The sequence below is a fragment of the Endothiovibrio diazotrophicus genome (assembly GCF_054657215.1).
In genome coordinates this window covers 1-49,900 of record NZ_BAAHXB010000031.1, presented here as the reverse complement: position 1 = coordinate 49,900, position 49,900 = coordinate 1, and the positions used below count along the sequence as shown (strand labels likewise).

Genomic DNA, 49,900 nt, shown 5'->3' with positions numbered 1-49,900 from the left:
TTAGGCCGCGATGGTTCGGAGTGCCTGCCTGTCGGTGACTTGCGGAAGTCGGCTGGCAGGGCGCCATCGCGGCCTCGGGGCCGCTCCTACAAAGGGGCGCGCGCCTGCTATGATTCCCCGCTGATATCCCGATCCCCGAGTTCCCCATGGACCTCCATCAACTCCTCACCCACCCCCTGCTGGTCGAGGGCCGCTGGGCGTGGCTCGCCCAGGTCTTCTTCGTGGTCTTTCTGGTGGTGCTGGCCAACCTGATCCAGCGCCGGGTCATCGCCCACCTGCAGCGCCGTGCGGCGGCCAGCCGCAGCCCGTGGGACGACGCCGTGCTCGACGCCCTGGGGCGGCCGCTCGGCGTGCTGTTCTGGGTGGTCGGCCTCGCCTTCGCCGCGGAGGTGGCGCAGGAGGCCTCCCAGGTGACCCTGCTGGCGGCGGCGCAGCCGATCCGTGACGTCGGCGTGGTGGCGACCCTCGCCTGGTTCCTGGTGCGGCTGGTGCGCAACACCGAGAAGACGCTGCTGCAGCGCCGCCGGGAGACCGGCGAAGGGGTGGACCCCACCACCCTCAACGCGGTGGCCCGGCTGCTGCGGGTCTCGGTGGCGATCACCTCGGTGCTGGTGATCCTGCAGACCCTCGGCTTCAGCATCTCCGGGGTGCTCGCCTTCGGCGGCATCGGCGGCATCGCGGTGGGCTTCGCCGCCAAGGACATGCTCGCCAATTTCTTCGGCGGCCTGATGATCTACCTCGACCGTCCCTTCGCGGTGGGGGACTGGATCTACTCGCCGGACCGCGAGATCGAGGGGACGGTGGAGGAGATCGGCTGGCGACTCACCCGCATCCGCTCCTTCGACAAGCGGCCGATCTACGTGCCCAACTCGGTGTTCGCCAACATCGCGGTGGTCAACCCGTCGCGGATGAGCCACCGCAGGATCTACGAGACCATCGGCATCCGCTACTGCGACGGTGAGCGGATGGCGGCGATCACCGCCGAGGTGGAGCGGATGCTCCGCGAGCATCCGGCGATCGACGCCAGCCAGACCCTGATGGTCCACTTCAACGCCTTCGGACCCTCGTCCCTCGACTTCTTCGTCTATACCTTCACCAAGACCACGGTGTGGACCGAATTCCACGCGATCAAGCAGAAGATCCTGTTGGAGATCCACCGCATCATCCGCGCCCACGGTGCGGACATCGCCTTCCCCACCCGCACCCTCGATCTTCCCCCCGAACTGACCGGAGCGGTGGCGCCGCGGCAAACATCCGGTTCCTGAGGCGTTCCGGTGGGGGACACGACGGGCTCGGGCAGGACGGGCTGCCGATCACCGAATCTTTGTTGAGAGCCGGAGCACGAACCGTTCCCCGGTCACGACGCTCTGCGCCGTGGGGAGTCCTGGACGCTCCGCGTCCTTGTCGTGTGCAGGTGGTGGAGCGCCGCTGGCTCCGTTCGGCACGACGCAGAGCGTCGAAGAGAAGCGTTTCCACGCGGAGCGCCGAAGAGGAGCGTTTCCACGCGGAGCGTGGAAACGAGAGAAGGAAGTGGTCAGCCCTTGGGGCACATCCCCTGCTCGACGGCGATCACCGCGGCCTCGACGCGGGAGTGGACGGTGAGCTTGCGCAGGATCGCCTTGACGTGGAGCTTGACGGTGCCGTCGGAGATGCCGAGGTTGCGGGCGATCACCTTGTTGCTCTGCCCTTCGGCCACCAGACAGAGGATCTCGCGCTCGCGGGGGGTGAGGTCGGCGTGCTGGCCGGTGGGCTCCTCCGGGACCTTGTCGGCGGCCTGGATGACGCGGGCGAGGACGCCGGTGAGCTCCTTCGCCACCACCGTCTCGCCCTTGGTGACGTTGTGCAGGGCGGTGACCAGGTCGTCGGGCTCCATGTCCTTCAGCAGGTAGCCGTTGGCGCCGGTGCGCAGGCAGCTGATCAGGTCCTCCTCGTCGGTGGAGGTGGTGAGCATCACCACCGGCCGCTCGATCCCTTCGGCACGCAGTCGGCGCAACACTTCCAGACCGTTGGGTTCGGGCATGCGCAGGTCGAGGAGGATCACGTCGGGCTCCAGCTCGCGGGCGAGGCGAATCCCCTCCTCGCCGTCGCCTACCGCGGCGGCCACCTGGATGGAGTGGCGGTCGAGCAGCCCCTCCAGGCCGATCCGGAACAGGGCGTGGTCGTCGATCAACAGGATACGCATGGTGGGGCCTGGAGAGGGGGGAGATTTGCCATTTTAGCATCCAACGCAAAGGCGCAGAGGCGCAAAGGGCGCAAGGGAAGAGTCCATGATCGCAGTGTCACCTTTCTTTTGCGTCCTTTGCGCCTCCGCGCCTTTGCGTTGAACGCTTGAGCGGGGTCAGGCCGGGCGGACGGGGATCTCGGAGAGGCGCCGCCGGCTGTGGCGGAAGGTGAGTTCGATCTGGGTCCCCTCGCCCGGTTCGCTGTCGATGGTGAGCCGCCCGCCGAGCCGCTTGGCGCGCTCCTGCATGATGATCAGGCCGAGGTGTTCGCCGGGGTGGCCCTTGGTGTCGGGCTCGGGCATGCCGACGCCGTCGTCCTCGATCAACAGGCGGTAGTTGCCCTCGTCGTTGCAGCGCAACATCACCCGCACCATCACCGCGCCGCTGTGCTTGCCGATGTTGGTCAGCGACTCCTGGAGGATGCGCAGCACCTGCATCTCCTGGTTGGCCGGCAGGGTCACCTCGGAGCACTGGCGCTGGAAGAAGACGGTGATCCCGCTCTGCCGGCGGAAGCGCTCGATCACCCCCTCGATGGCGGGGATCAGGCCGCGTTTGTCGATCGGCGCGCGGAAGTGGGCGAGCAACTCGCGTAGCTCGGTGTTGGCCTCCTCCAGGCCGTTGCGGATGCGCAGCACCTCCTGGCGGGCGTCCTTCACCTTCTCGCTCTCGACGCTCTGCTCCAGGGTCTGCTCGAGCATCTTCACCTGGAAGCGCAGCGAGGCCAGCGTCTGCGCCAGCGAGTCGTGCAGCTCGTGGGCGAGCAGGGTGCGCTCCTGCATGATCGACAGGCGCTGCGACTCCTTGTCGAGGCGCGCCTTCTCGATCGCCATGCCGAGGTGGCGGCCGATCGAGGAGAGGAGGTTGTCCAGCTCGTCCTTGAGCGCCAGGTCGGCGTGGTCGACGAACAGGTTGTAGACCCCCAGGGTGCGGTCCTGGTAGCGCAGCGGCACCGCCAGCATGTGGGCGTCGCCATGGCCGTTGAGCGGCAGCGTGCCACCCTTGGCGCACTGGCCGATGTCGTGTTGGCAGAGGATCTCCCCCTGGGCCAGGGCGCTGCCGCAGAGGCACTGGTTGACCGGGATGCGGTTCTCCCGGTCGACGAAGTCGGGGTCGAGGCCGAGGCTCGCCACCAGCCGCATCTGGCCGTCGTCGTCGAGCAGCCGTACGGTGGCGGCGTGGGCGTCGACCACGTCCTTGAGGGTGTGGAGGAAGCGGGTGAGCAGGTCGTCGAGGTCGCGGGCGGCGTTGAGGTTGGCGGCCAGCTCGTAGAGGATCTCCAGCGAGCGGGTCTTCTGGGCAAGGCGGCGGGTGTGCTTGACCACCCGGCTCTGCATGTCCTGGGAGAGGGTCTGCAGCTCCTCGCTGAGGTTGTTGACGTCCAGCGCCAGCTTGGTCAGCTCGCCGCCGCGGGGGATCGGCATGCGCGCCGAGAGATCCCCCTCGCGCATGCGCCGCGCCCACTGGCGCAGGGTGTCCATCGGCTCCAGCAGGCAGCGCCGCACCCGCAGATAGGAGAGCAGCGCGACGGTGATGCCGCCGGCCACCAGCAGCAGCTGCAGGGTGAAGAGGGCGGCGGCGGACTCGGGGTTGCGGGCCATCATCAGGCCGGTCAGCGCCACGCCGACGAGGATCACGCCGAGGCCGGCGAACTGGAGCGTCAACACCCGGCCCCAACGCCCGGAAGGGATGCGGTGGCGGCGAGGTGCGGAGGATCTTTCCCGCTCGGTCGGGGCGGTGGGGAGGACGGGGTCGGTGGGGGTGACGGACATGGCGGTCTTGGCGGAGGGGATGATAGTGGTTTGACCGCTCCGATGATCGCGAGGTTTCCGGGGAGAGGTCGCTGTTGGAGATTCCCAGGTTAAAGGTGAAAGGCAAAAGGTTAAAGGGCCTTCGATCGAGGCCCTCACGGTTTTGCTGCTGTGCCGGTTGAGCGGAGAAGGTCGGTACGGCCCCTCTTGCCTTTCACCTTTGCCCCTTGACCTTTGACCTCTCCCTGACGAACTCGACGAAGCGGCCGGCCCAGCGGTTGCCGGCCACGTCGCGCAGGTGGGCGTAGCAGGCCAGGGTGTTGCGGTGGCGGATGCCGTCGTGACGGCCGTTGATGCCGTAGCCGCGCAACACCTCGTAGACGTACTCCACCTCTCCCAGGTTCTCCAGGCTGGAGTGGTGGAACTCGTGGGCGAAGATCTCCGCAGGTGCGGCGCCCGCGGCGGCCAACGGCCAGGGGGCGTTGGCGCGCTCGCGCAGGCGGACGTAGCCGCGTCCCCGGGGGCGCTCGTGCATCCGGCAGTCGGCGGGCAGTGCGCCGACCATGGCGTGGCGGCGGCCGTCCCACTCGATGGCGCGGGTGAGGTACATCAGGCCGCCGCATTCGGCGTAGACCGGAAGTCCCCCTTCGATCGCTGCGCGGATCTCCCCGCGCAGGGTGGCGTTGCCCTCCAGGGCCTCCATCTGGGTTTCCGGGAAGCCACCGCCGATGAACAGACCGTCCACCTCCGGCAGGTGGGGGTCGTGGAGTGCATCGAAGAAGCGCAGCTCGGCGCCCGCTGCCTCCAGGGCCTCCAGGTCTCCCGGGTAGTAGAAATTGAAGGCCGCGTCGAGTGGGATGCCGATACGCACACCATGCTCGGGAAGGAGGGGGGGCAAAGCGGTGACCGGAGCGGGGGAGGGGGCCTCGGCGGCCAGATCGAGCAGCGCGTCGAGGTCCACCTGGTCGGCGATCTGGCGGCCGATCTCTCCGATGAAGGTGTCCGCGGAGGCCGATTCGCGGCTCGGCACCAGCCCCAGGTGGCGTTCGTCGATGGCGAGGAGCGGGTTGCGCTGTACCGCGCCGATCACCCGGATGTCGGTGTAGGCCTCGACCACCGCTCGCAACTTCGACTCATGGCGCGCCCCGCCCACCTGATTGAAGATCACCCCGGCAATGTTGATTTCAGGATCGAACGCCTGATAGCCGAGCAGCAGCGGGGCGACCCCGCGGGTCATGCCGCGGGAGTCCACTACCAGTACCACCGGGGCATCGAGCAGCTTGGCCAGCGCCGCATTGGAGTTGCTGCCGTCCAGGGCGAGCCCGTCGTAGAGTCCCTTGTTGCCCTCGATCAACCCGACGTCCGCACCCGCCATGTGGCGGGCAAACTCGTAGACGATCTCGGGTCGCTCCTGGGTGTAGAAATCGAGGTTGTGGCAGGGGCGTCCGGCGGCGCGCCCGAGCCACATCGGGTCGATGTAGTCCGGGCCTTTCTTGAACGGCTGCACCGCCACCCCGCGGGCGGCGAGCGCCGCGCACAGGCCGATGGAGACGGTGGTCTTGCCCGAGGACTTGTGGGCGGCGGAGATGTAGAAGTGAGCCACGATAATTGTTGGAAAAGAAAAGATTTCAACCGCAGATGCACGCAGATTGACGCAGATTCAAACGAGAAAAATCTGCGTGAATCTGCGTTGATCTGCGGTTAGGTTTTTCCTTTTTTCGTGAGGTACGGAAAAATCATATCTGCGGTTCATTTGGCCTGCGTCAGGCGGGCCAGCGCTTGTCGCGGGCGGCCCACATCTCGCGGGCCGCATCCATCGCGGCCTCCTGGTCGGCGGCCTTGCCCATCAGCTTGAGGGCGATGGCCAGGGTGCCGATCACCGCCGCCTCGCCGTATTCGTGGTCGAGGTTCCCCTCCCACAGCGTCTTCAGGTCGGCGTTGTTCAGCTCCTCTTCGTTGACGTGACGCTGCTTGAACATCGCCGGCCACTCCTCGCTGCCGGCCTTGCCGTCGTGGATCACGCGCGCCTCGCAGACCATGTCGGGGTTGCGCTCCACCTCGCCGCCGTCTCCCTTGATCACCACCATGTAGGGCTGGCCGAGGATCTCGCAGGCGTCCTGGTGGATTCCCAGGTAGCCGCGATGGAAGATGCTCTGCATGGAGTAGGGGGCGGCGAAGGGGTTGATCATCCGGCCGACGGTGTGGACCGGCGAGCGCAGGCCGAGCAGCGGGCGGTATTCGATCACCTCCTGGAGCTTCGGCACCATCACCGCCAGCGGCATGTAGGCGAAGTTGCGCGCCTCCAGCTCGGTTTTCGCCTGCTCCATGCTCGCGCACACCGGCAGGCCCAGCTCGCGCAGGGTGTCCTCGGTGTAGATGCGCCCCTCGGTGTGGCCGGTGGTGCCCTGCATGAAGATGCGCACGCCATTGGCGGCCAGCGTCAGGGCGGCGAGCAGGAACCAGGGGTGGTGGCGGCGCTTGCCGGCGTAGGAGGACCAGTCGAGATCCACCGGGCGGTCCAGCTCGGGGAGGGTGATGGTCTCGCGGATGGCGCGGACGAAACCGGCGACCTCCGCCCCGGTCTCCTCCTTCACCCGCATCAGCATGAGGAAGGCGCCGAGCTGAATCGGCTCCACCTCGCCGGCGAGGATCATGCGCATGGTCTCCTGCGCCTCCTCTTCGGTGAGCGCGCGCGATCCGTTCTTGCCCTTGCCGAGGATGCGGACGTACTGGGCGAAAGGGTGTTCCTGGGTCATGGGGTCAACTCCGGCCGGATTCGATGAAGATGGGGAGATTATGGGGGTAGGGGAGGGCGATAAAAAGGCCTGAGCGGGGAGCGAGTGGCGGTCGGCGTGTCGTCGCAACGGTTGCCGCTGGTGGTGGTGGCCGAAAGGGTGTGGTGGATTTCGCTATCGCTCTTCCCACCCGGATGACGAGGTGACGACGTTAGGGCGAGTGTCATCGCTCACGGCGCAAACGGCACGCCCCATAGAGCAAATGATCGTAGCGCCTGAACGGAAAAGGGGCGCGGCAGGGGGAGAATCCCCCGCCGCGCCCCTTTTCCGTTCAGGCGCTACGATTTAGTAGCCGCCCTTGCGACGGCTCTCGGGCAGGCCGCCGATCTTGCCGGCCTGCTTGGAGGGCTGCATCGGGAACAGCGTGTAGAGGTCCTTGGAGTTGACCTTCTCGCCCCACTTGTCACTCATCGCCTTGACGATGTTGCGGTCGTTGGGCTGGTTGCCGCCGTTGTTGATGTACTCGTCGCGCAGGAAGTTGATCAGGTCCCACGCCTTCTCGGAAAGCTCGACACCCTCGGCAGCGGCGATGGCGGCGGCCACCTCCTCGTTCCACTCGTTGATGTCGTTCAGGTAACCGTTGGCGTTGCACTCGATGGTCTTGCCACCCACTTCGTAGGCCATTGCTCGTTCTCCTCAGTCGTATGGTTTTTCGAGTCTTCAATCAATGCCCCGCTATGGGGGCGGAGCCGGCGTTTTTCAACGTCCGGCCGGGTTGCATCTGCGCAGCCCGCTATTTTTTCACAGATTTGTGTGGGAGGAAAATCCCGCAGCCCAGTTTTCTGTAGGGGCCGGCGCCGCTCTCCTGGAGGCGGAACGACTCTTCCAGGCGCAGATCGGCCAGCAGTACGCTGCGTGCCGCAATCTCCCCCTCGGGGGTGGTGATCGACGCACCCTTGCCGCAGACCAGCTTGCGGGCGCGAATGTCCCGTGTCTCCAGCTCGCGAACCACCTCCCGCAGAAAGGTCTCCTCGTCGGCGGGGCCGGCGACGTAGCGGGCGTAAAGGTTCACTTCGCGGCTCAAAGGTCGTTCCGAGGCCTGCTTGAGGGTAAGGTTGCAGTCGTCGACGGCGAGCTCCTGGCCGCACAACACGCGCGCCTCGTCGATCCGAGCCGCCGGTAAACGGAGGACGAAGCGGGTTCGGCGGGAGGGGTAGAAATAGGCCTCGCCAGCCTCCTCGGGGCCGGTCCAGCCGTTGCCGGAGTCTGCCGGAAAGATGTGCTGGATACCGGCCTCCACCTCCTCGTCCAGCCAGGGGAGCCGATCGACTACCGCTCGGTAGAGGGTGTAGCCGTGGTCCACCGGCAGCCGGCGGCTCTCCATCTGGAAGACCAGATCGACGATTCGAGTCGGGACGCTGAGTTCCTGTTCCTCTTCTTCTTGCCAGTACATGGGCGGGGCTACCCTTCACCGTCCTGGCGGCCCGCCCACTCCAACATGGCGTTGGCCCAGGTGGTGGCGGTGTCGGCATCCAGTTCGAGGGTGGTGAAACGCTTGCCCTCCTTGATGCGCACCGAGAGCAGCGGCATGCCCCCATCGTAGGTCGATTCGGAGATCGTGATCTCCTTGTTGAAGGGGGCGTTGAACTTGATGGTTTCCATCATAATCTCTTTCTGAATCAATGTATTGAAGTTGCTATAGGCGGCCGGTGAAGACCGACTCCAGGACCTCCTCCCAGTTCTCCGGGGTGTCCGGATAGGATGGCTTGACGTCGATGCGGAAGAACCGTTCCCCCTGGCGGGCCCGCTCCTTCACCGCCTCCAGCAGCTCGTCGAAGCTGTCGAGATCGTGCCGTTGCAACATCAGTTCGCTCAAATTCAGCATATTCGGTTACCTTGTCTCGTCGGTTTGTGAGGTATCCAGCCGGCGGTGCCGGTCCTGCCGGGGCGAGCTGGAAGCGGTGGACGTGGCATTGGCGGTGGAGGGAGGCCCCTCAACAGCCTGTATATATATAAGGAGTAATTTCCCCGCTTGGAAGCGGCCTTTGGATCCGAGCTACCCTTGTTTTCCTTCTCCAGGTGAGCCTCGAAGAGGAAGGGGGTTGGTAAAATTACTATATGTAGTACTCACCTCAGTGGTCGACTACCGCCCGTGGGAAGGAAAGGGGTTGGGTGACATCAAGGGTGTCTTTTGCTCCGCCGCGGATCGATTGCCAAGTGCCGGTCGAGTTTGCCTTGTGATGAGAAAAAATGGAGGCGTATCCCCCCAATGGCAACCCCTCCCTTGGGGGTAGCCGGAAAACAGTAGTAAAAAAGCATGAGCTAATATTTCTATCCGTTTGTTTTTACAAACGAACGTTCGAAAGCAGGGGAGGGGGGCATGTCCCGCAGTTGGAGCGGTGGTTGGTCGGCAATATCCCCTTTGGGGTATGCGTATTCCCTTTTCTTCCACCCCATCAGACAGATATCCACCCCTTGACGACGCTTTTACACTTTTCCGCCATTCACGGCAGGAAACCGTACATCGAACGAATTTATGGTTTTTATGCAGTGCGACCACGGCTATATTCTGGTCGGCTAGTGAATAACACTGGCGGATCAAGCCCGTAAGCGGAGCGAACGAAACCAGCACTCCGCCGGGACTTGCCCAAATTCAGTCTTGACGAGGAGAAAACTGATGGCGAAGAAGATGCACGACACTCCGATGCTGGATCAGCTGGAAAGCGGCCAGTGGCCCAGCTTTGTCTCTGGTCTGAAGCGTCTGGCCCAGGACAACGACATGATGGTCGATCTGCTTGGTCAGCTGGAGACCTCTTACGAGACCCGCAAGGGTTACTGGAAGGGCGGCACCGTCGGTGTCGTCGGCTACGGCGGCGGCGTCATCCCCCGCTTCACCGAGCTCCTCGACGAGAACAAGAAGCCCCTCTACCCCGATGCCGCCGAGTTCCACACCCTGCGCATCATGCCCGCCCCCGGCTTCCACTACACCTCCGACCTGCTGCGCAAGTTCTGCGACGTGTGGGAGAAGTACGGTTCCGGCCTGCTCTGCATCCACGGCCAGTCCGGTGACCTGATGCTCCAGGGCTGCTCCACCGACAACGTTCAGCCCTGCTTCGACGAGATCAACGAGATGGGCTTCGACATGGGTGGCGCCGGTCCCGCCCTGCGCACCGCCACCTCCTGCGTCGGTCACGCCCGCTGCGAGCACTCCAACTACGACGAGTACCGCGCCCACCGCCAGCTGATCAACGCCTTCCTCGACGACATGCACCGTCCGGCCCTTCCCTACAAGTGGAAGTTCAAGTTCTCCGGCTGCGCCAACGACTGCTCCAACGCCACCCAGCGCGCCGACGAGGCGATCATCGGCACCTGGCGCGACGACATGAAGGTGAACCAGGACGAGGTCAAGAACTACGTGGCCGCCAAGGGCCGCAAGTACGTCATCGACAACGTCATCACCCGCTGCCCGACCCAGGCCCTGAGCCTCAACGACGACGACACCCTGAACGTCGACAACAAGGCCTGCGTCCGCTGCATGCACTGCATCAACGTGATGACCAAGGCCCTCGCCCCCGGCGACGACAAGGGCGTCACCGTGCTGGTCGGCGGCAAGCGCACCCTGAAGATCGGCGACCTGATGGGCACCGTCATCGTCCCCTTCATGCCGCTGAACACCGAAGAGGACTGGGAGGCCCTGGAAGAGCTCTCCGGCAACATGATCGACTTCTTCGCCGAGAACGCCCTGGAGCACGAGCGTGTCGGTGAAATGATCGACCGCATCGGTCTGGTGAACTTCATCGAGGGTCTCGGCCTCGAGGTGGATCCCAACATGATCAACCAGCCGCGCACCAACCCCTACGTGCGCACCGACGACTGGAACGAAGAAGCCGCCAAGTGGGAAGCCCGCAAGGCCGGCTGATTCCAGCCGCCCTTGTCCCACGACCCGACGCCCCTCCCCGGCAGCCGCCGGGGGGGCGGTAAAAAACCCAAGTTTTTGTTCTGAATAAGTAGTATTTGGAGGTCAGTATGTCTGCACCCCGTATGCCCGATGAGACTGGTGTACCGGACTGGAAGCCCTATATGCACCCGGTTCTGGAGAAGAACTACGGTCAATGGGCCTATCACGAGCGTCCCAAGAACGGTGTTCTTCTGCACGTCGCCAAGAGCGGTGACAAGGTCTGGACCATCAAGGCGGGTACCGCCCGCCAGATGGACGTCCACACCGTGCGCGCGCTGGCCGACATCGCCGACAACTTTGCCGACGGCTACATCCGTTTCACCGTGCGTGCCGCCGCCGAGTTCATGGTCACCGACGAGTCCAAGGTCGATGCCCTGATCCAGGCCTGTGAGGATGCCGGCTTCCCCGTGGGCGGTACCGGTCCCTCGGTTCGCGTGCTCTCCCACACCCAGGGCTGGATGCACTGCGACATCCCCGGCACCGACGCCTCCGGCGTGGTGAAGGCGCTGATGGACGAGCTGTTCGACGAGTTCAAGAACCAGGACATGCCGAACCACGTCCACCTGACCACCTCCTGCTGCCAGATCAACTGCGGTGGCCAGGGCGACATCGCCATCAACATCCAGCACACCAAGCCGCCGAAGATCAACCACGATCTGGTGGCCAACGTCTGCGAGCGTCCCTCCGTCGTCGCCCGTTGCCCGGTGGCCGCGATCCGTCCCGCGATGGTCAACGGCAAGCCCTCCCTCGAGGTCGACGAGAAAAAGTGCGTCTGCTGCGGCGCCTGCTTCCCGCCCTGCCCCCCGATGCAGATCAACGATCCGGAGTTCTCCAAGATCGCCGTCTGGGTCGGTGGCAAGCACTCCTCCACCCGTTCCAAGCCGATGTTCCACAAGCTGGTGGCCGCCGGTATCCCGAACAACCCCCCGCGCTGGCCCGAGGCCGCCGAGGTGGTGAAGAAGATCCTCGGCGCCTACAAGGAGAACGCCAAGGATTGGGAGCGCATGGGCGAGTGGGTCGAGCGTATCGGCTGGGGCCAGTTCTTCGAGCTGACCGGCCTGCCCTTCACCAAGTACCACGTGGACAACTGGCGTGGTGGTCGCGCGAACCTGAATGCTTCCGCGCACCTGCACTTCTAAGTTCCACGTATTACTGAAGAGGAAGGGACCGAATGAAATTCGGGATTATGGTCAACGAAGGGCCCTATCAGCACCAGTCCGCCGATAGCGCCTACCAGTTCACCAAGGCCGCCCTGGAGAAGGGACACGAGATCTTCCGTGTCTTCTTCTACCACGACGGGGTGAACAACTCCACGCGCCTTACCACTCCCCCGCAGGACGATCGTCACATCGTCAACCGTTGGGCGGAGCTGAAGGAGAAGTACGATCTGGATCTCGTGGTCTGCGTCGCCGCCGCCCAGCGTCGCGGCATCGCGGATGCCGACGAGTCCAAGCGTAACGGTAAGGACGCCGACAACCTTCACCCCGCGTTCCGCATCTCCGGCCTCGGTCAGCTGATCGAAGCCGGGATCGAGTCGGATCGTCTGGTGGTGTTCGGCGACTAAGGCGGGGAGTAGAGCAATGAGTGATGTGAAAAAGTTCCTGTACGTGAACCGCAAGGCTCCGTATGGCACGGTCTACGCCCTGGAGTCACTGGAGGTGGTGCTGATCGGTGCCGCCTTCGAACAGGACGTCAGCATGGTGTTCATGGACGACGGGGTCTATCAGCTGAAGAAGGGCCAGAACACCGACGGTGTGGAGATGAAGAACTTCTCGCCCACCTACCGTGCGCTGGAAATGTACGACGTCGAGAAGCTTTACGTCGACCAGGCCTCCCTGGAGGCCCGCGGCCTGAGCGCCGACGACCTGCTGGTGGATGTCGAAGTGATGAACGCCGAACAGATCGCGGACCTGATGGAAGATCAGGACGTGGTCCTGTCGTTCTGAGGAGACGGAAACCATGATGCTTCATACCGTTAACAAGTCGCCCTTCATGAGCAACAACCTGGACAGCTGTCTGCAGATGGCCAAGAAGGGTTCCGCCATCCTGCTGTTCGAGGATGGGGTGTTCGCCGCGCTGAAGGGCACCGCGCACGCCGATAAGGTGTCCGCCGCCAACGCCGAGACCCCGGTCTACGTGCTCGGTCCCGACCTCGCCGCCCGCGGCTTCAGCGAGGACGCGGTGATCGACGGCGTCAAGGTGGTGGACTACGCCGGCTTTGTGGATCTCGCCGTCGAGCACGACAAGGTCCAGGCCTGGGTCTAACCGGGTAATTGAGTTCTAAACGTTAAACACGAGGAGATTTAAGCATGGCATACGAAGTGAATGGCCAGTCTTTCGAGGCCGATGAAGAGGGTTACCTGGTCAACCTCGCCGACTGGAACAAGGACCTCGCCGTCCTGATCGCCAAGGACGAGGGCATCGAGATGACCGAGCAGCACTGGGAAGTGGTCGAGTTCCTGCGCGAGTACTACAACGAGTACCAGATCGCCCCGGCCGTCCGCGTGCTGACCAAGGCCATCGGCAAGAAGCTGGGTCCGGACAAAGGCAACAGCAAGTACCTCTACGAGCTGTTCCCCTACGGTCCCGCCAAGCAGGCCTGCAAGATCGCCGGTCTGCCCAAGCCGACCGGCTGCATCTAATCGTCCTCAGCGGACATTAGATCGGTAAGAGGGGGGCGTTCGGCGCCCCCCTCTTCCAGAATCCGATTACGCAATACCCGAATCGAGAAGTGGAGAACGAGTCCATGTCTTTGCTGTACGCACTGCTCTTTTATGTAGCGACAGCGGTGTTTATCGGTGGCCTGGCGCTGCGGATCCGCCAATACTGGCAGACCCCCGCCCCCCTCAAGATTCCCACGATGCCCGCCCCCCTCAACAACGGCGGGGTCGCCCTGCGGATGACCCGCGAGGTCGTCCTGTTCGAGAGCCTGTTCAAGTCCAACAAGTGGATCTGGCTCTTCGGTTGGCTCTTCCACGTCGGTTTGGCCCTGGTGTTGCTGCGTCACGTCCGCTACTTCCAGGCCGACGTGTGGGGGATCATCACCCTGATCCAGCCGTTCGGCAAGTACGCGGCCTTCGCCATGGTGGCGGGCCTCGGCGGCCTGCTTGCCCGCCGCATCGTGGTCGAGCGCATTCGCTACATCTCGCAGCCGTCGGACTTCCTGATGCTGTTCCTGCTGCTCGGCATCGGCATCAGCGGCGCGACCATGACCTTCGTCGCCCACGATACCGACATCATCGGGGTGAAGGCCTTCTTCCTCGGCCTGATGCGTTTCGACCTGAGCAACCCGCTGCCGGCCAGCGGTCCGCTCTACGTCCACCTCTTCCTGGTGGCGACGCTGATGATCATCTTCCCCTTCAGCAAGCTGCTGCATGCCCCGGGGATCTTCTTCAGCCCGACCCGCAACCAGGCGGACAACGCCCGCGACAAGCGCCACATCGCGCCGTGGGCCAAGGAGCTGGAGCGCTAGGGCGCCCGCTTCAGTCCGACTGTAGATCGAACCACGATCCGAACCGTATTTAGCTTGGAAGGAGCACAGCGTGGCTGACTTCGAGACTCCAGAGTATCGGGAATTCAACGATATTCCCGCCCTGAAACCGGATGCGATGGCGCACTCCAGTCCGTTCGTGGCGAAGCCCGACCACCAGACGGACCTCGGTTTCCCCGGTGAGCTGGTCGACGACTGGCATGACAAGGCGATCGCCAAGCTGGGCGAGCTGACCCAGAAGTTCCGCGGCCTGCGGGTGTTTCTCGATTCGTGCGTGAAGTGCGGCTCCTGCACCGACAAGTGCCACTACTTCATCGGCACCCACGACCCGAAGAACATGCCGGTGGCCCGCCAGGATCTGCTGCGCCGGGTCTACCGCCGCCACTTCACCCTGGCCGGCAAGCTGTTCCCCAAGCTGGTCGGCGCCGAGGACCTGACCCGCGAGATGCTCGATGAGTGGCACAGCTACTTCCATCAGTGCTCGCAGTGTCGCCGCTGCTCGGTGTTCTGCCCCTACGGCATCGACACCGCCGAGATCTCGATGGCGGCCCGCGAGATCCTCGACTCCATCGGCTACGGTCAGAAGTACTGCAACGAGATCATCGGCAAGGTCCACAAGATCGGCAACAACCTCGGTCTGCCCGGTCCCGCGCTGAAGATGACCGTCGAGGGATTGGCCGAGGACGTGATGGACGACGACGGTGTCGAAGTCGCCTTCCCGGTGGACCAGGAGGGTGCCGACATCCTGCTGATCACCCCGTCGGCCGACTTCTTCGCCGAGCCGCACATGGACGGCCTGATCGGTTACGCCAAGGTGTTCCACGAGGCCGGCGTCAGCTGGACGCTCAGCTCCTACGCCTCCGAGGGCGCCAACTTCGGCATGTTCATCGGCTCCTACGAGCAGATGCGCAAGGTGGCCCAGCGTATCCACAAGGCGGCGGTCGATCTCAAGGTCAAGCGCATCGTGGTCGGCGAGTGCGGCCACGCCTGGCGCGTCGCCTACAGCTTCTGGAACACCCTGGCCGCGGTTGGCCACGGCGCGGCGGCGGACGACGAGTACGCGCGCCAGCTGCAGGATCAGCTCGACCCCAACTACCCGGTGCCGCAGCACATCTGCGAGTTCACCAACGACCTGATCCAGCGCGGCAAGCTGGAGCTGGATCCGAGCGCCAACGACCACATGACGCTCACCTTCCACGACTCGTGCAACGTCGCCCGCGCCTCGCGCATGGGTGACTTCCCCGGTGGCCAGTTCGTCATTCCGCGCAACGTGATCAAGGCGGTGTGCAACAACTACGTGGACATGGATCCCGACACCATCCACGAGAAGACCTTCTGCTGCGGCGGCGGCGGCGGTCTGCTCACCGACGACCTGATGGAGATCCGCGTCAAGGGTGCACTGCCCCGCATGGAGGCGCTGAGCAAGGTGGTGGAGGAGAACGGGGTGACCAACCTCGCGGCCATCTGTGCCATCTGCAAGAGCCAGTTCACCAAGGTGCTGCCCTACTACAAGATGCCGATGGACATGATCGTCTCGGTCCATCAGCTGGTCAGTAACGCCATCAAGCTCGACAAGGAGCCCGGTGGCGCCAACCGCAGGTAGCGGTCGGCAAACAACGGTAATCGATCGGCGGCGGCCGACCCGCCGCCAGACCACTCAATTTGAATCCATTGGTACGGGAGAAGTAAGCGATGGCGACTTCCAGCGACGACATGAAGACTATGAATTTCCGCCGCTACGAGGAGGGTGATTTCGAGCACCGTCCGTGGCAGGAAGAGATCTGGCAGGCGGGCTGGACCCACAAGTGCCCGACCTACGTTCACCGCACCCCCCCGTGCCAGGGCAGCTGCCCCTCCGGCCACGACATCCGCGGCTGGCTGGACATCGTGCGCGGCATCGAGAAGCCCTCCGGCGAGAAGAGCTGGCAGGAGTACGCCTTCGAGCGCATGACGCTCTCCAACCCCTTCCCGGCGATCATGGGCCGCGTCTGCCCGGCCCCCTGCCAGGACGGCTGCAACCGCAACCAGGTCGAGGACTTCGTCGGCATCAACTCGGTCGAGCACTTCATCGGCAACTGGGCGCTGGAGAACGGGATGAAGTTCACCGCCGGCGCTGATACCGGCAAGAAGGTCGCCATCGTCGGTGGTGGCCCCGGCGGTCTCGCCGCCGCCTACCAGCTGCGCAAGATGGGCCACGGCGTGACCCTGTTCGACGAGCACAGCGAGCTCGGCGGCATGATGCGCTACGGCATCCCCGGCTACCGTACCCCGCGCAACGTCCTCGACGGCGAGATCCAGCGCATCGTCGACATGGGCGTCGAGGTGAAGACCGGCACCCGCGTCGGCCGCGAAGTGACCATGGAGCAGATCGAGAGCGACTACGACGCGGTGGTCTGGGCGATCGGTGCGCAGGCCGGTCGCGCGCTGCCCATCGACGGCGCCGACGCCGACAACTGCATCACCGGCGTCGCCTTCCTCGAGGCCTTCAACGACGGCCGCCTGCAGCACGTCACCGGCAAGGTGATCGTCATCGGTGGTGGCGACACCTCCATCGACGTCGCCTCCGTCGCCCGCCGCCTCGGCCACATCACCGTCGAGAACGAGAACGAGCGTCCCGAGTACGTGGTACTCGGCCAGACCGCCCACGACGTCGCCTCCACCGCCAAGCGCGAGGGCGCCGACGTGCTGCTGATGTCCCGCCAGCCGGTCGACAAGATGAACGCCGCCCAGCATGAGATCGAAGACGCCCTGCGCGAAGGTGTCGAGATCAAGGGTGCGTTGACCCCGGTCTCGGTGGTCAAGGACGCCTCCGGCCGTGCCATCGCCCTGAAGGTCGCCGACCTCGACTACTCCACCGGCAAGGCCGTGGTGGTCGAAGGCTCCGAGCGCGACATCGAATGCGACCTGGTCGTCGCCGCCATCGGCCAGACCGGTGACTTCACCGGCATCGAGGCGATGGGCAACGAGCGCGGCCTGATCGACTCCGACAAGAACTTCCAGGTCGCCGGCAAGCCGGGCCACTTCGTCTGCGGTGATGCGGTCCGCCCGCACCTGCTGACCACCGCCATCGGCCAGGCCTCCATCGCCTGCGAATCGGTCGACCACTTCCTCAAGAACCAGGCCGTCGGCAAGCGTCCCAAGGTCGACGTCCACCACTTCAACCTGCTCGGCAAGCTGAAGGAGTGGAACTTGGCGCCCGAGGAGTTCAAGCGCCTCGATCCCGAGGAGATCAAGAAGGCCGAGGGTTTCGCCAAGGAGATCGACCTGGGCCAGCGCGGCACCTCCGATGCCAAGTTCGCGGTGCACAACTACGAGGACCGCTCCTTCAACGACATCATCCCGTCGGATGAGCTGTTCCTGGGCCACTTCACCTACACCCCGCGCCACATCCGCGACAACATCGAGGTGAGCGCCGAGGAGGTGCTGGGCCATTTCGAAGAGCGTCTGGTGGCGCTCACCGAGGAGGACGTGGTGGCCGAGGCCAAGCGCTGCATGAGTTGCGGCATGTGCTTCGAGTGCGACAACTGCGTGGTCTACTGCCCGCAGGACGCGGTGCAGAAGACCCCGCGTGGCGAGTCGACCACCGGTCGCTACGTCTTCACCGACTACTCCAAGTGCATCGGCTGCCACATCTGCGCCGACGTCTGTCCCACCGGCTACATCCAGATGGGTATGGGTGACTGATGATGACTATCGCTTCCACCGTGAAGCGCTGGCTCCTGGCCGCGGTCGGTTTGTCGCTCCTGGCGGCGGCCGCCTCGGCGGGCGCCGAGGGGCGTACGCCGCTCCCGGTCGTCCCCAAGGCCAAGGGGGACCAGTGCGTCGAAGATCCCGGGTACATGCGCCGCCACCACATGGAGCTGCTCATGCACCAGCGCGACGATACGCTGCGCCGCGGGATCCGGACCACCCGGTACAGCCTCAAACACTGTCTCTCCTGCCACGTCCCGAGCGTCGAGGAGAAGAAGGTGGAGTTCGGCAGCAATGAGCACTTCTGCTCCTCCTGTCACAACTACGCAGCGGTGCGGATCGACTGTTTCGAGTGCCACGCCACTCAGCCCTCCGGCACCACCGCCGCCAGCGAATAAGGCAGCCGCCGCGTCGAGCCGACTCGTCGGACGACCGGGTAGCCGAACGGACTATCGAATCGGGTAACCCATCCGGAACAGCCACCGGAAAAGTGATTAGCCGCGAAAGCAGCGAAGGGTAACGTTTCCTATGCACGACCAGCAGTCCAGCAATCAGCACGCCGCTGAAGCCGATCAGGCGCGCCGCGACTTCCTCAAGAAGGGCGCCCTGGCCGCCGGCGTCGCCATCGCCCCCGGCGTGATGCTGATGGGCGGCGCCCAAGCGCGCCCCGCCGATCAGCCGGCCACCAGCGCCAACCGCTGGGGTCTCCTTATCGACACCCGCAAGTGCAAGAGCGATTGCGACGCCTGCGTCGCGGCCTGCGCCACCGAAAACGGCCTGCACGGCCACCACGCCCGTGCCGAGCAGACGGTGCAGTGGATCCGCAAGGTGGAGGTGAAGGACAAGTCCTCCGGCTTCGCCGCCTCGCTGCCGGTGATGTGCCAGCACTGCGCGGAGCCGCCCTGCGTCGACGTCTGCCCCACCGGCGCCTCGATGAAGCGTGCCGACGGCATCGTCCTGGTGGACAAGCACATCTGCATCGGCTGCCGCTACTGCATGATGGCCTGCCCCTACAAGGCGCGCTCGTTCAACCACGAGCACACCACCGGCCAGAAGGAGTACTCGCCGCGCGGGCAGGGCACCGTCGAGGCCTGCACCCTGTGCGTCCACCGGGTCGATGCCGGCGGCATCCCGGCGTGTGCCGAGGCGTGCCCCAGCGGCGCCATCACCTTCGGCGACCTCAACGACCCCGAGAGCGAGATCTCCCGCAAGGTGCGCGCCGAGGCGAGCACCCAGATCCGCGCCGACTTCGGCCTCAATCCGGGCGTCCGCTACCAGGGCATCTGAACCTGGACTATCCGACCTGGCGCAACGCAACGCTTTGGTGAACCAATGAAAAAGAGCATCGCTTTTCACGAGATCGACGGCCGCGGGATGGGCTATTGGGGCCTCCTCGGCGGTCTCGGCGCGCTGGTCCTGATGGGCCTCGGCGCCGCCTTCTACATGGAGCACAACGGTCACTGGGTGACCGGTATGGACAACCAGGTGGTGTGGGGCATGCCCCACGTCTTCGCCGTGTTCCTGATCGTCGCCGCCTCCGGCGCGCTCAACATCGCCTCCATCTCGTCGGTCTTCAACAAGAAGGTCTACAAGCCGCTGGCGCCGCTCTCCGGCCTGCTCGCCATCGCGCTGCTGGCCGGCGGCCTGATGGTGCTGGTGCTCGACCTGGGGCGCCCCGACCGGCTGATCGTGGCGATGACCCACTACAACTTCAAGTCGATCTTCGCCTGGAACATCATCCTCTATAACGGCTTCTTCGCCATCGTCGCGGTCTACCTGTGGATGATGATGGAGAAGAAGATGAACCGCTACAGCAGCAAGGTCGGCTTCTTCGCCTTCCTCTGGCGGCTGATCCTCACCACCGGTACCGGCTCCATCTTCGGCTTCCTGGTCGCCCGCCAGGCCTACGACGCCGCGATCCTGGCGCCGATGTTCGTCATCATGTCCTTCGCCTTCGGCGCGGCGATCTTCCTGCTGGTGCTGATGGCCGCCTACAAGTGGAGCGGCCGCGAGCTGGGCGACGTGGTGGTGAAGCGGCTGAAGAACCTGCTCGGCGTGTTCATCGGCGCGGTGCTCTACTTCAGCATGGTGTTCCACCTGACCAATCTCTACGCCACCGAGCACCACGGGGTCGAGGCCTTCATCCTGAGCGACGGCGGCGGCATCACCACCCTGTTCTGGTTCGGACATGTCATCGTCGGCTGCCTGATCCCGCTGGCCCTGCTCTACGCCCCGGCCACCGGCAACTCCCGTGGCGCCATCGGTCTCGCCTCGGTGCTGGTGGTGCTCGGCGGCCTGGCCCAGATGTACGTGATCATCATCGGCGGCCAGTCCTTCCCGCTGGCGCTCTTCCCCGGCATGGAGGTGACCAGCAGTTTCCACGATGGCGTGGTCAACCACTACAGCCCTACCGCCTGGGAGGTGATGCTCGGCATCGGCGGCGTCGCCATGTCGCTGGCCCTGGTCACGGTGGCGGTGAAGGTGTTGAAATTCCTCCCCGCGAGCCTCGACGACGCCACGGTGGATCCTCACTACAAGGGCGCCTAGCACGGAAAGGGGCCTCTTCCAGAGGCCCTTTTCCGCATGTGGGTGGGAAAGCAAGAAGGACCCGTTCGGGTCCTTTTCGTTGTGGGCCGGGTGTGGCTTGCGGGCTGGTGTTCGGTATAGGGCGGCCCGTGGCCGCCGCGGCGTATCCGTCGGCACCGGCCTTTCGACGGGGTACGCGGTTTCGGCCTCCGCCGTTACGAGGTCAATCCGTCGAGCAGGGCGCGCAGCTCCGCCACCTCCTCGCGCAACTCCGCCACCTCCCGCTCCAACGCCGCCAGCCGATCCCCCTTCGCCGAGTGGATCGCCTCCCGTTCTATCGGCTCATTGTTCGCGGTACCGCTCACCTCGCCGCTGAAGAGATGGGCATAGCGGGACTCCCGCCGCCCCGGCTCACGGGCCAGACGCACCACGAAGGGGCCGTCCTCGCGGGAGGCGAGCCCCTCCAGGGTCGCCTCCACCTCGCCGACGTCGGCGAAGCGGCACAGGCGCTGGGCGTGGGAACGCAGTTCGCCCGGGGTCTGCGCCCCGCGCAGCAGCAGCTCGCAGACCACCCCCAGCTCCCGGGCGGAGAAGTGGAGGGTGCCGAACTCGGTGTTGCAGAAACGGTGCCCGTACTTCGACACCCGGCTGCCGAAACCGCCCTTCTCCACCACCATCCGCTGCTTGACCAGCCCGTCGAGGGTCGCCTGCACCTCCGTTTCGTCCAGGTCGAGCACCGGCGCGCGGTTGCTCTTCTGATTGCAGGCGTTGGTCAGCGCGTTGAGCGACAGCGGGTACTGCTCCGGGGTGGTGATCTCCTTCTCGATCAGGCAACCGATGATGCGGGTTTCGATGAGGCTGAGTTCGCTCTTCAAAGGGAGATCTCCTTGGCGGGTGGGGTGGCCATTCTACGCCACCGGCGGCGCAATTCGCCGGGAACCAAGGTGCCTTCGCCGCAAACAGTCCCGATCCGACAGCCTCCTGGGCCAACCCGCCCCGCGATCAGCGCATTTTTCTCCCGAGGTCACCGAACCCGGCCGGTGAGGACGTAGGGTGTGCCGAGGTACGAGGCGCACCACCCTCCGGCCGGTGCGCCTCCTATCGTCGGCACTCCCTACCCAACTATCGGGCGGAGGTCAGCAGCATGGTGCCGAAGCTTGAGTGAGGCCCCGGCAAATTGCCGGGGAATAGAGGCCACATCCAGGATCATGTCGGCGGCGGGCTGCGCCTCGCTTCAATGAGGCCCCGGCAAATTGCCGGGGAATAGGTCGACCACCACGCCGGACCACTCGGAGAGACGGCGGCCGCTTCAATGAGGCCCCGGCAAATTGCCGGGGAATAGGTGACTTTAGCGTATTAGACATAAGTGGGCATGGATCGCTTCAATGAGGCCCCGGCAAATTGCCGGGGAATAGCGTCACCGCCGCGGGCGCTGCGCGCAGTCTTCCGACGCTTCAATGAGGCCCCGGCAAATTGCCGGGGAATAGGTCGGGATTGAGGGGATGATCCTAATGAAAAGGCCCGTTGGCTTCAATGAGGCCCCGGCAAATTGCCGGGGAATAGAGGTCATGATCTGGCCGTGACGGTGCCACCACTGGCGGGCTTCAATGAGGCCCCGGCAAATTGCCGGGGAATAGACATGGGCAAGTGCCGCGCGTGTCTTGAAGAGAGGGAGCTTCAATGAGGCCCCGGCAAATTGCCTGGGAATAGCTCATTCCCTCGGGGATGATGATCCCGGAATCGGTATGCTTCAATGAGGCCCCGGCAAATTGCCGGGGAATAGCCGTCTACCCGGATGATTTGTTCGAGGAGAATCTGCCGCTTCAATGAGGCCCCGGCAAATTGCCGGGGAATAGCGATCACGCAACTTCATTTCGTTCTGCTCCTCATTGCTTCAATGAGGCCCCGGCAAATTGCCGGGGAATAGTTCCGTCCTCGACCTTGGCAAGCAGTCCGTCGTCGACGCTTCAATGAGGCCCCGGCAAATTGCCGGGGAATAGGCATCCGACGCTCGGCGGTCGAGGCACCGTCAAGCTGCTTCAATGAGGCCCCGGCAAATTGCCGGGGAATAGCCACACCCTCCGCACGGAGGGAAACCTCACACAGCACGCTTCAATGAGGCCCCGGCAAATTGCCGGGGAATAGAGCCAAGGGGACGGCGGCCGTCGATTATCTTGGTCCGGCTTCAATGAGGCCCCGGCAAATTGCCGGGGAATAGACCAAGGAGGATGGCGATGCCTAAGGGAATCCGACTGCTTCAATGAGGCCCCGGCAAATTGCCGGGGAATAGACCGGGGCGTTATTACCCGAGGTGTTCAGCCCCTCGGCTTCAATGAGGCCCCGGCAAATTGCCGGGGAATAGAAACCCATGAAGAAGACCAGCACCGAGCAGGTCGGGCTTCAATGAGGCCCCGGCAAATTGCCGGGGAATAGTCGATGGAGTGGTTTACGTGCCGCGCGCGGAAGTTCCGGCTTCAATGAGGCCCCGGCAAATTGCCGGGGAATAGATTGAGGCTGCACCGTCAGATTTGCGCCGCCAGTCGGCGCTTCAATGAGGCCCCGGCAAATTGCCGGGGAATAGCACCACTGTCTGGCAAATGGGATGAGTATCAGAAACTGCTTCAATGAGGCCCCGGCAAATTGCCGGGGAATAGCCTCCCGCGGGGTGCTGCGGTGGTCGGCGTTATTCGTGCTTCAATGAGGCCCCGGCAAATTGCCGGGGAATAGATGGACGGGCGGCTTGACGGCCTCGCCTGCCGACTTGCTTCAATGAGGCCCCGGCAAATTGCCGGGGAATAGATAGGAAGTGGCCGACTACCTGGAGTCGACTTACCGCGGGCTTCAATGAGGCCCCGGCAAATTGCCGGGGAATAGGGGACATCATCAACGCCGCCGGCGCCCTCCCCGACCAGCTTCAATGAGGCCCCGGCAAATTGCCGGGGAATAGGACTTGAGTGATGAGGAGCTGAGCGCCGGTGCGCTCGGGCTTCAATGAGGCCCCGGCAAATTGCCGGGGAATAGAGTGGAGGGCACCCACGCGAAGCGGTGGCGCTCCTTCGCTTCAATGAGGCCCCGGCAAATTGCCGGGGAATAGAACAACAGCATGCGAGCCAAGCATGCGGTTGGGCGCGGCTTCAATGAGGCCCCGGCAAATTGCCGGGGAATAGGCGCGCCCCCTCGATCTTCTGCTACGACATTGACGGCTTCAATGAGGCCCCGGCAAATTGCCGGGGAATAGGGACGGGCGGAGTTTCCTCTTACGGGAGGAGGGCAAGCTTCAATGAGGCCCCGGCAAATTGCCGGGGAATAGAACGCGCACCCCGCGACCGCACCGAAGGAGATCAGCAAGCTTCAATGAGGCCCCGGCAAATTGCCGGGGAATAGCCGACCAACTTGTTCAACCGGGGGCAGCGCCAGCCGGCTTCAATGAGGCCCCGGCAAATTGCCGGGGAATAGTGACGGGTCCGCGCCCGTTGCCCATCAGGATTTCGCCGCTTCAATGAGGCCCCGGCAAATTGCCGGGGAATAGGGAGTCTATTAATAGCACCCCTCTACCTCGCCGTAGGCTTCAATGAGGCCCCGGCAAATTGCCGGGGAATAGATACGCGCCAGCCATCGACAGGCCCGCCGACCCGATGCTTCAATGAGGCCCCGGCAAATTGCCGGGGAATAGTTATATCTAACGACAAAAAACAGAAGTGAGAAGTTTGCTTCAATGAGGCCCCGGCAAATTGCCGGGGAATAGGAGCCAGCGGGCGGGGAACTACACGCAGCAGGCGGCGCTTCAATGAGGCCCCGGCAAATTGCCGGGGAATAGCCGCTGCATCCGCGCCGTCATCGAGTGGGGGGAGAAGCTTCAATGAGGCCCCGGCAAATTGCCGGGGAATAGGGGAGTGCAGAGCTTGGAGACGTTCCTTACGGTAGCGCTTCAATGAGGCCCCGGCAAATTGCCGGGGAATAGAGGGGGGAACGCAATGCTGGTGACCAAGATGATGAAGCTTCAATGAGGCCCCGGCAAATTGCCGGGGAATAGGGACCCTTTTGAAACCCTTGCGCCGCAAGGGTTTCAGGGCCGTTTTGCGAGCGGTCCCACCGCGTGGAAAAGTTATCCACAGAAAAGGCTCCTTCCGACCGTTTGGATATCCTGTTTTCTTCCATGTTTTCAAAGAGCTGGCGTTTTTCGAGCGGTCCCCGGGGTTTTCGTCACCACCGGACCGCTCGCAAATGACCGGCGGAGTGCCGGGTGCCGTGCCGCCTTGGCGACCCCCGTATCATGCCGTCGCACGGCGGGGGAGGGCAAGCGGGGGGCTCTACGGGGGATGCACCCCGATGGGGCGAGGGCGGAGGGGATCGCCTCTCGTCCGGCGCGTTTCCGCGAAAATCCGCAGTTCCCTTTTGCTTTTTCGGCGCTTATCTCGCACAATGCCGCCCCTGAATTTTTCCCGGGGCGCGAGTCGCGCCCCGTTTTTGTGCAAACTTTTCGGAGTAACAACCATGCGGCTGATTCTTCTGGGCGCCCCCGGTGCGGGCAAGGGTACCGTGGCCAAGATGCTGACCAAGATCGACGGCTCCGTGCAGATCTCCACCGGCGACATCCTGCGCGCCGCGGTGAAGAACGGCACCGACCTGGGCAAGAAGGCCAAGGAGTTCATGGACGCCGGCGATCTGGTGCCCGATGAGCTGATCATGGGCATCATGAAGGACCGTCTGCGCGAGGATGACTGCAAGGCCGGCTACCTGCTCGACGGCTTCCCCCGCACCATCCCCCAGGCCGAGCAGTTGAAGGTGCTGCTGGAGGAGATCGGTCACAAGCTCGACGCGGTGGTCAACCTCAACGTGCCCCGCGACGTGATCCTCGATCGCCTCACCACCCGCCGCACCTGCACCGACTGCGGTGCCATCTACAACGTCAAGTCCAACCCGCCGAAGGAAGAGGGCAAGTGCGACAAGTGCGGTGGCCCGGTGGTGCAGCGTGACGACGAGACCGAGGAGGCGATCTCCAACCGTCTCGACGTCTACAACGAGAAGACCGCCCCGCTGGCCGATTTCTACAAGGGCGAGGGGATGCTGCTCGACATCGAGGCGACCTCCTCCGACACGGTGGTCGACGCCATCAAGGGCCACGTCGGCATCTGACGGAAAGCGCGCGGCGCGCTTTCCGAGTGTGGATGAAGAGGGGCGCGACCGGCTTGCCGGTCGCGCCTTTTTTATTGGCGTGCGAGCCGGTCTGGGCGTCGAGGAGGGGTCAAGCAACCGGGGAGGGGCGGGGTCTCGGCGACTGGAATCCCCGCCGATCGCTTGCCTGCCCGGAGTCGATTTATCGCTGGCAGTTTCGCTCGACGCGGCGCCCGCGGGGCGCCCTATAGCAGGGCAGCCCGCGGGCGCCGTTGCGTATCGGGGAGGAGGGCCGTTTCATATGGCTCGCCCCAATCCCTCTTCCCTTCGTGTGAAAAGCGGCGCCTGGAAAACCACGGACAGACTACTGGTTGACCGCGGAGAAGCCCGCCTTCGGTTGCCAGGTGCTGCGCTTGCACTCCTTGCCGCGCAGGCTGTTCTGGATCGCGTAGCGCTCCCGGTTCCAGGCGGCGAGCCCGTCGCGGAAGTAGTAGACGTGGGGCATGTCCCAGGCGATCAACTGCTTGGTGGCGTGGTAGGCGCTCCAGCAGTAGGCGTTCTCGCAGTAGACGACGATCTGGTCCGCGGGCCCGGCGTGGCGGGCCAGCTTGCGCCGGGTCAGGCCGTGTTCGTAGTCGATCCACTCGGCGTTGGGGATGGCGCTGACCGCAAAGTTGGCCTCCGACTGGGCGTCGAGGAAGATCGCGCCATCGCAGAAGAGCTGGGCCGCCGCCGCCACGTCGACGGTTTCCGCGCCCCACACCGAGCGTGGGGCCTTGTCGCCGCTGGCCACCCCGGCGGTGGGGGGCGGGGTGTTCTCCACCGGGGTCTTCACCCAGTTCCAGCCGAGCACCACCAGCAGCACCTCGAGCATCACCAGGGCGATTCCGATCGACCATTTCGCGGCATTTGTCATGGGATGGGGCCTCTCCGGCGGGAGCGGCGGCAACCTCTTTTCGATCCGGTATTCACGGAAATTATACCGCTACACAAGGGGGATCGCCCCCCTTCGGTCCGTCGGAAGACGCCGGCCGTCGACTCACCCGTTGAGCAGTCTGCCTTCGGCCCGCTCCAGTTGGGATGGCGTGCCGTAGAGAACCAGCGCGTCGCCCTCCTGGAGGAGGGTGTGGGGCTGCGGCTGGGGGCCGCGGATGCCGCCGCGGCGTACCGCGGTGACCACCACCTCCAACTCGTCGAGGGCCAGCTCCTCCAGGGTGCGGCCGGCGGCGTGGGCCCCCGCGGGCAGGGTGACGGTGTGCAGGCGGTCGCTGGAGCTGTCGGGGGTCTCCAGGAACACCGGCAGGTGGCCGGCGAAGAACCCCTTCAACTCGCCGTAGTGGTCGGCGTGGACCTCGCGCATCCGCCGCAGCACCTTGGTGGCGGGGACGCCGAGGCGGATCATCAGCTGGCTGGCGAGCATCAGGCTGGTCTCCAGGGTCTCCGGGAAGACTTCGGTGGCGCCGCGCGCCTTTAGATGCTCCATGTCGGCGATGGTGCGCGCGCGCACCAGCACCGGCAGCTCCGGGCGGGTGGCGCGCAGGTTCTCCAGGATCCGCTCGGTGACCGCGATGGTGCGGTAGCTGATCACCACCGCGCGGGCCCGTTCCAGCCCGGCGGCGGCGAGCATGTCACGGCGGGTTGCATCCCCGTAGTGGACGTTGAAACCGGCGTCGTGGGCCTCGCGCACCCGCTCCGGTTCCAGGTCGAGGGCGACGTAGTCGATCCCCTCGTGCTCCAGCAGCCGCGCCACGTTCTGGCCGAAGTGGGCGTAGCCGCAGAGGATCACGTGTCCCTCCAGTCCCTCGCTCTCGCTCTCCACGCCGTGGGCCATCTCCCCGAAACCGGCGGCGTAGCTCTGTGGGAAGAGGCGGGTGGCGATGGCGTAGTTGGCGCGGATCGCCAGCGGCGCGAGCACCATGCTCAGCACCGAGGCGATCAGCAGCGGCTGGCTCCCCTCGCCGTCGAGCGCGCCGTGGGTCACCGCCAGGGAGAGCAGCACGAAGCTGAATTCGCCGACGTGGGCCAAGGTCAGCCCGGTGCGTAATGCCACCCCCGGTTCGGCGCCGTTGATCAGCCGCTCCAGGCCCATGATCAACGCCCCCTTGCCGAGTACGATGAGGATCAGCAGCAGCGCCACCCAGGGCCACACCCGAGGGAGTTCGAAGGGGTTGAGGAGCATGCCGACGGTGACGAAGAAGAGCCCCAGCAGCACGTCGCGGAAGGGACGGATGTCTCCCTCCACCTGATGGCGGAACTCGGTTTCGCCGATCATCATGCCGGCGAGGAAGGCGCCGAGGGCGAGCGACAGTCCCGCCTCGTGGGTGGCCCACGCCGCCCCCAGGGAGACCGCCAGCACGGTGAGCATGAACAGCTCCTCCGAGCGGGCCGCGGCCACCGTGCGCAGCAGCGGGCGGAGCAGGTAGTAGCCGGCGGCGATCACCGCGACGAAGATCAGCGTCCCCTTGCCCATGGCGGCGGCGGCGGAGGCCAGGCTCTCGCCGCCGAGGCCGCTCGCCGCCCCGCCGGCCAGCGCCGGGATCAGCAGCAGGAAGGGGATCACCGCCATGTCCTGGAAGAGCAGGATGGCGATGGCGCTGCGGCCGTGGCGGGAGTGGAGCTCCAACTGCTCGGCCAGCTGCTTGCTGACGATGGCGGTGGAGGACATGGCGACGATGCCGCCGACGGCGAAGGCGCCGCCGAAGGAGAGTCCGGCGAGCCAGGCGGCGATGCCCGCCACCGCGGCGGTGAATGCCACCTGGGCGGTGCCGAGCCCGAGCACCGCCCGGCGCATGGTGAGCAACTGGGGCAGGGAGAACTCCAGGCCGATGGAGAACATCAGGAAGACCACCCCGAACTCGGCGAGGAAGCGGACGTTCTCGCTGTCGGTGATCAGCCCGGCGCCGTGGGGACCCGCCACCACGCCGAGGAACAGGTAGCCGAGGATCGGCGGCAGGTGCAGCCGCCGGAACAGCGCCACCACCGCCACCGCCGCCGCGAGCAGCGTCAAGACCTCCTGGAAGATGCTGTAGTTCATCGGGGTACCACCGTCTGTCCGTCCGTCGCCGATCGCCGCCCGCCCGGCTGCTCGGGCTTCCGCCGTCACTACCGGTCCCGGGTAGAATCGCGGGTAGAATATTAGAAATTCCTCCATCGGATCCTGGTCGTGTCCGCAGCGATCCGACGGATGGAGTTGTAGATGAAGATGCCTGACCCCGGAGGGGCACGTGAGCGAAGACAAAAAGCATGATATCGATTACTGGGTGCGCCGTCTCGGCGAAAAGGAGATGCCGGTCTTCTCCCACACCGCCCAGCAGATCGCCGGCCTGGCCGGGCGCAACGACGCCTCCATCGCCGAGCTGGTGAGCACCATCTTGCAGGATGCGCCGATGACCGCCCGCGTGCTGAAGGCGGCCAACAGCGCCTACTACCGCCCCGGCCGCGGCAACATCAACACCATCAGCCGTGCGGTGGTGGTGCTGGGGCTGGAGGTGGTGCGTTCGCTGAGCCTGTCGGTGACCCTGGTGGAGTCCTTCGTCGGCGGGGTGCAGCGCGAATGGGCGCTGCGCGAGATGGCCCGCGCCTTCCACTCCGCGGTGCAGGCCAAGGCCTTCGCCAAGAGCCGTGGCGACGAGTCGCCCGAGGAGGTCTACACCACGGCGCTGCTCTACCGCATCGGCCATCTCGCCTTCTGGTTCTTCGCCGACAACGTCGCCGACCGCCTCGACAACGCCATGCGCCGCCCCGGCTACTCGCCGGCCCGCGCCGAGGAGGAGCAGCTCGGTTTCCGCCTCGACGCCCTCTCCGCGAGGCTCGCCGGCGAGTGGAAGTTGGGCTCGCTGCTGAAGGGGGCGTTGGAGGGGGACCCGGCGGCGGCCGACCGGGTGCGCCACGTGTCGCTCGGTCACGAACTGGCGCGCACCGCCGAGCGCGGCTGGGACTCGCCCGCCTTCGACGCCCTGATGCAGCGCATCACCGAACACCTGCGGCTGCCCGAGGAGCGGGTGGCGGACCTGGTCTTCGACAACGCCCGCACCGCCGCCGATACCGCCCAGTTGGCGGGCTTCTCCTCTGCACAGCGGCTGATCCCGCCGCCACCGAGCGCCGACGAGCACCTGGCGCGGCGGCGCGGTGCGGCCGAGGAGGGGGAGTCGGAAGAGGCCTACCTGAAGCCGGATCTGGCCCTCCAACTGCGCATCCTGCGCGAGCTCTCCTCGATGATGGAGGGGCGTCCCGATCTCAACCTGCTGCTCTCCATGGTGCTGGAGGGGATCTACCGCGGCATCGGCATGGATCGCACGCTGTTCGCCCTGCTCAGCCCCGACCGCTATTTCCTGCGCGGCAAGTACTCGCTCGGCTGGCTGCAGAAGGAGCGGGTGAGCAACTTCGAGTTCCAGGCCAAGCCGCCGCGCCCCCATCTTTTCAGCTACGCTCTGGAGCGGGGCCACCCGCTGTGGGTGCCGGTCAACCCGCCGGCGGAGTTCGCCCAGTTGATCACCCCGGAGATCCACCGGGTGACCGGCGGCAAGGCCTTCTTCGTCATGCCGATCGTGGTCGACGGCCAGCCGATCGGCCTCTTCTACGCCGACCGCCACCCCTCCGGCCGCGAGCTGGACGAGGAGTCCTTCGCCAGCTTCCAGCACTTCGGCCGCGAGGCCAACCTGGCGCTGTCGTTCATCAGCCTGCGGGGGAAGTGACGGGCGGTTAATTATTTGTCCCGGGGGTGACGGATCGTCCCCATGGGATTCAAGGATCTGGTGATATCGTGCCCTCCTGGTCGGGGGTACGATCCTGCGTCATTCGGGTTGGATCGAAAGGGGGGGACTGCTGTATGGCCCAGACCGCTGGGCGTGAGGCGCGCAACACGCTCGATCAATGGGCGGAGCGCTTCACCGATCGGGACATGCCGATCTTTGCCGATACCGCGCGGCGCATCACCGGATTGACGGTGCAGGACGACGCCTCGCTGACCGAACTGGTGCAGACCATCCTGCGCGACTCGCTGATGACCGCGCGGGTGCTCAAGGTGGCCAACAGCGTCTACTACCAGCCCGGCCGCGGGGCGATCACCACGGTCAGCCGGGCGGTGGTGGTGATGGGCTTCGAGACGGTGCGCGCGCTCGCCCTCTCGGTCAGCCTGGTGGAGTCCCTCGGCGAGGGGATGCAGCGCGAGCGGGTCTCCCGCGAGGTGGCCCGCGCCTTCCACGCCGCCCTCCACGCCAAGACCTTCGCCGTGCGCCTCGGTGACGAACACCCCGAGGAGGTCTATGCCGCGGCGCTGCTCCACCGGGTCGGCCACATCGCCTTCGCCTGTTTCGGCGGCGAGGCGAGCGAGCGGCTGGAGGAGCAACTGCGGCGCAACGGAGGTGATCACGCCGCCGCCGAGCGGACGGTGCTCGGTTTCCCCCTCGACGAACTCTCCGGTCGGCTGGGCAAGAGCTGGCGCCTCGGCGACCTGTTCGAGCAGGTGACCGCCGGCGGTGACACGCCGCGGGCGCACAGCATCGCCCTCGGCCACGCGGTGGCCGAGGCGGCGGAGGCGGGGTGGGAGGCGCGGCGGATGGAGCCGCTGTTGGGCAAGCTCTCCGAGCTGCTCAAGATGCCCGCCGGCGAGGTCGCCTCGCTGGTCTACGCCAACGCGCGCAACGCCGCCGCCAACGCCGGCTTCATGGGGCTCGGAAAGGTGGGTTCGCTGATCCCGGAGCCGCCGAAACCGGAAGCCCTGGGGCAGCCGGAAGAGGCGGATGGGCGGCTGGAGACCCTGGAACGCAGCGTCGCCGAGCAGGGCCTGGCGGAGCCGGCGGACGACACCCTGGTGCTCGACCATGCCCGCCAGTTGAAGATGCTGTGGGAACTGGCCACCCTCCTGGAGGGGGAGCCCAACCTCAACATGCTGCTGCCGATGGTGCTGGAGGGGATCCACCGCGGGGTCGGCATGGACCGCACCCTGCTGGCGCTGGTGGACAGCAAGCGCGGGGTGGTGGCGCCCAAGTACGTGCTCGGGGATTTCGACGAGGAGCGGGTACGCGGGATGGAGTTCTCGGTGCGCCCCGGCAAGGCGAGCCTGTTCAGCTACGCCCTGGAGAGCCGCAACCCGGTGTGGGCCACCGGTCGGCCGGAGTGGGAACTGGCCGCCATGTACACCCTCGACATCAAGATCCTCTCCAAGGGGTCGCCGTTCTACCTGATGCCGATCTGCGTCGACGACCGCTCCATCGGCCTCGCCTACGCCGACTGCCACAGCAGCGGCCGGGCGCTCACCGAGGAGGGTTTTCTCGCCTTCCAGCACTTCGTCCGCCAGGTCAACATCGCCTTCTCGATGATCAGCCTGCGCAGCGCCGGTCGCTCGCGTCGCGTGCGCTGACCGCTGCCGTAGGTCGGCGCTACCGCGCCGACGGAAACGAAAGCAGCGGGCTTACGGTCAAGACGCTCATTCCGAGCGGAACGTTCCGCTCGGGGGGTACGGCGGAAGTGACGAAAGCGCGGTGCCTCCGTTCGCGTCGGCGCGGTAGCGCCGACCTACGGGGTCCGCGAATTCGGTGGTCGAGATGGGGGCGCCCGCAGCGCTCGCCAGCGGCGGGGCGAATCCCTACAATACGCGCCATGTCTGGAAATACCTTTGGCAAACTCTTCACCGTCACCACCTTCGGCGAGTCCCACGGCCCCGCCCTGGGGGCGATCGTCGACGGTTGTCCACCGGGGCTGGCGCTCTCCGCGGCCGACCTCCAGGTGGATCTCGACCGCCGCCGCCCCGGCCAGTCGCGCCACACCACCCAGCGGCGCGAGGCCGACGCGGTGGAGATCCTCTCCGGGGTCTTCGAGGGGCGCACCACCGGCACCCCGATCGGCCTGCTGATCCGCAACACCGACCAGCGCTCCAAGGACTACTCGGAGATCATGGACCGCTTCCGGCCGGGGCATGCCGACTACACCTATCAGCAGAAGTACGGCGTGCGCGACTACCGCGGCGGTGGCCGCTCCTCGGCCCGCGAGACCGCCATGCGGGTGGCCGCCGGCGGCATCGCCAAGAAGTGGCTGGCCGATCGCCTCGGCATCCGGGTGCGCGGCTACCTCGCCCAGCTCGGACCGGTCGCCGCCGAGGCGGTGGATTGGGCGGAGGTGGAGCGCAACGACTTCTTCTGCCCCGATGCCTCCAAGGTGGCCGCGATGGAGGCCTACATGGACGAGCTGCGCAGACACGGCGACTCCGTCGGCGCGCGGGTCACGGTGGTCGCCGACGGCGTCCCCCCCGGCCTCGGCGAGCCGATCTTCGACCGGCTGGACGCCGACATCGCCCACGCGCTGATGAGCATCAACGCGGTGAAGGGGGTGGAGATCGGCGCCGGTTTCGGCTGCGTCACCCAGAAGGGGAGCGAGCACCGCGACGAGCTGACCCCGGAAGGGTTCGTCGGCAACGACGCCGGCGGGGTGCTCGGCGGCATCTCCTCGGGCCAGCCGATCGTCGCCTCCATCGCGCTCAAGCCCACCTCCAGCCTGCGCATCCCCGGGCGCAGCATCAACCTCGCGGGCGAGCCCGTGGAGGTGGTCACCAAGGGGCGCCATGACCCCTGCGTCGGCATCCGCGCCATCCCCATCGCCGAGGCGATGCTGGCGATCCCCCTGATGGACCACCTCCTGCGCAACCGGGCGCAGAACAGCGACGTGGTGAACGCTACGCCGGTGATTCCCGCGCAGGCCTAGAGGGCGGAATCTCACGCAGAGCGCGCAGAGGAGCAGAGATCGCAGAGTGTTTTCTTCTCCGCGTTCTCTGCTCCTCTGCGTGATCTCTTCATTCCGATTCACGAGACGCCGATCTTCGTTCATGACCTCCGATCGCTTCCCCTTCTGGCGCCTCTCCTCCTTCTACTTCTTCTACTTCGCCAGCCTCGGCGCGCTGATCCCCTACTGGGGGCTCTACCTCAAGCACCAGGGCTTCAGCGCGGCGGAGATCGGCCAGCTCATCGGTATCCTCGGGGTGACCAAGATCGTCGCCCCCAACCTGTGGGGCTGGATCGCCGACCACAGCGGCCGCTCGATGCCGATCGTGCGCCTCGCCGGGCTGGCCGCCGCGTTCACCTTCGTCGGAGTCTTCTGGGGAGACGGCAGCTACTGGTGGCTGGTCGGTGTGATGGTCCTCTTCAGTTTTTTCTGGAATGCCGCGCTGCCGCAGTTCGAGGCGGTCACCATGAACCACCTGGGGGAGGCGGTGCACCGCTACAGCACGGTGCGCTCGTGGGGTTCCGTGGGCTTCATCGTCACCGTGGTGGTGCTCGGCCCGCTGGTGGAGGACTGGTACGACCCGTCGCTGCTGCCGTGGGTGATCCTCGCCCTGTTCGCCGGCATCTGGCTCTCCGCCCTGGCGGTGCCGGAGCGGTCCAGTCCCCACCGCCACGTCGAGCACCCGCCGATCCGCCGCCTGCTGCGCCACCCGCGGGTGATCTCGCTGCTGGCGATGGCCTTCCTGGTGCAGGCGAGCCACGGTCCGTATTACACCTTCTACTCCATCTACCTCACCGACCACGGCTACAGCGGCGCGCTGACCGGCGGGCTGTGGGCCCTCGGGGTGGTCGCCGAGATCGTCGTCTTCCTGCTGATGCCGCGGCTGCTGCCGCGCTTCGGCGCCCGCCGCCTGCTGCTGGCGACGCTGGCGCTGACCGCCCTGCGCTGGGTGATGATCGCGCTGTTCGTCGACCGCCCGTCGCTGATCGTCGCCGCCCAACTGCTCCACGCCTTCAGCTTCGGCGCCTTCCACGCCGTGACCATCCACCTGATCCACCAGCTCTTCGTCGGCCGCAACCAGGGGCGTGGCCAGGCGCTCTACAGCTCGATCAGTTTCGGCGCCGGCGGTGCGCTGGGCAGCTTCGCCGCCGGTGGGTTGTGGGAGAGTGCGGGCCCCGAGGCGACCTACCTGGCGGCGGCGGCTTGCGCGGTGATGGGGTGGGTGATCACCTGGATCGGGGTGAGGGAGCGGGGGTGAGCGGCATGGGGTCAGGTCAAAGGTAAAAGGTCATAAGGTTAAAGGGCCTTCGTTCAGCGTCGTTGGCTCATCGATGCCGTATCGGTCGGAAAACATGGGATAGGAGTGGCACGGCCCTCTTCCCTTTAGCCTTTCGCCTTTAACCTTTAATCTTCTTCCCATATGATTTGACCCCACAACAACACCGAATTCGGAAAGGGGAGGTTATGAGTCACGAAGCCGTAGTGCTCGTCGTCGACGACCAGGAGATGTTCGATTACATGGCGCCGGTGATCCGCGAAGAGCTGGAGACCCGCGAGCTGATCCATTGCGACAATCTGGCCGACGCCATGGGCTGGATCCGCTCCGACCGGATGATCGACTTCCTCTTCTGCGACTGGGAGCTGGCCGGACCCGACTTCATCCGCGCGGTGCGCCACGACCCCGAGACCCACCACAGCCCGCTGATCGTCCTGCTCGACTCCGACCGCGACGAGCTGATCGGTGCGGCGATGCGCCTCGGCGCCTCCGACGTCATCACCAAGCCGTTCATGGAGCGCGGCCTGGCCAACCGCATCCAGCGGGTGGTCCACAACCGCGAGCGCCACCTGCGCAAGCGCATCCACGTCGCCACCGGCAGCAACGACGGCCTCACCGCCACCCTCCCCGGCGGCGAGCCGATCGTCCTCGATCCCATCGACCTCTCGATCATGGGGGCCCGTGCCCGTGGTGACCTGAGCACCTGCGGGGCGCTCTGCGTCTACACCGAAGTGATGTTGCGGGTGTGCGCCGACGAGTTCTGCCTGGAGCTGCCGGGCCACGTCATCCGCAACGAGCACGACCCCAGCGGCCGCGGCGACGGCGAGAGCGGTCCGGGCAAGACCATCATCATCGCCTTCCGCTTCGACGAGATGGACGAGCCGACCCTGGCGCAGCTGCGCGAGCTGCTGGAGACGTTGCGCTCGCGCTATCCGGAATAGGTCGCAGGCGAAAGGAAAAGGGCCGGGGGCGCGCGAGGCGCCTCCGGTTTTTTTTGTTTGGCGGATAGGTGATATGGCCGTCCCAACGACACTCACGCCCTGGTTACGACGCTCCGCGTCGTAACCGGCGAACCTCGGACGCTCTGCGTCCTGTGGTTGGCGCGGTGGTTGGTGTTGGCGGCGCCGACGCGGAGCGTCCAAGTGGAGAGCTCTATGCGGGCGTGGAGGCCGGGTTGCCACGCGGAGCGTGGTAACCAGAGGTGGTTTCGATCGGCATGGCCGGTCGTGGCCAGTCAATACTGGATCTTCACCGCTCCCGGGCTCATTGACGGTCCGGAGCCGACCTTGCAGGCCGCCGGATCAAGGGCCTCGTACCACCGGCGGAAACGCAGCAGCTCCACCGGCCGCATGACGCAGGCGGGACGGCCGAAGGGGTGGCCCAGATGGAGCAACTGGTGGCCGATCTCATGGGCCAGGTAGGCGCCCGAGAGGCGCGCCGCCTCCTCCGGGGTGTAGTGCTCCCCGCCGCGCAGTTTCACCACCGTCGGCAGCTCGGAGGTGAACGGGAAGGTGCTCCAGTAGCTGACGGTCTGGTTGCGCGAGGCACGGCTGTAGCCGGTGGAGCCCACCCCCACCCCGCCGCGCAGGGCGGAGTGGATGTCCTGGTCCACGTACTCGGCGCTGGCCATCGGCTGGTTGGTGATCACCACCTCCCACGGCAGCTCGCCGTAGCCGAGGGCGTCCCACAGCGCCCACTCGTTGTAGGGGGTGTCGTCGAGCAGCGGCTTGCCGTCGGCCAGCCGGATCTCCCGCCACTCCTGCAGGCGGGCGAGCAGGGTATCGATCAGCGCCTCGGCCAACCCCTGCGCGCTCTCCTCCCTCAGCGGCACCGCCAGGTGGGGGCGGGCGTAGGCGATGCGCTGGGCCAGCGGCGTCTGCTGGCGCCGGAACGTCTCCAGCATCGACTTCACCAGCCGCTGGCGGTCGCCGCCGCCGTGCTTGAAGTCGTAGATCAGCTCGCGCCGCGCGGCCAGCTGATCCTCGGGAAGGCGGGCGAACAGCTCGCCGATCGGGATCTCCCCCTGCTCCTCGAAGCGCACGTCGAGCCCGAAGTGCGCCCTCGACGTACGCGCCGCCTGGTCGAGCAGGATCCGCCGCTGCTCCGCGCTCATTACCGGCAGCCGCGGATTGACCGCGTGGATCACCCGCAGGGTCACCGGGCCGTCGAGGTGGGGGAGGGGGACCGCGTTGGGGCGCGGGTCGGGGTGGGTGCAACCGACGAGCAGCAGCAGGCCGGCAATCCAGAGGAGGTGGGGTAGTGTTCTCATTGTTCTTTGTTCGCTGTTGGGGAACGGGGGGGCTACGCGAACATCAACCGTCCCTTCGGTTGGGGAATTTCCCGACCCAACTCGCGGGCGGTTTCGATCCATTCGCCGATGATGACCTCGGCGTTGGATACGGCCTCCTGGTAGCTCTTGCCGTCCGCCTGACAGCCGGGCAGTTCAGGTACCTCCGCGATATAGACGTCGTCTCTCTCGCTCCAGTAGATGATGATTTCGTATCGGTTAGACATCGTTGCCACCCAGCAGTTTGGCATATTTGCCCACGATGCTGATTTCCTCTTTGGGCCTGGTGCCGGGGCTTGGTAGGGGCGGTGGGCTTCGTTAGGAGCCTGTCGGACTATGGATGAATCGGCTGCGAAAGCGGGATGACGCCCCCCAATAGCCCGACAGGCTCCTACCGCTCAACCCAACCTACGCTCGGCGGTCGTTCAGGTCATCTCCTTGAGCTTGTAGAGCAGCTCCAGCGCCTGGCGCGGGGTGAGGTCGTTGGGGTCGATCGCCTCCAGCTCGGTCACCGCCGGGTGGGGCGCGGCGGGGGCGAAGAGGGAGAACTGCTGGGGCTCCTCGGGGCCGCGCCGGGCGTGGCGCGGGGCCTCGTTCTCCAGCTCCAGCAGGCGTTGGCGGGCGCGCACGATCACCGCCTTGGGCACGCCGGCCAACTGCGCCACCTGGAGCCCGTAGGACTGGTTGGCCGGCCCCTCCTTCACCGCGTGCATGAAGACGATGGAGTCGCCGTGCTCCACCGCATCCAGGTGCACGTTGGCGATGTCGCCGAAGGTCTCCGGCAGCGTGGTCAGCTCGAAGTAGTGGGTGGCGAAGAGGGTGAAGGCGCGGGTCTCGCGGGCCAGGTGTTCGGCGCAGGCCCAGGCCAGCGACAGGCCGTCGAAGGTGGAGGTGCCGCGGCCGATCTCGTCCATCAGCACCAGCGAGCGGTCGGTGGCGTTGTGCAGGATGTTGGCCGTCTCGGTCATCTCCACCATGAAGGTGGAGCGCCCGGAGGCGAGGTCGTCGGAGGCGCCGATGCGGGTGAAGATGCGGTCCACCGGGCCGATCGCCGCGCGAGTGGCCGGCACGAACGAGCCGATATGGGCGAGCAGCACGATCAGCGCGGTCTGGCGCATGTAGGTGGACTTGCCGCCCATGTTGGGCCCGGTGATGATCAGCATCCGCCGGCCGTCGGCGAAGTGCACGTCGTTGGGGACGAAGGGGTTCTCCATCACCTGCTCGACCACCGGGTGGCGGCCCCCCTCGATCTCGATCCCCGGCTCCTCGGTGAGCCGCGGCTCCACCAGGCTGAGCGCTTCGGCGCGCTCAGCCAGATTGTTCAAGGCATCCAATTCAGCCAGTGCGGCGGCACTGCCCTGCAAGGGGGCCAACCCTTCGATCAACCGCTCCAGCAACTGGTCGTAAAGTTGTTTCTCACGGGCCAGGGCCCGTTCGCGGGCGGAGAGCACCTTGTCCTCGAAAGACTTCAGCTCCGGGGTGATGTAGCGCTCCGCCCCCTTCAGGGTCTGGCGGCGGATGTAGCTGGCGGGGACCTTGTCGGCCTGCGCCCGGCTCACCTCGATGTAGAAGCCGTGGACCTTGTTGTAGCTCACCTTGAGGGTACTGATCCCGGTGGCCTCCTTCTCGCGGGCCTCCAGGTCGATCAGGTACTGGTCGGCGTTCTGCGCCAGCCCCTTCAGCTCGTCCAGCTCGGCATCGAAGCCTTCGGCGATCATGCCGCCGTCGCGGATGGTCACCGGCGGGTTTTCGGTGATCGCCACCACCAGCAGCCGGTGGGTCTCGGGGTGCTCGCCGATCCGCGCCACCGTCTCCGCCACCACCGGCGAGTCGAGGGCGGCCAGCGTCTCGCGGATCTCCGGCAGCCGCCCCAGTGCCTCGCGCAGGCCGGCCAGGTCCCGCGGGCGGGCCGATTTGAGCGCCACCCGGGCGAGGATCCGCTCCACGTCGCCGATGCCGCGCAGCAGCGGGAAGAGGGTGTCGAAGGCGCCGCTCTCGAGCAGTGCGCCCACCGCCTGGTGGCGCCCGCGCAGGGTTTGCCGGTCGCGCAGCGGGCGGTTGATCCAGCGACGCAGGCAGCGGCTGCCCATCGGGGTGGCGGTGCGGTCCATGACGCCGGCCAGGGTGTGCTGGTGCTGGCCGCTGAGATTGAACTCCAGTTCCAGGTTGCGCCGGCTGGAGGCGTCGAGCAGCACCGCGTCGTCGCGGTTCTCCACCGCCAGCCCGCGCAGGTGGGGTAGCGCCGCCTTTTGGGTGTCCTTGACGTACTGGAGCAGGGCGCCGGCGGCGCCGATGGCGACGGTGAGGCCGTCGCAGCCGAAGCCGGAGAGGTCGCGGGTGGCGAACTGGGCGGTCAGCAGGCGGAAGGCGGTCTCCCCCTCGAAGTGCCACGGCGGCCGGCGGCCGGTCCCCGGCCGATCCTCCACCGCGGCAGGCAGCGCTAACTCATCATTGATCAACAGCTCCGCCGGGCGCAGCCTTTCGAGTTCCGAGAGCAGCGCCTCGACCCCCTCCAGCTCCTGCACCGTGAAGCGCCCGGTGGAGAGCTCCAGCGCCGCCACCCCGTAGGTCTGCTTGTGCGCGTTCAGCGCCACCAGCAGATTCTCGCGGCGCTCCTCCAGCAGTGCGTCGTCGGTCACCGTGCCGGGGGTGACGATGCGCACCACCTGGCGCTCCACCGGCCCCTTGGTCAGCGCCGGGTCGCCGATCTGCTCGCAGATCGCCACCGACTCGCCGAGGCGCACCGCCTTGGCCAGGTACTGCTCCACCGAGTGCACCGGCACCCCCGCCATGGGGATCGGCTGGCCGGCCGACTGGCCGCGGTGGGTCAGGGTGATGTCGAGCAGCTGGGCGGCGCGCTTGGCGTCGTCGTAGAACAGCTCGTAGAAATCCCCCATGCGGTAGAAGAGGAGGATCTGCGGGTGCTCCGACTTGATGCGCAGGTACTGCTGCATCATCGGGGTGTGCTGCTGGGAGGCGTCGGGGTTTTTCTTGGCTCTGCTCATGGGGCGGGGATTTTACCGTAGGCGCGCCTTCGGGCGCACAGTCCGATCTGCCCGTTCGGGTGGTGCGTAGACCGCTACGGGAAACGGCGTCGGGTTGAAGCGTCCGGATGTCGGATGGCTATACGCGATAGCGTATGCTGATTTTTCACTATCGCGTAAATTCCGGGGGATTGTCATGTTGGTCGAGGAACGGATACAGCGCATCGCCGGTCAAGTGGCGAGCGCGCGCAAGGCGCAGGGACTCAGTCAATCGGAGGTCTACCCGCGTGCGGCGCTGGTGTCGAAGATCGAGCATGGGGGGGACGTCCGTCTCTCATCGCTGCTCGCGGTGCTCGAGCGCCTGGGGCTGGAACTCCGAATCGAGCCGACTGCGGTGAGGCGGATGGTGACGGAGGACGATTTCGAGGTATCGGCGCAACCCTCCCGGGTGCTGGAGCGCTACCGCGTTCCGGACCCGGAGTGACCGGGAGTCGATCTCATGGTGGGTACCGCGCGAGGTCTGGTCATCCATCTGGGGCGAACGCCGGTGGGCCACTTGGTCAACTACTCGACCGGGGCCAACGTATGCTATTTCGCCGGTCTTTGTTGCGGTTGAGGCGTGGGCCAATGTGGTTGATGGGTTGCGTCGGGTAATTGTCGATATGACCGAAGGATCGTCGTAGGCGCTGTTTGGCGACGGCCCCTCTTGTGCCTGGTGAAAATACCAGCGTCTTTGCCGCTCCCGCCGCATGGGTGTCGAGACGCGGCTGGGTGCTCTTTTTCGCGGTGAAAACGGCTTTCCATCAATGAAAATTCCCGTTTGGTTGGTAGATGAATGTAGGGCATTGCATCGGCAAAAATAGTTGATTACATTACTTGGCTAGTCATTTACGTTACATTTCCCCTGTGGCCTATCGTGGGGGCAGCCCGAGGAGGCTGTAATGAAGATCAATCACCCGGTGACCAACGTCGAACGGGAGTTCGGGGTGGAGGCCAACATCCTCTCGACCACCGACCTGAAGGGGGCGTTCACCTATGCCAATGGGGATTTCGAACGGATCAGCGGGTTCACCCTGGGCGAGCTGAAGGGGAAGAATCACAATGTGGTGCGCCACCCCGACATGCCGCCGGCGGCCTTCGAGGCGCTATGGCGCACGGTCAAGGCGGGCAGTTCGTGGATGGGCATCGTCAAGAACCGCTGCAAAAACGGTGACCATTATTGGGTCGACGCCTACGTCACCCCGATCCGCCACGGCGGTCAGGTGGCGGAGTACCAGTCGGTGCGCAACAAGCCCCGGCGGGAGGACGTGGCGCGGGCCGAGGCACTCTATCGCCAGATCAACGCCGGCAAGACGCCCCGCGCCCTGAGGGGCGGGTTGGCGATGCGCCACCGGGTTACCCTCGGCGCGCTCGCCGGGGTGGCGGCGGTGGCGGTGGCGGCGGTGGTCGCCGGCCTTCCGCCGCTGGCCGGGGGCGTTGCCTTCGCGGTGGGGGCGCTGGTTGCCGCCGTCGCGGTGCAGGGGTTGATGAGGCCGCTCAGCCGGGCGGCGGCGGAGGCGCGGGCGGTGGTCGACGATCCGCTGGCACGGTACGTCTACACCGGCCGCGGCGACGAGGTGGGGCAGTTGCTGCTCGCCTTCAAGATGCTGCGCTCGGAGGCGGGGGCGCTGGTCGGGCGCATCTCCGACACCTCCCACGCCCTCACCGGCAACGCCGAGCAGCTCGCCGCCACGGTGGAGCTGAGTAACCAGGGGACCCGCCAGCAGCACGCCGAGACCGACCAGGTGGCCACCGCGGTGAACCAGATGACCGCCAGCATCCAGGAGGTGGCGACCAACGCCCGTCTCACCTCCGAGGCGGCGGACGCGGCGAGTGGTGAGGCGGCCGCCGGCAAGGCGGTGGTGGGGCGCACCACCGACTCGATCCGGCGCCTCGCCGGCGAGGTGGAGCGGGCCGCCGGCGTGATTCAGCGGCTGGAGGGGGACAGCGCGGCGATCAGCTCGGTGCTCGATGTGATCTCCGGCATCGCCGAGCAGACCAATCTGTTGGCGCTGAACGCCGCCATCGAGGCCGCGCGGGCCGGTGACCAGGGACGCGGTTTCGCCGTGGTGGCCGACGAGGTGCGCACCCTCGCGACCCGTACCCACGACTCCACCGAGGAGATCCAGACGATGATCGAGCGTCTGCAGGGGGCGGCCCGCGAGGCGGTGGCGGTGATGGGCGCGGGGCGCGCCCAGGCCGACGAGAGCGTCGCCCGAGCCTCCGATGCGGCCGCCTCGCTGGATGCGATCACCGATGCGGTGGCGCGGATCACCGAGATGAGCGCGCAGATCGCGGTGGCGGTCAACGAGCAGAGCACGGTGGCCGAGGAGGTCAACCGCAGCATCACCACCATCCGCGACCTCAGCGAGCTGACCGTCGACAACACCGGCAAGAGCGAGGAGGCGAGCGTCGCCATGGGCCACGTCTCCCACCGCCTGCGCGAGCTGGCCGATCAGTTCTGGGCGCGGCGGACCGGGTAGTCACCACTCAGAGAGCTGTTTCGTGGGAGCGAGGGCCTCGGTCATCGCGTCGGCCAGCCGGTTCTCTCCGTCCTGTCTCAGGCTCTCCACGACCCGCTGCCGGTCGTCCTCCGGGCGGTTCTGGCTCAGTTTGAATTTTCCCTGGATCTCACCGACCGCGATCTCGATGCCGACGATGGCATCGAGCAGCGCCGGCCGGTACTCCGGCGACCACGCCGGTTCGCGGCCGCGCTCATGGTGGTGGGCGAGTTCGTCGACCATCGCCCTCAGCCGCTCGTCATCGGTGATCACCATGGCATGCCCGTAGACGTGGACCGCCTGATAGTTCCAGGTGGGGACACCGGGCGAATCGTAGTGGGTCGGGGAGACGTAGCCGTGGGGCCCCTGGATGGTGACCAGCACCTCCTGGTCCCCGATCTCCTCCCACTGCGGATTGCGCCGGGCGAGGTGGGTGGTGAGGCGGGTGCCGTCGGCGTTTGCCAGGAACGGCAAGTGAGAGACGAAGGGGCGGCCGTGGAAGGTCGAGATGAGCTGGCCGAAGGGGTTGGCGCGGATAAAGGCGAGCAGCGTCTCGCGGTCGGTGGCGGCGAAGGGGTCGGGGATATACATGAGGGCTTCAGACCGTGTCGATTCCGGTGGCGGTTATTGTCGCTACTGCGGCGACGGAAACGGAGTTCGTTAAAATTGCCTTTTCCAATCAATGTTTACCGTTTTCTTTAAAAACAATGAGTTGATTTGAGTGGATATTTCCTAAGGGCCCGCGAAAGAATAACTTCCTGTTTTGGGGCGTCGAGACGCCTCTCCGGCAAGGCGCGCAAAGGGGCGCATACTCGTTGTATGCAACCCTTTGTGCAACGCCGCCGGAGAGGATGGATCGGCGTCCCAAAACAGGAAGTTATTCTTTCGCGGGCCCTAAGGTGCGGTGGCGCCGGGAGGTGGTGGAGCCGTGGCGGCGGGCCAAGGCCTGCCTCTTACCCACAAACCGGCCATCAGTGAGTCGCTGGGCGGTTAGCCGCAAGGCGCTTCGGCAAAATCCAGACGGGCGCACAGTCCCGGACCGGCGTCGTCCAGCTCCAGGCGGGCGTGGTGCAGGCGGGCCATCGCTGCGACGAGACTCAGGCCCAGGCCGCTACCGGGGGCGCTGCGGGCGTCGTCCAGACGCTCGAAGCGCTTCACTACCCGTTCCCGCTCCGCCGCCGGGATGCCGGGGCCACGGTCCACCACCTGTAGATGTACGCGCCCACCGCTGGTCGCAAGTTCCAATCGAACGGGAGTCCCCGGCGGGGAGAACTTGAGGGCGTTGTCGAGCAGGTTGGCCTGCGCCTGCGCTAGCAGGTGGCGATTGCCGATGACCACCACTCCGGGCTCCAGCGCCAGCTCCAGGGTGCGCCCCTGCTCCTCCGCCTGGTCGCCGTAGAGTTCGGCCAGCTCTTCGGCCAGGGCGCTCAGGTCCACCGGCCCCCACTCGCCGCGGAAGCTCCCGGCCTCCGCCTGGGCGATCTCCATCAGCGCGTTGAAGGTGTGGATCAGCTCGTCGAGGTCGGTGAGGGCTCGTCCGATGGCCTCCTGATACTCGGCCCTGTCGCGGGGCTCGCTGAGGGTGACGTCCAGCAGGTTGCGAACCCGGGAGAGGGGACGGCGCAAGTCGTGGGCGACGTTGTCGGTGACCTGGCGCATGCCCTCCATCAGCGCCTGGATGCGCTCCAGCATGGCGTTGAACTGTCCCGCCAGCTCGTCAAACTCGTCGTCCTGGCTGCTCACCGGCACCCGCCGGTCGAGCTGTCCCACGCGGATCGCCCGGGTGGTGTCGATCAACGGGTCGATGCGTTGCAGCAAAGAGCGGCCCTGCAACACGCCGAGCCCCAGGGCCAGGGCCAGCGACACCGCGAGCACCGCGGCGATCGTGCCCTGGGTGAAATCCAACAGCGCCTCGGCCTGCTCCAGGCCGTGGGTCACCAGCAGTCGATGGCCGTCCGGCAGGGGGCGCGCCAGCACCGGCCAGTAGGCGTCCCGGTCCTCCCGGCGGCTTGGCAGCAGATCGTCCTCCAACACTAGGTTGTGCACCTCGCCGTCGGCCTGCAGATCCGCTGGCCAGCCGCGCAGGTCGCCGGCCTCCACCCGGCCGTCGGCGGACACCAACAGCACATGCAGCCGGCCCGCGGGGGCGGCGCGGATCTCTGCCTTCAACAGGGCACGGAACTGTTCCGGCGGCAGCTCGGCGTGGGATTGCTCCAGGGCGTCCATGGTCTTGCGCAACCCGGCGGCCAGCTGCACGTCGACGAAGCCGCTGATGCTCCAGTACAGCGCCCCCAGGGCCACCGCCATCAGCACTCCGTAGAGCAGGGCGTAACGCAGCGCCAGACGGACCGCGGAGGTGCGCAGCAGCCTACGGGGATTCATCGAGCTTGTATCCCACCCCGCGCAGGGTGTGTAGCAGAGGGCGGTCGAATCCCCGATCGATCTTGCTGCGCAGGCGCGAGATCTGGGTGTCGATGACGTTGGTTTGCGGGTCGAAGTGCAGGTCCCAGACTTGTTCCAGAAGCATGGTGCGGGTGACCACTTGGCCGGCGTGGCGCATCAGGTACTCCAGCAGCCGCAGTTCCCGCGGTTGTAGGCGGAGCGACCGGCCGGCGCGGGTCACCCGGTGGGACAGCAGGTCCAGTTCCAGGTCTGCCACGCGCAGGTTGCCGGGGGCATCCGGCGCCGCGCCGCGGCGCCGTCCCAGAGCTTCCAGCCGCGCCAGCAGCTCGCTGAAGGCATAGGGCTTGACCAGATAGTCGTCGCCACCGGCGCGCAGGCCCTGCACCCGGTCATCCACCTCGCCCAGCGCACTCAGCACCAGCACCGGGGTATCGCGGCCGTCGGCGCGCAGCATGCGCACCACCGCCAGCCCGTCCCGACGGGGCAGCATGCGGTCGACGATCAGCACGTCGTACTCCCCGGTGAGGGCCAGGTGCAGGCCGTCCTCGCCGTCGGCGGCGTGGTCGACCACGTGGCCGCCCTCGCCGAGCCCCTTGAGCAGATAGGCGGCGGCCTGGCGGTCGTCTTCGATCAACAGGATGTGCATGTTCCATCTATTCACGCCGGTGATCGACGCGCCCGCTATTTCTGTCCGAGGCCCTTGGTTCGGCGTCAATCGTAGCACCGGCGGCTTCGGCGAAGCCGCGGGGGCGGTAACCGCCGAATCACCGCCCGCGCTGCCGCGCTCAGGCCGCCTGGTCGGAGGAGATCACCGTCGCCGGCTCACGTCTCGGCGCATCGATGCGGGTGACGGTGAGGAAACCGATCAGGCCGAGGATGGCGGCGAGGAAGATACCGCTGGTCACCACCGTACCCAGGCCTAGGCCGCCGTCGGCCACCGGCTGGGAGAGGTAGTCGCCGAATGAGGCGCCCAGCGGCCGGGTGAGGATGTAGACCGCCCAGAAGGCGAGCACGGAGTTCAATCGCGCTGCGTAGTAGCCGAGGGTCACGGCGCCGATCACGCTGGCGACGATCACCGCGGAGGTGGCGTAACCGAGGGCCAGGGATTCGGCCATCAGGTCGCCGGCGGCAGTGCCGAGGGCGAAGGTGAAGAGGATCGCCAGCCAGTAGAACAGCTCCCGTCGGGTAGTATGGATGCTGTGGATGGAGAGCGTACGCTCGTTGCGATGCCAGGCGAAGAAGGTGACCGCCAGGGCGATCGCGAAGACCACGGTGGTGGCCTCCAGGGGCACGCCCAGGTTGTCCGTCAGGTTGTCGGTGATCAGGGTACCGACGATGCTGATCAGCACCACGGTGATCCAGTACAGCCAAGGGACGTAGCGCTCGGCTTTGACCTGAGTGTAGAGCAGACCGGCAAGCCCCGCCCCCATCGCAACAGAAGTGGCGCTGAGACCGAGGTGAAGGTTGACGATCAGGTAGTCCGCGGCGGTCTCGCCCACCGTGGTGGCGAGGATCTTGATGAGCCAGAAGTAGAGGGTGATGACCACCGGGACCTTGATGGCGAGGTCGGTGGCGTCGGGGTTGGTGATCGAGTTCATGATGTTTCCCTGCGATGCGCGGTGTGAGAGGAGGGGAGGGGGCGTCCGCGGACGCACTGATCGCTCAACCCTTTTCGTCGTTGCCGACGATGGAGAAAGCGTACGGGAGGGCGGTTCGCAGGAAGCTTGCCGGCAACTTGCCATTTGGCAAGGTGGGGGCGGGCATTTGCCATTATCGCGCAACCACAGGTTATGCTGCCGTGCCTGTTGTAGCCGGCATCCGTCCCCCACGGGGCGGCTCCCCCGGAAACCCCTTCTGGAGGACGCCATGAACCCACCCACCCTGTGGGAACTCAACGAGGTCCCCGGCCTCTTCTCCGACGCCCTGCTGGCGGAGGAGGGGAGGCTGCGGTTCCTCTCCGTGATCGGCCTGGAGACCGCCATCCGCGAACTCCAGTCCCGCCGGAGCCTGCCGGCGGACGACCCCGACCGGCTGCAACCGTTCACCATCGGCGCCACCGTCGTCGAGGCGACTGGAGTGGATTCGGCCGGTGCCGGGGAGCGTCGTCCACGGCTGCTGGATCGACCTGCGTTGATCAAAAATCGACCACATCCGCGCATCCCGCGGCAGATGACGATTCGGTGACGGCTATCCACACCGTTATCCACAGATTTTGTGGATAAGTCGCCAACCGGCCGTGTGTGCGAACCCGACCCACCGGGAACGGTTCAGCGCGAACGGAACTTCAGCCCACCACCCCGACGGGGCCCAGTGCCCCGACCGGGGAGCGGTCCCGTCCCCATCCACAACGTCCTGCTATCGATGAACGTCCCCTGTGCGTCAAGGAACTCAACGACCCTGTCTATTGGTAAACAGGAAAATATAACGAATAGTCCGCCTTCTTGACGAATTCCCAGTTGCCTGGTTCATATTCCAGGGCGGGGGGCTTGCATCTTCTCCGGCGTATCGGCCGCGCCGATGTGCGCGAGCACCTGCCGGAGATAGGCGTAGGGCTCCAGGTCGTTGGCCTTGGCCGTCTCGATCAGGCTGTAGATCGTGGCACTCGCCTTGGCACTCCGGGATGGCGCCCTTTCCACGGCTTCTTTCGGTTCTGCTTTTCCCTTCGAGTCCAACGGCAGGGACAACCGAAGGCGCTCCCCGCCGACCGTGGCGGCCGGAGGCTGCGTGACGGGTGGGGTGTGGTTGGCTTCGTTACAGTCTCTTCAAGGGGAGGATGACCGGGGTGCGGATCGGGCTCGCCGTCCTTTCCTCCGGCCTCCTTTCACTGTAGTTTCATCGGTGGCAGCGGTGGTAAGCTGCCGCCGGAAACCGGGTCCCTCGCGTTCCCCCCCATCCCGTCATCCCGGAGGGGCCCGGTGGAGCGGAACGTTTGCATGAAAGACCCCATGGCCGATACCCGTATCATGATCGTCGAGGACGAGTGGCTGATCGCCGAGGATCTGCGTCGCAACCTCGAACGCCTCGGCTATGGGATCAGCGCGGTGGCCTCCTCCGGGGAGGAGGCGGTGGCCGCGGCGTTGCGCGACCCGCCGTCGCTGGTGTTGATGGATATCATGTTGTCCGGTCCGATGGACGGTATCGACGCCGCCGGAGTGATCCGTGAGGCGCGCGATGTGCCGGTGATCTTTCTCACCGCCTTCACCGACCAGGGGATCCTCGATCGGGCGAAACGGGTGGAGCCGGTGGGTTATCTGGTCAAGCCCTACGAGGAGCGTGAACTCTACTCCACCATCGAGATGGCCCTCTACAAGCACGCCATGGAGCGCCAACTGCGCTACCGGCTGGCGATGGAGGAGCTGGTCAGTTCCATCTCCGGGGCCTTCAACCGCTGTTCCGCTGACGATGTGGACGGCGGGCTGCGTCTTGCGGTGGAGCGAATCGGGCGCCACGCCCATGTGGACTGCGCCTACCTGTTGCTCTTTTCCTCGGGGCTCGACGGGGAGGCGGAACGGTGCTACGGCTGGTGTGGCGATGAGGTGGAGGTGGCGGAGCGGCTGCCGGTGGGTGACGAGTTGACCGGAGCGGAGCCGCTGATGGCGCGGCTGCGCGGCGGGCAGGCGGTGGAGTTGCCGACGGGAGAGGAGTCGGGGCGGCGCTGGCTGGCGCGGCGCGGGGTCTCCTCGGCGCTGATGGTGCCGGTGATCGCCGCCGATTCGCTGCTCGGGGTGTTGGCGGTGGAGTCCCGCGGCGAGGGGCGGAGCTGGCCCGAGGGGGATGCGCGGCTGCTGGTGACGGTGGCTGACATCATCGCCGCGACCCTGGAGAGGCGCAAGGCGGAGACCCGTTCGGCGGAGCTGGCGCGGGAGAACCGCCATCTGGCACGGCGGCTGATCTCGGTGCAGGAAGAGGAGCGGCGCACGCTCGCCCGGGAGCTCCACGACGAGATGGGGCAGTGGCTGGCAAGCATCCAGGCCGACGCCCAGGTGATCCGCACGCTAAGCGGTGACCGTGATCCGCGGATCGCCGAGAGCGCCGAGGCGATTGCCGACAGTTCGCGGCGGGTCAATGGGGTGGTGCGCCAGATGATGGGGCGGCTTCGGCCGGCGGTGCTCGATGAGCTGGGGTTGGAGGATGGGCTGCGTGAATACCTCGGTAGTTGGCGCAGTCGCCACTCCGACGTCGCTTGCAGTTTCTCCTCGCCGGGTGATCTCCGGGAGGTGAGCAACGATACCGCCATCACCATCTTCCGCATGGTCCAGGAGGCGCTGACCAACGTCGTGCGTCACTCCGGCGCCGACCGGGTGAGGATCCGCATCGAGCGGTCCGGTCAGCGGGGGCTGTCGGTGGTGGTGGAGGACAACGGTTGCGGAATGGGGAGGGAGCGCTCCCGCGACGGCATGGGCCTGTTGGGGATGCGCGAGCGGGTGATGGCGCTGGGCGGCGAACTCTTCATCGACAGCGACGCGGCCACCGGTACGCGGTTGCGTGCCGAGCTGCCGGTGGAGTCATCGGCGTAGTGTACCGCTCCGGCGAACGAGCGCCTGGAATGGAGCAACGACAATGAGCGATAGCGGAAACCGAGAGAAGATGGTCAAAGTCCTGTTGATCGACGATCACCCCGTGGTGCGCGCCGGCTATCGCCGGCTGCTGGAACTCGACCCCCAGATCCGGGTGGTCGCCGAGGCCGACAGTGGCGAGGAGGGGGTGCCGATCTATTTCAGCGAGCGCCCCGACGTGGTGGTGGTGGATCTCAACATGCCGGGGATCGGCGGCCTGGGGACGATCCAGCGGATCCTCAACCGCGATCCCGAGGCGCGGATCCTGGTGTTCAGCATGTACGACAACCAGGTGATGGTGGAGCGTGCCCTGGAGGCGGGGGTGGTTGGCTACCTGACCAAGGGGAGCGCCCCCAACAACATGGTCGAGGCGGTGCGCCGGGTGGCCGCCGGCGAGGGTTATATCGATCCGGTGTGCGTTCCGGCGATGGTCAAGAGCCAGCGTCGTGAGGGGGCCTTCGACGTCCTTTCGCCGCGCGAGTTCCAGGTTTTCCAGTTGCTCGCCGAGGGGCGCACGGTCAACGACATCTCGGCGGCCTTCGCCCTCAGTCCGAAGACGGTCGGTACCTACCATACGGCGGTGATGCGCAAGCTGAAGCTGCGCAATCTGGCCGATCTGGTGCGGCTCGCCATCCGCCACGGGGTGGTGGAGGC

At 66.1% G+C, this 49,900-nt stretch carries 42 protein-coding genes, 1 pseudogene and 1 CRISPR repeat array; of the genes and pseudogenes, 24 read left to right on the top strand and 19 right to left on the bottom strand.

Annotation, left to right across the window (positions count from 1 at the left end; genetic code table 11):
• The first annotated feature begins 146 nt into the window (after positions 1-146).
• Entirely contained in the window at positions 147-1,265 is a 1,119-nt protein-coding gene (locus ACYQ2W_RS10255) for a mechanosensitive ion channel family protein (RefSeq protein ID WP_459865973.1), read from the top strand.
• Between the two features lie 269 nt (positions 1,266-1,534).
• Here ACYQ2W_RS10255 and ACYQ2W_RS10250 read toward each other — a convergent pair whose 3' ends face one another.
• The 8 genes from ACYQ2W_RS10250 to ACYQ2W_RS10215 form a co-directional block, all read right to left on the bottom strand.
• Positions 1,535-2,182, bottom strand: a complete 648-nt coding sequence (locus ACYQ2W_RS10250; protein WP_459865970.1) for a response regulator — start codon at positions 2,180-2,182, stop codon at positions 1,535-1,537.
• Positions 2,183-2,338: 156 nt separating this feature from the next.
• Positions 2,339-3,991, bottom strand: coding sequence for a GAF domain-containing protein (locus ACYQ2W_RS10245; protein WP_459865968.1), 1,653 nt, complete (start codon positions 3,989-3,991; stop codon positions 2,339-2,341).
• 193 nt (positions 3,992-4,184) lie between these two features.
• Positions 4,185-5,573, bottom strand: a complete 1,389-nt coding sequence (locus tag ACYQ2W_RS10240) for a cobyrinic acid a,c-diamide synthase CobB (protein ID WP_459865965.1) — start codon at positions 5,571-5,573, stop codon at positions 4,185-4,187.
• A 160-nt stretch (positions 5,574-5,733) separates the two neighbouring features.
• The gene (locus ACYQ2W_RS10235; RefSeq protein ID WP_459865962.1) at positions 5,734-6,726 is read right to left on the bottom strand and encodes a glycosyl transferase family protein; all 993 of its coding nucleotides are present in this window, start codon (positions 6,724-6,726) and stop codon (positions 5,734-5,736) included.
• Positions 6,727-7,050: 324 nt separating this feature from the next.
• Positions 7,051-7,389, bottom strand: a complete 339-nt coding sequence (locus ACYQ2W_RS10230; RefSeq protein WP_459865959.1) for a TusE/DsrC/DsvC family sulfur relay protein — start codon at positions 7,387-7,389, stop codon at positions 7,051-7,053.
• A 109-nt stretch (positions 7,390-7,498) separates the two neighbouring features.
• Positions 7,499-8,158, bottom strand: a complete 660-nt coding sequence (gene cas6, locus ACYQ2W_RS10225; RefSeq protein WP_459865957.1) for a type I-MYXAN CRISPR-associated protein Cas6/Cmx6 — start codon at positions 8,156-8,158, stop codon at positions 7,499-7,501.
• 8 nt (positions 8,159-8,166) lie between these two features.
• Positions 8,167-8,367: a DUF6967 family protein gene (locus ACYQ2W_RS10220; RefSeq protein WP_459865954.1), complete on the bottom strand. Its 201-nt coding sequence runs from the start codon at positions 8,365-8,367 to the stop codon at positions 8,167-8,169.
• A 34-nt stretch (positions 8,368-8,401) separates the two neighbouring features.
• On the bottom strand, positions 8,402-8,590 hold the full coding sequence (locus ACYQ2W_RS10215) for a sulfur relay protein DsrC (protein ID WP_459865951.1): 189 nt from the start codon (positions 8,588-8,590) through the stop codon (positions 8,402-8,404).
• Positions 8,591-9,382: 792 nt separating this feature from the next.
• Here ACYQ2W_RS10215 and dsrA point away from each other — a divergent pair.
• The 12 genes from dsrA to nrfD all read left to right on the top strand — a co-directional run bounded on the left by dsrA (position 9,383) and on the right by nrfD (position 20,390).
• Positions 9,383-10,624: a dissimilatory-type sulfite reductase subunit alpha gene (gene dsrA, locus ACYQ2W_RS10210; RefSeq protein WP_459865949.1), complete on the top strand. Its 1,242-nt coding sequence runs from the start codon at positions 9,383-9,385 to the stop codon at positions 10,622-10,624.
• A 107-nt stretch (positions 10,625-10,731) separates the two neighbouring features.
• Entirely contained in the window at positions 10,732-11,802 is a 1,071-nt protein-coding gene (dsrB, locus tag ACYQ2W_RS10205) for a dissimilatory-type sulfite reductase subunit beta (protein WP_459865946.1), read from the top strand.
• Positions 11,803-11,834: 32 nt separating this feature from the next.
• Positions 11,835-12,227, top strand: coding sequence for a sulfurtransferase complex subunit TusD (gene tusD, locus ACYQ2W_RS10200; protein WP_459865943.1), 393 nt, complete (start codon positions 11,835-11,837; stop codon positions 12,225-12,227).
• Positions 12,228-12,243: 16 nt separating this feature from the next.
• A complete protein-coding gene (tusC, locus tag ACYQ2W_RS10195; protein WP_459865939.1) occupies positions 12,244-12,609 on the top strand; it encodes a sulfurtransferase complex subunit TusC in 366 nt (121 codons plus the stop codon).
• Between the two features lie 16 nt (positions 12,610-12,625).
• The gene (gene tusB / locus ACYQ2W_RS10190; RefSeq protein ID WP_459865979.1) at positions 12,626-12,928 is read left to right on the top strand and encodes a sulfurtransferase complex subunit TusB; all 303 of its coding nucleotides are present in this window, start codon (positions 12,626-12,628) and stop codon (positions 12,926-12,928) included.
• A 44-nt stretch (positions 12,929-12,972) separates the two neighbouring features.
• The gene (locus ACYQ2W_RS10185) at positions 12,973-13,305 is read left to right on the top strand and encodes a TusE/DsrC/DsvC family sulfur relay protein (protein ID WP_459865936.1); all 333 of its coding nucleotides are present in this window, start codon (positions 12,973-12,975) and stop codon (positions 13,303-13,305) included.
• A 104-nt stretch (positions 13,306-13,409) separates the two neighbouring features.
• A complete protein-coding gene (locus ACYQ2W_RS10180) occupies positions 13,410-14,135 on the top strand; it encodes a respiratory nitrate reductase subunit gamma (protein WP_459865933.1) in 726 nt (241 codons plus the stop codon).
• Between the two features lie 70 nt (positions 14,136-14,205).
• Positions 14,206-15,756, top strand: a complete 1,551-nt coding sequence (gene dsrK / locus ACYQ2W_RS10175; protein WP_459865930.1) for a sulfate reduction electron transfer complex DsrMKJOP subunit DsrK — start codon at positions 14,206-14,208, stop codon at positions 15,754-15,756.
• An 89-nt stretch (positions 15,757-15,845) separates the two neighbouring features.
• A complete protein-coding gene (locus ACYQ2W_RS10170; RefSeq protein ID WP_459865927.1) occupies positions 15,846-17,837 on the top strand; it encodes an NAD(P)-binding protein in 1,992 nt (663 codons plus the stop codon).
• Complete coding sequence (locus tag ACYQ2W_RS10165) at positions 17,837-18,241, top strand: sulfur reduction protein DsrJ (protein ID WP_459865924.1); 405 nt, start codon at positions 17,837-17,839, stop codon at positions 18,239-18,241. Before ACYQ2W_RS10170 ends, ACYQ2W_RS10165 begins: the two co-directional genes overlap by 1 nt.
• A 130-nt stretch (positions 18,242-18,371) precedes the next feature.
• Positions 18,372-19,130: a sulfate reduction electron transfer complex DsrMKJOP subunit DsrO gene (gene dsrO / locus ACYQ2W_RS10160; RefSeq protein ID WP_459865921.1), complete on the top strand. Its 759-nt coding sequence runs from the start codon at positions 18,372-18,374 to the stop codon at positions 19,128-19,130.
• Between the two features lie 45 nt (positions 19,131-19,175).
• On the top strand, positions 19,176-20,390 hold the full coding sequence (nrfD, locus tag ACYQ2W_RS10155; RefSeq protein ID WP_459865918.1) for an NrfD/PsrC family molybdoenzyme membrane anchor subunit: 1,215 nt from the start codon (positions 19,176-19,178) through the stop codon (positions 20,388-20,390).
• Between the two features lie 194 nt (positions 20,391-20,584).
• On the opposite strand, the gene ACYQ2W_RS10150 is transcribed toward nrfD, so the two are convergent.
• On the bottom strand, positions 20,585-21,244 hold the full coding sequence (locus tag ACYQ2W_RS10150; protein ID WP_459865915.1) for a YceH family protein: 660 nt from the start codon (positions 21,242-21,244) through the stop codon (positions 20,585-20,587).
• Positions 21,245-21,524: 280 nt separating this feature from the next.
• A CRISPR array of direct repeats spans positions 21,525-24,402; the repeat unit is 36 nt; unit sequence GCTTCAATGAGGCCCCGGCAAATTGCCGGGGAATAG.
• 461 nt (positions 24,403-24,863) lie between these two features.
• Here ACYQ2W_RS10150 and ACYQ2W_RS10145 point away from each other — a divergent pair.
• Positions 24,864-25,505, top strand: a complete 642-nt coding sequence (locus ACYQ2W_RS10145; RefSeq protein ID WP_459865911.1) for an adenylate kinase — start codon at positions 24,864-24,866, stop codon at positions 25,503-25,505.
• A gap of 343 nt (positions 25,506-25,848) precedes the next feature.
• On the opposite strand, the gene ACYQ2W_RS10140 is transcribed toward ACYQ2W_RS10145, so the two are convergent.
• Entirely contained in the window at positions 25,849-26,400 is a 552-nt protein-coding gene (locus tag ACYQ2W_RS10140) for a rhodanese-like domain-containing protein (RefSeq protein ID WP_459865908.1), read from the bottom strand.
• Between the two features lie 123 nt (positions 26,401-26,523).
• A complete protein-coding gene (locus ACYQ2W_RS10135) occupies positions 26,524-28,518 on the bottom strand; it encodes a cation:proton antiporter (RefSeq protein ID WP_459865905.1) in 1,995 nt (664 codons plus the stop codon).
• A 190-nt stretch (positions 28,519-28,708) separates the two neighbouring features.
• Here ACYQ2W_RS10135 and ACYQ2W_RS10130 point away from each other — a divergent pair, with 190 nt between their 5' ends.
• The 5 genes from ACYQ2W_RS10130 (at position 28,709) to ACYQ2W_RS10110 (ending at position 35,417) form a co-directional block, all read left to right on the top strand.
• Positions 28,709-30,178, top strand: coding sequence for an HDOD domain-containing protein (locus ACYQ2W_RS10130; protein WP_459865902.1), 1,470 nt, complete (start codon positions 28,709-28,711; stop codon positions 30,176-30,178).
• A 134-nt stretch (positions 30,179-30,312) separates the two neighbouring features.
• Entirely contained in the window at positions 30,313-31,845 is a 1,533-nt protein-coding gene (locus ACYQ2W_RS10125; RefSeq protein ID WP_459865899.1) for an HDOD domain-containing protein, read from the top strand.
• Positions 31,846-32,084: 239 nt separating this feature from the next.
• On the top strand, positions 32,085-33,182 hold the full coding sequence (gene aroC / locus ACYQ2W_RS10120) for a chorismate synthase (RefSeq protein WP_459865895.1): 1,098 nt from the start codon (positions 32,085-32,087) through the stop codon (positions 33,180-33,182).
• A 46-nt stretch (positions 33,183-33,228) separates the two neighbouring features.
• Positions 33,229-34,458, top strand: coding sequence for an MFS transporter (locus ACYQ2W_RS10115; RefSeq protein WP_459865892.1), 1,230 nt, complete (start codon positions 33,229-33,231; stop codon positions 34,456-34,458).
• Between the two features lie 206 nt (positions 34,459-34,664).
• Positions 34,665-35,417: a response regulator gene (locus ACYQ2W_RS10110; RefSeq protein ID WP_459865889.1), complete on the top strand. Its 753-nt coding sequence runs from the start codon at positions 34,665-34,667 to the stop codon at positions 35,415-35,417.
• A 293-nt stretch (positions 35,418-35,710) separates the two neighbouring features.
• Here ACYQ2W_RS10110 and ACYQ2W_RS10105 read toward each other — a convergent pair whose 3' ends face one another.
• The 3 genes from ACYQ2W_RS10105 to mutS form a co-directional block, all read right to left on the bottom strand.
• Positions 35,711-36,745 carry a hypothetical protein gene (locus tag ACYQ2W_RS10105; protein WP_459865886.1) on the bottom strand — a complete coding sequence of 345 codons (1,035 nt, stop codon included), beginning with the start codon at positions 36,743-36,745 and terminating at the stop codon, positions 35,711-35,713.
• Positions 36,746-36,777: 32 nt separating this feature from the next.
• Complete coding sequence (locus tag ACYQ2W_RS10100) at positions 36,778-36,990, bottom strand: type II toxin-antitoxin system HicB family antitoxin (protein WP_459865883.1); 213 nt, start codon at positions 36,988-36,990, stop codon at positions 36,778-36,780.
• Between the two features lie 198 nt (positions 36,991-37,188).
• Positions 37,189-39,768 carry a DNA mismatch repair protein MutS gene (gene mutS / locus ACYQ2W_RS10095; protein ID WP_459865880.1) on the bottom strand — a complete coding sequence of 860 codons (2,580 nt, stop codon included), beginning with the start codon at positions 39,766-39,768 and terminating at the stop codon, positions 37,189-37,191.
• A 175-nt stretch (positions 39,769-39,943) separates the two neighbouring features.
• On the opposite strand from mutS, the gene ACYQ2W_RS10090 reads away from it, so the two are divergent.
• Together ACYQ2W_RS10090 and ACYQ2W_RS10085 are read left to right on the top strand one after the other, a co-directional pair.
• Positions 39,944-40,231 carry a helix-turn-helix domain-containing protein gene (locus ACYQ2W_RS10090; protein WP_459865877.1) on the top strand — a complete coding sequence of 96 codons (288 nt, stop codon included), beginning with the start codon at positions 39,944-39,946 and terminating at the stop codon, positions 40,229-40,231.
• A 457-nt stretch (positions 40,232-40,688) separates the two neighbouring features.
• On the top strand, positions 40,689-42,269 hold the full coding sequence (locus ACYQ2W_RS10085; protein ID WP_459865874.1) for a methyl-accepting chemotaxis protein: 1,581 nt from the start codon (positions 40,689-40,691) through the stop codon (positions 42,267-42,269).
• Here the strand turns inward: ACYQ2W_RS10085 and ACYQ2W_RS10080 are convergent, their stop codons facing one another.
• From ACYQ2W_RS10080 to ACYQ2W_RS10065, 4 genes are all read right to left on the bottom strand, one after another.
• Positions 42,270-42,878, bottom strand: coding sequence for an FMN-binding negative transcriptional regulator (locus tag ACYQ2W_RS10080; RefSeq protein ID WP_459865871.1), 609 nt, complete (start codon positions 42,876-42,878; stop codon positions 42,270-42,272).
• Between the two features lie 399 nt (positions 42,879-43,277).
• Positions 43,278-44,669 (bottom strand): sensor histidine kinase, encoded by a 1,392-nt coding sequence (locus ACYQ2W_RS10075; protein ID WP_459865868.1) that lies wholly within the window; start codon positions 44,667-44,669, stop codon positions 43,278-43,280.
• Positions 44,656-45,336: a winged helix-turn-helix domain-containing protein gene (locus ACYQ2W_RS10070; protein WP_459865976.1), complete on the bottom strand. Its 681-nt coding sequence runs from the start codon at positions 45,334-45,336 to the stop codon at positions 44,656-44,658. Before ACYQ2W_RS10070 ends, ACYQ2W_RS10075 begins: the two co-directional genes overlap by 14 nt.
• A 139-nt stretch (positions 45,337-45,475) precedes the next feature.
• Positions 45,476-46,288: a COG4705 family protein gene (locus tag ACYQ2W_RS10065; protein ID WP_459865865.1), complete on the bottom strand. Its 813-nt coding sequence runs from the start codon at positions 46,286-46,288 to the stop codon at positions 45,476-45,478.
• A 268-nt stretch (positions 46,289-46,556) separates the two neighbouring features.
• On the opposite strand from ACYQ2W_RS10065, the gene ACYQ2W_RS10060 reads away from it, so the two are divergent.
• A complete protein-coding gene (locus ACYQ2W_RS10060) occupies positions 46,557-46,874 on the top strand; it encodes a hypothetical protein (RefSeq protein WP_459865862.1) in 318 nt (105 codons plus the stop codon).
• Between the two features lie 281 nt (positions 46,875-47,155).
• Here the strand turns inward: ACYQ2W_RS10060 and ACYQ2W_RS10055 are convergent.
• Positions 47,156-47,308: pseudogene (locus ACYQ2W_RS10055) on the bottom strand (transposase domain-containing protein); the annotation flags it as partial.
• Positions 47,309-47,623: 315 nt separating this feature from the next.
• Between ACYQ2W_RS10055 and ACYQ2W_RS10050 the strand changes: the two are divergent.
• Together ACYQ2W_RS10050 and ACYQ2W_RS10045 are read left to right on the top strand one after the other, a co-directional pair.
• Positions 47,624-49,207, top strand: a complete 1,584-nt coding sequence (locus ACYQ2W_RS10050) for a response regulator (RefSeq protein ID WP_459865859.1) — start codon at positions 47,624-47,626, stop codon at positions 49,205-49,207.
• A 43-nt stretch (positions 49,208-49,250) separates the two neighbouring features.
• The coding region (locus tag ACYQ2W_RS10045) for a response regulator (protein ID WP_459865856.1) at positions 49,251-49,900 on the top strand (650 nt) is incomplete at its 3' end.

Bases quoted from the DNA above. Each gene is read 5' to 3' on its own strand.
- ACYQ2W_RS10180 (WP_459865933.1), top strand. From the start codon at position 13,410: ATGTCTTTGCTGTACGCACTGCTCTTTTATGTAGCGACAGCGGTGTTT.
- ACYQ2W_RS10235 (WP_459865962.1), bottom strand. From the start codon at position 6,726: ATGACCCAGGAACACCCTTTCGCCCAGTACGTCCGCATCCTCGGCAAG.
- ACYQ2W_RS10170 (WP_459865927.1), top strand. From the start codon at position 15,846: ATGGCGACTTCCAGCGACGACATGAAGACTATGAATTTCCGCCGCTAC.
- ACYQ2W_RS10060 (WP_459865862.1), top strand. From the start codon at position 46,557: ATGAACCCACCCACCCTGTGGGAACTCAACGAGGTCCCCGGCCTCTTC.
- ACYQ2W_RS10245 (WP_459865968.1), bottom strand. From the start codon at position 3,991: ATGTCCGTCACCCCCACCGACCCCGTCCTCCCCACCGCCCCGACCGAG.
- cas6 (WP_459865957.1), bottom strand. From the start codon at position 8,158: ATGTACTGGCAAGAAGAAGAGGAACAGGAACTCAGCGTCCCGACTCGA.
- ACYQ2W_RS10250 (WP_459865970.1), bottom strand. From the start codon at position 2,182: ATGCGTATCCTGTTGATCGACGACCACGCCCTGTTCCGGATCGGCCTG.
- ACYQ2W_RS10065 (WP_459865865.1), bottom strand. From the start codon at position 46,288: ATGAACTCGATCACCAACCCCGACGCCACCGACCTCGCCATCAAGGTC.
- ACYQ2W_RS10220 (WP_459865954.1), bottom strand. From the start codon at position 8,367: ATGGAAACCATCAAGTTCAACGCCCCCTTCAACAAGGAGATCACGATC.
- ACYQ2W_RS10075 (WP_459865868.1), bottom strand. From the start codon at position 44,669: ATGAATCCCCGTAGGCTGCTGCGCACCTCCGCGGTCCGTCTGGCGCTG.
- tusD (WP_459865943.1), top strand. From the start codon at position 11,835: ATGAAATTCGGGATTATGGTCAACGAAGGGCCCTATCAGCACCAGTCC.
- ACYQ2W_RS10085 (WP_459865874.1), top strand. From the start codon at position 40,689: ATGAAGATCAATCACCCGGTGACCAACGTCGAACGGGAGTTCGGGGTG.
- ACYQ2W_RS10140 (WP_459865908.1), bottom strand. From the start codon at position 26,400: ATGACAAATGCCGCGAAATGGTCGATCGGAATCGCCCTGGTGATGCTC.
- tusB (WP_459865979.1), top strand. From the start codon at position 12,626: ATGCTTCATACCGTTAACAAGTCGCCCTTCATGAGCAACAACCTGGAC.
- ACYQ2W_RS10165 (WP_459865924.1), top strand. From the start codon at position 17,837: ATGATGACTATCGCTTCCACCGTGAAGCGCTGGCTCCTGGCCGCGGTC.
- ACYQ2W_RS10145 (WP_459865911.1), top strand. From the start codon at position 24,864: ATGCGGCTGATTCTTCTGGGCGCCCCCGGTGCGGGCAAGGGTACCGTG.
- ACYQ2W_RS10090 (WP_459865877.1), top strand. From the start codon at position 39,944: ATGTTGGTCGAGGAACGGATACAGCGCATCGCCGGTCAAGTGGCGAGC.
- dsrO (WP_459865921.1), top strand. From the start codon at position 18,372: ATGCACGACCAGCAGTCCAGCAATCAGCACGCCGCTGAAGCCGATCAG.
- dsrB (WP_459865946.1), top strand. From the start codon at position 10,732: ATGTCTGCACCCCGTATGCCCGATGAGACTGGTGTACCGGACTGGAAG.
- ACYQ2W_RS10105 (WP_459865886.1), bottom strand. From the start codon at position 36,745: ATGAGAACACTACCCCACCTCCTCTGGATTGCCGGCCTGCTGCTGCTC.
- ACYQ2W_RS10070 (WP_459865976.1), bottom strand. From the start codon at position 45,336: ATGCACATCCTGTTGATCGAAGACGACCGCCAGGCCGCCGCCTATCTG.
- ACYQ2W_RS10050 (WP_459865859.1), top strand. From the start codon at position 47,624: ATGAAAGACCCCATGGCCGATACCCGTATCATGATCGTCGAGGACGAG.
- ACYQ2W_RS10110 (WP_459865889.1), top strand. From the start codon at position 34,665: ATGAGTCACGAAGCCGTAGTGCTCGTCGTCGACGACCAGGAGATGTTC.
- mutS (WP_459865880.1), bottom strand. From the start codon at position 39,768: ATGAGCAGAGCCAAGAAAAACCCCGACGCCTCCCAGCAGCACACCCCG.
- ACYQ2W_RS10125 (WP_459865899.1), top strand. From the start codon at position 30,313: ATGGCCCAGACCGCTGGGCGTGAGGCGCGCAACACGCTCGATCAATGG.
- ACYQ2W_RS10230 (WP_459865959.1), bottom strand. From the start codon at position 7,389: ATGGCCTACGAAGTGGGTGGCAAGACCATCGAGTGCAACGCCAACGGT.
- ACYQ2W_RS10255 (WP_459865973.1), top strand. From the start codon at position 147: ATGGACCTCCATCAACTCCTCACCCACCCCCTGCTGGTCGAGGGCCGC.
- dsrA (WP_459865949.1), top strand. From the start codon at position 9,383: ATGGCGAAGAAGATGCACGACACTCCGATGCTGGATCAGCTGGAAAGC.
- aroC (WP_459865895.1), top strand. From the start codon at position 32,085: ATGTCTGGAAATACCTTTGGCAAACTCTTCACCGTCACCACCTTCGGC.
- nrfD (WP_459865918.1), top strand. From the start codon at position 19,176: ATGAAAAAGAGCATCGCTTTTCACGAGATCGACGGCCGCGGGATGGGC.
- tusC (WP_459865939.1), top strand. From the start codon at position 12,244: ATGAGTGATGTGAAAAAGTTCCTGTACGTGAACCGCAAGGCTCCGTAT.
- ACYQ2W_RS10080 (WP_459865871.1), bottom strand. From the start codon at position 42,878: ATGTATATCCCCGACCCCTTCGCCGCCACCGACCGCGAGACGCTGCTC.
- ACYQ2W_RS10185 (WP_459865936.1), top strand. From the start codon at position 12,973: ATGGCATACGAAGTGAATGGCCAGTCTTTCGAGGCCGATGAAGAGGGT.
- ACYQ2W_RS10100 (WP_459865883.1), bottom strand. From the start codon at position 36,990: ATGTCTAACCGATACGAAATCATCATCTACTGGAGCGAGAGAGACGAC.
- ACYQ2W_RS10215 (WP_459865951.1), bottom strand. From the start codon at position 8,590: ATGCTGAATTTGAGCGAACTGATGTTGCAACGGCACGATCTCGACAGC.
- ACYQ2W_RS10135 (WP_459865905.1), bottom strand. From the start codon at position 28,518: ATGAACTACAGCATCTTCCAGGAGGTCTTGACGCTGCTCGCGGCGGCG.